This window comes from Segatella copri DSM 18205 (genome assembly GCF_025151535.1).
In the GTDB taxonomy this organism is placed as follows: domain Bacteria; phylum Bacteroidota; class Bacteroidia; order Bacteroidales; family Bacteroidaceae; genus Prevotella; species Prevotella copri.
On record NZ_CP102288.1, the window covers coordinates 642,422 to 700,092 of the forward strand.

Sequence of the window (57,671 nt, forward strand, 5' to 3'; positions counted from 1 at the left end):
AGTACACCAGCAACATGCCTGATGGTCGTCCAGCCGGTGCTCCTTTGGCTCCAGGTGCTAACCCATCTTACGGTGCAGAGAAGAACGGTCTTTTGGCTTCATTGAACTCAGTAGCTAAGTTGCCATACGAGTATGCCCTCGATGGTATCTCTAATACTCAGACCATCAGTCCGGGTGCTCTGGGACATAACGATGAGGAGCGTGCCCAGACATTGGTAGGTGTATTGGACGGTTACTTCAACCAGGGTTCTCACCACTTGAACGTGAACGTATTCGGTATCGACAAGCTCAAGGATGCTATGGAGCACCCAGAGAAGGAAGAGTACCAGAACTTCACCATCCGTGTAAGTGGTTACGCTGTTAAGTTCATCGACTTGACACGTGAGCAGCAGCTCGACGTAATCGCTCGTCAGGCTCACGAGAGACTCTAAGGAAGTGAAGAATGAAGAGTGAAGAATTCTCTTGTCTCTTTGTAACATATAGATTGCCCGCTAGATTTTCTTTCCGAGGATATTTAGCGGGCATTTTAGCTTATTTAACTGTAAAATAGAGTAAGATATTGATTATTTTACTAATTTTGCAGTATGAATTTATCAAAAGATGGGAAAAGGACTTTATTTGCTGAAGCGAGTAAGTTCTGTTTGGACATTGCTAAGTTAGTTATTGGTGGTGTTCTTCTGGCGAGCATCATGAAGGAAGATATTGATAAAGTAACTCTTTATATGTTAGGAGTTCTTATAGTCTTATTCTTTACCTTTTTGGGCTTCTTGTTTTTAATCATTTCTAAAACGATAAAATAATATGGGTGTATTTCTTTTTTTAGGTGTTATAGCCTTATTTATGAGTCTTTTTGCATTGTGGGGAATATATGATCTTCGAAAGAATGCATAAGGGTTTTGTTCACAGCATAGAGAGCTTTGGTTCTGTAGATGGACCAGGCATCCGATTTTTGATTTTCCTGCAGGGGTGTCCGATGCGCTGCCAGTTCTGCCATAACCCGGATTCCTGGAAGACGGGAGTGGGAGAGGAATGGAGTGCCGATGACCTGCTGGATAAGGCAGAGCGATTCAAGAGTTATTGGGGTGACAAAGGCGGTATTACTGTAAGTGGTGGAGAAGCCCTGATGCAGATAGACTTTCTCATCGAACTTTTCGAGAAAGCCCATCAGCGTGGCATCAATACTTGTCTTGATACATCAGCGCAACCCTTCCGAAAAGAGGGTGCTTTCTTCGATAAATTCGAGCGTCTGATGACCGTTACTGATACTGTTCTTCTTGATATCAAGCATATCAACGATGAAGAGCATCGTAAACTCACCCGCCATTCTAATGTAAACATACTGGATTGTGCACGTTATTTAAGCGAGATACACAAACCAGTATGGATTCGTCACGTCCTGATTCCAGGTATTACCGACAAGGATGTATACCTCTATCAGTTGCGCGATTTCCTCTCTACACTCTCTAATATTGAGCGTATAGATGTCTTACCTTATCATACGATGGGTATCTACAAGTATGAGAAACTAGGTATTGCCTACCCGCTGGAAGGCATAGATCCTCCTACTAGTGATCGCATAGCTCATGCAGAAGCCATCTTGCAAGAGGCACTTTAGCCTCTTGCAAGATTACTTAGATGAGCGTCTAGCGAACTGGTGAGACGGGCTTTGATGATAGGCTTTGTAATGTAGTCGTTTACTCCAAGCTCGTAGCATTCATCCACATTATCCTTGTTGCTTAACAGGGAAACCACGATGATGACCATTTCACTTTTCGAGTATTTAGAGCGTACATGGTCTATTACGTCCCACCCATTTACATGTGGCATCATCAAGTCGAGCAGTATCACGTCCGGCTTGAATGAGTCAATCAGTTCAATGGCTTCTTTTCCGCCATTGGCAGTTTTCACGTCGATGTCAAAGTCCTTTATCATTTCAGAGATAGTTTCAATATTTTCTGAAATATCATCGACGATTAGCACTTTGTTCTTTTCCATTTTTCACTGGTTTATTATATAGGTTCTTTCCGATCTTGAAGATCTAGTTTCTTGGCTTGTGAATGCCGTAGATGTCGCATATGAATCCTTTATCAGTGATTAGATTGTTCATATTAATACTGTCGAACATCTTGTGATGAGTACCGATTACCACAATCTGATACTTTTTTTCCAGAACTTTAGGATCATCTGTCACCTTGATGTTATATTCTTCTTTTACTTCCTTTACATCTACCAATGGATCGTAGAGTGTGGTTTTGTAACCTGCTCCTACCAGGTTGATATAGAGATCGGCTACTTTTGTGTTTCTGATATCATCGCTGTCTGGCTTGAACGAGAAGCCGAGAATCAGCACGTTAGTCTCCGGAACCTTGAATTTTCTGCTTTCAGATGCATTCTTTATCTTTCCTGCCATCCATACCGCCATCTGCTCGTTAACCTCGCGGGCTGTAGAGAGCAGCGATGGTACCACGTCAACCTCCTGTGCCTTGTTAATCAGGTAGTATGGGTCTACTGCGATGCAGTGGCCGCCAACGAGTCCTGGAGTAGCTGGCACGAAGTTCCATTTTGTGCTAGCTGCCGCCGTTACGTCTTCGATGTTGATGTTCATCTTGTCGAAAATCTTTTCCATCTCATTGAAGAAGGCTATCTGCACGTCTCTCTGGCAGTTCTCCATCAGTTTACATGCCTCTGCTATTTTGATACTCTTCGCCCTGTAGGTGCCATGGGTAAGTACTGAAGCATAGAGGCTGTCGATGATAGCTGCTGCTTCGGGTGTAGAACCGCTGGTAACCTTCACGATGTTCTCTATGGTATGAACAGTATCGCCCGGGTTGATGCGCTCTGGCGAGAAGCCTACAAAGAAACTCTGGTTCAACTTCAATCCTGATGTAGATGCCAGTAATGGGGCACAGACCTCTTCTGTCAGACCTGGGTAAACGGTACTCTCGTAGACTACGATATCACCTTCTTTCAGAATCTTGCCAACCTCAGCAGTCGCATTGCGCACGCAGCTGATGTCTGGTTTGTTCGATTTGTTCACCGGTGTCGGTACAGCGATGATATACACGTTACACTTCTTCAGGTCATCAATATTACTGGTCAGTTTCAGTCCCTGTTCCAAAGCTTTGGATACAGGTCTGTTGTCTTTCATCGTGCTTTTGGCTAACTTGGCTACCTTCTCAGCTTTGATGTCATAACCCCATGTATCGTATTTCTTTGAGAATAAGCATGCTAGTGGAGTACCTACATACCCCAATCCTATTACTCCAATCTTAAACTCAAAAGACTTGTTTATCATATACTATATTGTTTATGTTTTATAATGTTATTTCTTTTATTGGGAGCTCCCTGCTGTATGTACGTTACAGCAAGTAACTCGGATCTTTTAGATTCCTTCGAGCTGAGCATAGCGTGAAGTCTTCTCAGGGTTCCAGGCGTCCTTGTATGAACGGCGGAAGAAAAGCTCTTGCAGATGAGCCGACAGACGGGCGATACGCAGGAAATAACCTGTATAAGGTGACATCAGTGGCAGATATCTGTAAAGGAACCACACGTCTTTCTTTCTTTCTGAAACCATCAGCACCAGGATGAAGGCAAGCTGCGAGAAGCATACTCTGATAAAGTAGCCCAGAGCCAGCACCTCGATGATGTGCGTGTTAAACGTGATGGCGAGCTTGATGATATACCACAACCACAGGAAATTGAGGAAGCAGTCGAAAACTACACTCTCCATATTGGATAACCAGTTAAGGATACTCCAGTTCTTTGTAGGCAACAGAATGTCGGCATGCTTGCGTAGACGGAATCTCACGAGCGAGCGCGACCATCTGATGCGCTGATGATACAGCTTGTACCATTTGGTAGGAACATTGGTCATACAGATGGCATCTTCGGCAAATTTCACTTTATATCCGGCTTTGCGGATCTTCTGTGTCAGGTCACCGTCCAGTCCCGGTCCTATGTCCCAATATCCCACTTCCTTCAGTGTCTTTCTTTCGAAGGCTCCGAATGCTCCCGAGATGATGTGGTAGATACCCAGTTCGCTGGTTACGATACGTCCCACCTGTATTCGCTTCAGGTATTCGAAAGCCTGCAGCGATGAGCAGATGGTCTCCTTGTAGTTGCGCACTTTCACACATCCTCCTACGCCCTTTACCATTCCGTCGATGTAGAAGGGGAGTAGAATCTTCTCCAGTGCATCACGGTCGAGCGAAGAGTCGGCATCCAGACATACGATGTATTTGCCTCTTGCCATCTGGGCTCCATAGTTGCTGGCGGCAGCTTTACCGCCTCTTGTATCCAACCTCAGGTAGTGGGTGATATACCCGGCTCGGTAGAGGTCGTTGCAAATCAGTTTGGTGTCGTCGTCGCTACCATCGTCTACCACGATGATTTCGTAGTTGCGGTAGGTTTGCTCAGCCAGCGAGTTCACCATTTTGAATATATGTTTGCCTTCGTTCTTTCCCGGTACGAGGATGCTGATAAGCGGATTCTCGCGGTACAGGAAGTACTTGGCATATTCTTTCTCTTTATCTAACTGGTTTCTCTTCATCAGTCGGTTTCCGATTACGAGATATTCCAGGATATAATATCTTGGCATCTCGATGAAGAAGAGGAACCAGTAGGTATTCACGATACTGCTAAACGATAGCGTGCTGATCCAGTCGAAGAAATCGTTCAGTTGTTCTGCTATGCTAAACATACGCTTTTCCCTTTCTTCTTGATGGCTTATCTCAGCACGGTGAGCGCCAAGAGAGCCATGATTATGAGTATACCTGCGATGGTGACAAGGATGGCAACGAGTTTCTTGTAGAGTACGATGCGTTTCTGTATCTTGTCGTTTTCATCTTCCTTCGGTTCCATATCAAGCAGCTCTTCCTGCGGCTGCACCTCTTTCTCTTCTTCCTTCATCAGAGGTACCTCTGAGTAGCGGCAGTAGTCGTCGGGAGTCATATCCACATATTGCAGTTTGTTGAAGAACTCTTCATAGTTGTTGGCGATGGTCTTCGTCTTGGTTTCCAGCATGCTGCAGATAATCTCGTCCGGTTCTATCGAGTTGGCCAGCTTTCTGATGGCTATCGACATCTCCTTGCTCAGTTTCTGCTGAGCCTCTTCCACCGTTTCTCCCTGCTCATAGAGGGTAGAGGTTACGTAGAAGATATTGTTGTTGTAAGACACCTTGTGATTGGAGAAGATTATACAGAGTTTGCCCTGTATGCTTTCCTTTATCTTTACGGTATCCTTGTTTTCATCTATAATCCATATCTTGCCTACCATGACCGAGAGTTCATCCTTGCGGTAGGTTTCCATCAGCTGGCGTCGCAGTCGGTTTATCAGCAGGTAATATTCCATGAAATTATCATAGATGTTCGCCATGTTGTTGAACATGATGTTGCCGCTGGTCAGTGTTCTGATTCCTTCTTCCGTTATCTCGTAGTCCTCAACGTCTCGTGGCACCAGGGCATTTACCGGATAGGTGCTCTGGCAGTAGCAGCAGGTTGACTTGGTGATAGGCGCGGTAAACGAGTTCTCGCAGTCGTTGCAGGTATATACCACGGCTGGTCTGTCATAGTCAACACCGATGTGGCGCAGTTTCTTGTGACACTTCGGACAGATGAGCATACCGCCCACATTGTAGCTGCTCTCTGGCGATACGTTGGCGCAGCTGAAGTGGTGGATGATGTTCTGAATCTTCAGGTTCGAACTTCCGCACTTCGGACAGCACTCTGTATAGAGCAGGTGAGAGTGGTTGCACTTAGGGCATAGGTGCTCCTTGAGCAGGAAGCGGTGAATGCGCAGTGCTCCGAACTCCACCATAATGTCGATGAACATGAACATCTCGTTGAGATGGAAGAGACCCATACTGTGATAGTGCTCGAAGATTGGGTTGATATATCCCAAAGACGATTTCTCCAGCAGTCTGTGTCCTATGATTCGCTGGTCTCTTGAGAGCAGGTATCTCAGAATGTTGGCAAAGAGCTGGTTGGGTTGTGTAGGGCGTGCAGTTTCGTTTTTCACGCCATACTTCTGTCTTGCCTGCTTGATTTTGTCTATAATCTCGTATACCTTCTCATTGTTCATGTCGCTCACATAGGCATCGATGATATTGTCGATGATCTGTTCCTTTCCCGATACCGCCGTATTGACGAATATCGGTTTGTAGCTACATTTCCATGATAAGATTGGACTGGCTCCAAACAGTATAGCATGGAACGCACGCTCACTCTTCGTATTGATGTAAATACAATCGAAGTAGTCGGGCTGGATGTCCGGTGTCGAGTCGATATCTATATAGCTATCGATGGTGAGCACCATATCTCCACGTTTGTTTCTTCTAAGTCCAATCATTCTTTATTTCTTTTGTTCTTGATGATTATTGGTGTCGCTCGAAATCATGTTGCTTCGCTTCACGTTTTCGTTCTTGCCCACTGGGACGGTGTACATCGGTAGTGGCTTCGGGTCGAGCATGGCACCAATCTTGTTCACTCTTATTCTTACCGGCAGTCTGTTGCTCATTACCCATGCCGGAACTCTCTGGTTCGGGTTCAGGGTGAATACGGCAACCACTGCGTTGGCATCATGCGAGAAGTTACTCTGCAGATGCTTTGGTATTTCCTCTACTCTCAGACCTACCATCTGCAACTTAGCCTGCAGTTCCAGGTCTTTGTTGATGATGATGTCTGCATCGTCAGGGCTTTCCATATACTTCACCATGTCGTTGGGTACGTATGCGATTACGCCCAGATGGCAGTCTGCATAGTCAGTATGCTGGATAACCATCACCTCCTCGCTTTTGAACACCAGGGTTTTGTCGCTCACATTGATTTTTGAGATGAAGGCATCGGCTGGTGCACAGCAGTAGTGTATCAGTCCTGGGTTGTAGATGCTGGTGTTGGAGTAAGGCATGGCAGCATTTGTCGTGCCGGCTCCTCTGCGGCTCATGAAGTTATAGGTGGTGTTCTTAGCCTGTGCGTAGATTTCCACCTTCTTAGCCTGCTTTCTCAGTTCTTCTTCTACCTCGGCAATCTCGGCATCCAGTGCATTTCGCTTGGTGTTGTCGGTAAGACCATAGTAGATGTCTGAACTTTCAGATGCTTTCTGTTTTCTCAGTTCGGCAAGTCGGGTACGCAGCACCGGAATCTCCTGCTGTGCGAGTTTAGCCTGTACCTCCATGTCGTGAGTCTCCTTTACGGCAGAAGGCAGGATGTTCGGGTCGTATTGGTTCACAATATTACCTAGCAGTACATAAGAGTAGAGCGTATCTCCCTTATGCACCACTTCACCTATTTCTTTGTTCACCTTAAGGATATAGATGTCGTCAACGGCACTGATATGGTTTTCATCGAGGGTTATATAACCGTCGAAGGTTGCCCATATCATACGAGTGACAATATAGTAGGCGGCAAGCACGATAACCAGCAGGAAGATCAGGGCAAAGACGATCTGCTGTCTGGCAAGGCGGTGACTCTGCGACTTCAGCAAGTCTGCCATCGCCTGTTCTTGTGGCGTGCCATTATATTGGAATTCATTCATATTCTGGTTTCCTTACATTCAAAGTTCTATTTCTTTGAAGATGTTGTTGTTGTCATAGATGCTCACGGCTTTCTCGATATTGATGATAGCGAGGGCTCGGTTCTGCATCAGTTTGTACATACGCTCCATACTTTCCAGAAGTCCCGTATATTCGTCCATACGCATCAGATAGTTGTATCCCTGTTTCTGGTTCTGGTAGGCAAACCGCCGCATTTCGATATATTTACCGGTCTGGTCTATATGGAAAGCCTCGGTGGCTATAGCCTTGTTCAGGTTGTCTATCTTCTTGAGCAGGATGCCTACCGACTGTTTTATTTCCTTCACGTCGGTACCGCGGCTGCTGCGTATGATTTCCTTCTGGGTCTCCAGTGCCTGTCGTTTGCGTGGCGTTTCGTTCCAGATAGGAATGGTGAATCTTACGCCCACGTCGGCATTGTTCGATATTTTGTTGTTGCTCTGCCAGTAGCTCGACCATCTTGCAAATGGTGTGAGTCGGGTAGTGCTTAAATAGTTGGTCAGCTTGCTGTCGTTGTCAGCAATCTGTTCTTTCACCATCATGATGCGTGCATCCAGACTTTCCTGGTTCAGATGGTTCCAGAGGGCTGTGGTGTCTACCACAATCTTGGTTGGTTTGATGCGGTAGATAGGCTTGTTGCTGATATCTCGGTCTGTGCAGAGCACGGAGATGTCGTATTCAGCCTCCAGCTTTTCGTTCATCACTTTCAGCATCTTGTCGTTGCTGATTCGGTCTTTTTCCAGCATAAACTGGTACGCTTCGTTCATGATGTCGAGGTTGTCCAGTCTGTGTGCTATGACAGTACCGATATAGAAGTTATATTGTTCGGTCAGCTCATCGGCTGCCTTTTCATAGATGTCTGCAGTTTGGCGCTTTTTTATTTGCAAGCGGTCGAGTTCATTGGCAAGAGCAATTTTAGTTCTTTTCTCCTTGCCTTGGTAGAACTTCGAGTTGATAATGTTCCAACCCAGTTCGGCTTGAACCTTCATCTTATATTTTGATACCTCTTTTGCGTCGTCTTCATCAGAATCGAAGTACGAGTCAGGTCGGGCATAAACCTGTCCGGTCACTTCCAGACCGTTGTGTCTGTTGAGCGCTAGGTGCTCATGTGCAGTTTTCGACCAGAACAGAGAGTCGGTCTTGTTGATATCAGCGTGATGCTGTTTATTGAGTCCCAGTGCGATGACTGGTGCTTTCACCCAGATTGGGTTTTTGATGAGAGTGTCGAGTTGTGCGAAGCGTTGGTTGAAGTGTCTCAATACGTTTTCGTTCTTCAGATTCTCATATACGAGCATCTTAGGGCTAAAGCTCTTTCTTTTGCTTGATTGAGTTTGCGCCATCATGTCTTGTCCTGCCGCTAGGAGTAGGGCTGTGGATAGGATAGTTGCTGTTTTTGAGAGTGTTATACGCTTCATAAGGTTTTGTATGTTTAAACACGAAGAACGCAGCTGCAGGCTAATGCAGCTGCATTCTATAGTGTTCGTAGTTTTGTATTAGTATGTATTTTACTAATCTTTCACTTTTTATTTGTTGTAGCTCGTGTTGCCATTGTTTACAACCTTGTCTATCAACTTGAATACCTGCAAGCGGCTCTGTCCGTAAGCTACATAGATGTAACCATTGTCGAGAGTTACATAGTTAGCTGAGTTCTTGGTTGAGCAACGCTTCTTGGCTACAACCTCAGGCTTGCCTTCTGCTGTCTTCTTGTTCTTGTCGAGAACTACGAGACCATAGCCACCGCATGCCAAGTAGATATAGTTGCTATCGAAGGTAACACCATTGGCATAGCCCTGAGGTACCTTGGTGATGGCTGTCAGTGGTGCTGACCAGTTCCATACTTCCTTGCCAGAAGAGCGGTCGAAGCAAGAGAGACCCTTTTCGCTGCGACATACATAAATGTAGTTGCCGTCGATAGCGATGGTGTTCTTGCCATTGTTAGGAGCGATGTCGCCAACTTCGATAGTCTTGCTAGGAGTAGCAGTCAAGATGTCTGAACCTGTGTCAAACTCTTCTATGCGTCCCTTTACGGTAGCGAGAGAATCTCCTGGACGTGACTCATAGTACAATGTTGCAATCTTATTACCGTTCATTGCGATATGCTTAGCCTTGCCAGGCAATTCCTTGCTTCCAAGTAATGTCAAGTCATCAGCGTTGTAAACCTCATAACCTCTTGTACTCATTATGAGAAGCTTGTTGCCGTCACGTACGATACAGTTCTCGTCGTTCTTAGCCTCGGCAGAACCTTTCTGTACGTTCTTAATCAATGGAACTACATTCAATGGGTTGATAGTAGTGTTCTCATCGATTTCTCTCACTTCGGTATTGAGAAGACCATTGCTGTTGATGTCGATGCTAGCAAGCATTGCACCACTGTCGTTTGAACTACCCACTAAGTAGAGCTGAGGAGTAGAAGGCTTGGTATCAATCATCAAGTGGTTGAAGTCAAGCACTCCCTTCTTGTCCTGCAAGTACTGCAACATGGTTGTCGCATCGTTGGCTGTCTGGAATACTTCTACACAAGCTCCGTGTCCTTTACCGCGAGTATGATAACTCATATACATCTTGCCATTGTATGGCTGAATGCATGTTGCTGAGATGTTGTGCGTATGGTCGTAGACGATATCGCTGACAGGGGTCAGTTCCTTGCCTGGTTTCTCTGGGGTTGTTGGCTTGTCTGGTGTGGTCGGTGTTATGGTCTTACCACACTGAGTATCAGTAATCTTGTAGTCGCTAGATATTTCAGACCAGTAAGCGTTTCTGCCGCCCTTTGGAACAACGTTCATGTCTGTCAAGACAATACCATTGTTCTCAAATTCTGTAACGTCAAGATACAATGTGCTTCCTTCAGTCTCTGCGTTAAACAGGTAGCAGGTTGAGAAATGAGCATTGTTATAGGCTTCTCCTAAGGGAAAATCATTGTTTCCATTATACTTAACTTTATTCGCTTTGAACAAAGCTTTAGAACCACTTCCTACCAAATCAACAGAGCCTACAAGGTTATTATCATTCTGATAGGTTCCTGAACAGTCAATGTATCCGTTAGAATTTAAATAAATGTGGCTTGATGCACACTGATAGATGCTTGCTGCCTTCAAATAACCTGTATGCAAGTTGGCTGCGTTGCTATCGATTCTGAACTCGCCTTTGGTTTCTACACCGCAAGCATAGAAGTTTGTCGTGCCCTGCAACTTAAGAGTATTTGCTTTGAAAGAACCAGCAAAGTTGACAGTACCATTGATGGTAATGTCTTTCTTGCTCAAGTCAAGCCCATTCTCACCTTGTACGTTAGTTGTACTACCTTGGTTGTGCTTGAAGTCTCCACATTTCAAGTCTCCTCCGATGTAGACATTGGCTGATTCTGTGTCTGTGTTATATACGTTGTTGGAGATGTTTACATCTCCAACAATGTAAACCTGAGAACCAAAGTACAAGTTTTGTGCTTTCAAGTTGCCACCTACATACAAAGGAGCATCAGCATTGACGTCATTCTTTAATGTAAGGTCTTTTGCAAAATATGAAGTTCCAGCACCAGGATAGAATTTGGAACCATTGTAATCACCACCAATGTAGAAGTTGCCTCTATTGTCTACGTCTGCTGTTGTAGTCCAATCGCCTTCGATATAAATGCCCTTGCTAGAACTTATATAGAGGTTTCTTGTTGAATCGAAGGTTGCGCCTTTGTAAATGCAAATGTTATAATCTACGTTGCCTGACTGGTAGTGGAATTTACCACCATTGAGTACGTAGATGTTTACGTTGTCTCCAATACCCCAATGGTTAGTGATAGTCAGTTCACCACCATTTTCTATGAAAATATTTGTGTTTTTTACATTTGCCAGTTCCAATGTGACATTGCTCTTGACAATGTAATTTCCTGATTGTCCGTCTATTTTGTTTACATTCAATTCTGTACCCGTGGCAACTGGAGCCTTAGGCATAGAAAGTGTTGTAACCTGTGGAGCTGTGCCCGTATATGCAGATCTAGTTCTTGCTTTCGTTGTTGCAGAGAAAGGGGCTGTGTTGAAGTTGATTACACGTGAAGCCAATTTCTGTGCATCTGTGATGGAAGTAACTTCCTTGCCTACCACAGTCTTAGAAGCATCACCTCCAGAAAGTCCATCTGTAGAATCGCTACAAGATGCTAGAAGCACTGCAGCGAAAGTAAATGTAGCTAGTTTGACATTTATTGCTTTCATGTTAGTCTTCGTTTTAAACGTAATTCTTCATCTTTATACGAATATCTTTATTATTAAGCTAAGTTAGCTTTAATACGATTAGTTCTCCCTCACTCTAAAATAGTGAGAGTGGGGGAGAACAGAAATTGTATTGCGTTATTTTGCTGTATTTGTCAGTTTAAATACCTGTACACGACCTGTACCATAAGCTACATAGATATTTGTGCCATCTACTGCTACATAGTTTGCAGAGTGCTTCTCGCCTACAGCACGATGAGCTACCACATTACCATCCTTATCAAGTACAACAAGTCCATAAGCACCTGCTGCTACATAAACGTAGTTGGCATCAACAGCAACACCATTGATGTAACCAAGACGATTATCTACGCTCTTGTTGCCCTTAGTGTTGATAGGAGTAACATAGTTGTTAGTCCAAGCCTTTGTGCCATTAGCATTCCAGCAAGAAAGACCCTTTGCACTCTGGCAAGCATAAATCTTTCCGTCAGGACCTACTGCAACCATGTTCTTGCCATTGTTTGGTGCAATGTTTCCGAGGTCGAAGTTTCTACCTCTGCTCTGCAAGTCTGCGCTTGTGAAGCAAACCATCTGACCATTAACGGCAGCATCACCAGCCTTAACATCTGTACCATAGTTCAAACCGATAAGACCTTCGGTGCTTGTAGCCATGAACTTAGCCTTTCCTGGCATAGTTACGTTGGTGTGGAGATAATTTTGTGATGGATCGTAAATCTCATAGCCTCTTGTTGTAGCTACATAGATGTTGTTGCCCCATTTCACTACGCAGTTTGCATCTCCATGATCTGCGGCATCATCTTTGCTCTGTGCATTTCTCCATGTAGGAAGTGTTGTCAAGCCAGAATTAGTATCAATTGTGCCATTGCTCAAGTTTGCGTATGCTACAACTGCACCTGCATTGTTACTACCTGCCAAGAAGAGCTTACCATCAATAACATTAAGATGGTTGAAGTCTGTCTTGTTGTCCTCACCATTTGTTGATACATTCTGGAGCAAAGACAAAGTAGAACCACTCATCTTAGCAACCTCAATGTTTCCACCGAAGGTACTTCCGTATGTGTGATAAGAGATGTACAAGTTGCTGTTGGCAGGAATGATGCTAGTTGCAGACTGACCATCAGGTGTACCAAGTGATGCAATCAAGTCGAGCTTAGGATTCTTCTGAATCTTAGCTGCAACATCATCCTTCAACTTCCATGTATGATTATCTTGTGGCACCAGTGCAGCGCCGTCTGTAGCTACGTCGTAGTCAAGATAAGAAGCGTCGAAAGCTAAGTCATTGTAGTTAACCTCAGTACTTTCAGAACCTTTGTAGCACTTCTTGAGCTGAAGCAAGAATGTTGCTGAGTTGTCTTGTGGAGTAGTGAAGCACTTCACATTGTCATCGCTACCTGTGTAGATGAATTTGTCTGCCTTTACAACAGAGTAGCCAGAAGCATCATTGCTGTTGAGTACAATCTGACCAGCTGTGTTGTCAGTCTTCAAGGTATTCAAGTTGATGACACCAAGGTTGCTCAGGATAATCTGGCAGTTGCCATTCAAAGTTGCAACAGAGTTTCCATCTGCAACATGCTCCTGACCCTTGTTGTTGTAAGTGTCTGATGTTACATTGAGGTAAGAAGTTGTAATCTTAGAACCTGCGTTCATAGTGAGAGCCTGCTTAACTTTGATGGAAGCATCAGAACTCAGTTGGCCACCATTGTTGATAGTCAAGTTGCTAACTTCCATTGTACGTCCAACGTGCAAGGCACCATTCAATTCTACGTCGTTTGTTCTGTAGATCTTGTCGGCAACGTTAACTTTAGCGTTGGCACCGATAGTCAACTTTTTAGCGCGGATAGAAGCATAGTTCCATACCTCCTTGCCATTTTCCTTGACAGGCTCGCCGTCCTTTGTTGCAACGTAACCATACAAGAATACGTTTCCATTGACGGTTACATTCTGGGCAGGCTCTGTCTTTTCTGCATTAAGTTCACCAATATGTGTAGTGCAGTACAAAGTACCATCTATTGTGATGTCATTGTCAGACTTGAAGTCGCCAGCCTTAGCGATGATAATTTTATCACCAGCTGCAACGGCAGCACCAGTGCCTTTAAATACCAAGTGAGCACCTGGCTGAACGTAAATCTTGTTGTTACCTTCTGTCTTGTCGTAAATGACAGTGGCTTTACCTCTTACCCAAAGAGTAGCGCCCTTGATGCTCTGTCCTCTCAAATCGAGAGTGCCATCACCCTTATAGTAATATTTCTGACCTTCTTCGAGGTTTGTTGCGCCAGTAATTTCATTTACACCTCTTCCAGGAATTGTTGGAATCTCAGGCATAGAGGTCAAACCATTAAACAATGTTTCATCAGCAGCGCGAGAGAAACGACGAGCTCCTGCGTTGGCAGAAACCTTGTAGTTCGTTACACTTGCAGCAAGTGAAGCTGCGTCTGACTGTGTAAGACCAATTGTTGTAGCGTCGAGGATATCAGGGTTGGTGCTAGGACCATCACTGTTACTGTCGCTACATGATGCGAATACGAATGCTGCCAAACCGATAGCAGCAAGTTTAGAATTGAATACTTTCATATCTATTTAAGTTTAAATTGTACTTTCAGTTTCTTATTAATACCAATTTACTTGTATTTTTGTCCTCCAGCTCGTTGTTTTTTGGGGTAGTTTGACTATCATCATCTTACGTACATTTACAAGTGGAGCTGTTTGACGCTGCAAATTTAATGAAATTATTTCATAAATAGTTGTTTTATAGGGTTAAATAAACTTAATTCGTTACTTTTTGTTCTGATACTCATTAGGTTGGCTTCTTGTGGGCGATAACGAATTGGCTCTTCCGCTTGTCAAACGATAACATTTCTGAACTCATTAACCCGAAAATTACTCCGAAAGATAGCAGAATATCTCCGAAGAATACGAAAATTACTCCGATAGATAGCAGAATATCTCCGAAGAATAAACCAGGAAAACAAATGTTGGGAATACGATGATGGATATGTGTTGTGGTGACGAGGTGAAGGGTGAAGGGTATATTTTAAATCTTATATTATATTCTTTTTTTAGGATTTTTGGAAAATCCAGAAAGTCAGAAAAATGAAAAAACGGATTTTTTTCCTTGCCGCGCGTATATATAAAAAAGAGTTTTCAAACCTTCACCCTTCACCTTTTTATTTAACATTTTGTGTGTCAAATAGTTACGGGTGAAGGGTGGTGAAGGGTGTTTTCTGCTTTTTATAAACATATTTTAAGAGTTTGGCCCGTTTTTACATATTTTAAGTGTTTATTTTGGGTTCCGAAAGAGGTGCCATTTTTTTAGGGTCCCATTTTTTCTTTTTTCTTACCGCTGAAATCTTTGAAAAGCGAGTGGGGTAGGGTATCCTGTCTTATGTTGTGTTAAACAATTATCAGATAAAAGAAGTTAACGATACCGAAAAAAGACTGATTTTTAAACAAATATTAACGCGGAAAACTTGAAGTTTCGCATATTAGGTGATTCAAGTTTAAGGCAAGTTCAGAAGTTAAAAGAGTTAAAGAAGTTTAAGTGGTTAAAGAAGTTAAAGGGAAGTTAAAGAAGTTATCACTCCCTATGGTCGTTCAGTAAACCAGGAAAACAAATGTTGGGAATACGATGATGAATATGTGTTGTGGTGACGAGGTGAAGGGTGGTTCTTTTTCTGAAATCATAATTCTAATATTTTAAAATATGGCGCAAATATACGATTATTTTCTGAAACGTGCAAGAAAATCCTGTTTTTTTATAAAACTTGCATAATAAGCAAGGCAATTGAGGCTCTTTTGCAAACTTTTTGGGCTTTCCCTGCAACCTTTCTGTGTCTTCTTACGTCTAACCATCAGATTTCCGAAACAGAAAGGTATTCGGTATATCACGTATTTAGAAACATAAAATTAGATATGAGTATGAAGAAATTTGGTATTTGGGCGGTGGCTGCCGCTTTATTCTTTGCCCCAATGGGCTTGAGTTCTTGCAGTATGGGATCTTCTTCCAGTGAAATGAAGGGAAGTCTCAACTTTACGCAGGATGATTTGACCGAGAAGCCTTTCAAGGCGATCGACGTGAATGTGATTGCCAGCGTTTATTATACCCAGAACAATGGCGATGAATGCAGCGTTCGATTGGATTACTCTGCCATCAAGGATGCTGAGTTCGTACAGAAGCTTAAGGAGAAACTCAAGGTGGTTTATCGTGACGGCGAGGTGAAGATCGGACTCAACGGAAAACTCAAAGTGCCTGCCGTTTGTAACTCTGAAAAGTATAGGCTCAAGATTTATATCACCAGTCCTGACCTGGTGAAGATTGCACAGGAAGGCGTGGGTTCATTCTATGCCAAGAGCATCAATAGCGACCGCCTGAAAATCGATAACGAGGGTGTAGGCTCTGTCAAGATTGGGAAGATTCTTGCCAACAAACTGGAGGTAACCAACGAGGGTGTTGGCTCGGTAAATATCGATGATGTGGCTGGAGATGATATGAACATTGATAACGAAGGCGTAGGCTCAGTGGTAATCTCTAAGGTTGAGATGGGAAGTGTGAAACTGGATAATGAGGGCGTAGGCTCTGTTAGTCTGGGAATGTTTAAGGGCGGCAGTCTGATTGTCAAGAATGAAGGCGTGGGCAGTGTGAAAGCCAAGGTTGACTGCCAGAGTGTAAACGCTACTTCTGAAGGTGTTGGAGGGGTTAACTTGAGCGGTGTAACCCGTCAGTACAATAAGAAAAAAGGCGGAATCGGAGGAATTTCTGATGGCGGTTTGATAGTAAAAAAGTAACGTAAGTTATTGAAAAACAGAAAATAAAGTGGTTAAGAATTAGTGCGGAAAATTTTTAAAATGAATTTTTGAAAATTTTCCGCAGCTAAGAAATTCGTAATTAGAAGTCCCACTTTACACCGAGGCAAGGACGAACCATCCAGCCGGCATTGCTGCCGAAGTTGTGGCTGATTTCTACCTCGCTACCTACGCTCAGGTTCTCGCAGCCGAAGTGCTGACCTACGTTGTACCAGAGCTGTGGCTCAGTAGTGAAAACGGTGTGCTCAGCTTTGTAATCGATGTTGCCATCCTTGTCGAGCTTCAGGTTGCCATCCTTATCCTTGAAAGAACTGTGGTCCTCCCACCAGAAATCTGCGAAACCGCTAAAGTTCAATCCCTTTAATCCAAAGATGTCTTTGCATCCCCAAACAGCAGTAAACTGCATTGGCACGTTCTGGTCGGTCTTGCGGATAGTCTTGTAGAGTGCCTGGAGTGTCAAGGTGTTCTTGAAACTCTTGTCGTGCATGAAATACTCTACACCGAAGAGCCAGGCATTGTTGATAGGGTAGTTCTTGGTAATACCACCATTATACTCTACGTGGAGGCTCCAGTTCTTCATTGGGCTGTTCTGCCAGAAGTTCAATGCACGTGAAATCTCAGTATAAGTTCCACCCTGTGCCACGTTTGGACTGTTGGTGTCCATTTTGTCGTAATTGAAGTCGTGGTCTACAAAGAAATAGGTGTTACCCCATTTGTCCTGCTTGAACATTTCGAGTGTGAGGGTAACAAACTTGCGGTCACTGCCGAAGTCGTAGAAAACTTGGGCGTTGGTCTGTGCTAAAGTTTTGCTCGCAGGGAGCAACGCAAGTGCCATGAGCAGTAGGCTTTTCATCTTTTTCATAAATTTTTTCTTTTCTTTATTATTTATTAAATGAAACAAAAAACTGCGGACGGAAGGCCCGCAGTTTGTAATTATATTTATCCGTAACGATTAGTATGCAAAGAGAGGGTAATTCTTCATCGTAGCATTCACCTTTTCGCGAACGCGGGCAATGACCTTCTCGTCCTCAGGAGCATTCAGAACCTCCTCGATGAGTTCGGCAATGAGGTGCATCATATCTTCCTTGGCGCCACGTGTGGTCATGGCAGCTGTACCCAGACGGATACCTGATGTCTGGAAGGCAGAACGGCTGTCGAATGGAACCATGTTCTTGTTGACTGTGATGTCGGCTGCAACCAGCGCATTCTCAGCGACTTTACCTGTAAGATCTGGATATTTACTTCGGAGGTCTACGAGCATAGAATGGTTGTCTGTACCACCGCTCACGATACCGAATCCGCGACCGATGAGGTCATCTGCGAGTACGGCAGCATTCTTCTTTACCTGAGCTGCATACTCCTTCCATGAAGGCTGCAGATTCTCATTGAAGGCTACCGCCTTGGCAGCGATGACGTGCTCCAGCGGTCCACCCTGCTGACCTGGGAATACAGCAGAATTCAAGAGCATGCTCATCTTCTTAACCTCGCCCTTCTTGGTTGTCAAACCCCATGGGTTGTCAAAATCTTTGCCCATCAGAATGATACCGCCACGAGGACCACGGAGGGTCTTGTGAGTAGTAGAAGTAACGATGTGCGCATACTTCAATGGGTTGTCGAGCAGACCGGCTGCAATCAGACCTGCAGGGTGAGCCATATCGATCATGAGGAGAGCGCCTACCTCATCGGCAATCTTGCGCATGCGGGCATAATCCCACTCGCGGCTATAAGCGCTACCACCACCGATAATCAGTTTTGGTTTGTGCTCAAGAGCCAGCTTCTCCATCTCGTCGTAGTCTACACGACCTGTCTCCTTGTTCAGGTTGTAACCGATAGGGTTGTAGAGAATACCGGATGTATTGACGTGGCTACCATGAGAGAGGTGGCCGCCGTGGTCGAGGTTCAAGCCCATGAAGGTATCACCTGGCTTCAATACGGCAAGCAGAACAGCAGCGTTAGCCTGCGCACCAGAGTGAGGCTGTACGTTGGCATACTCAGCACCGAACACCTTCTTTACACGCTCGATGGCGAGGTTCTCTACGATGTCAACTACCTGGCATCCGCCATAATAACGCTTGCCTGGCAGACCCTCGGCATACTTGTTAGTAAGGTAAGAACCCATAGCGTTCATCACCTCGTCACTCACGAAATTCTCAGAAGCGATAAGCTCCATACCCTTCAGCTGGCGCTGATGTTCTCTTTCGATTAAGTCGAAAATCTCTTGATCTTTTACCATTTCCCTTTACTTTTTATGGTTGATGTTTAATGAAATCGGGTGCAAAAATAAGCAATATCTCTCAAACTACCAAATAAATCGTAACATTTTGAGTGATATTGCTTACTTTTTGTTATAAACTACCTGTTTTTATTACTTGCAGAGCTCTACTTTGTCCAATTGCTGCTCTTTGTCGCAGTAGTGGCAACGTACGATACCGAGCACTTTATCTACGGTATGGAAGAGGGTCTGCATAGGCTCGTTGTTGGTGATGCACTTAGGGTTGTTGCACTTTACGATGCCCTTCAGCGTATCAGGAGTCTTGACGGTCTTCTTCTCTACGATTTCGTAGTCTTTGATGATACTCAGTCCGATGTTAGGCGCAACGACAGAGAGTCGGTTGATTTCCTCATCGGTAAAATACTTGTTGGCAACCTTGATGATGCCCTTCTTGCCAATCTTCTTGCTTGGCAGGTTGTAGCCGATAGTAACAGGAGTCTCCATCTTCTCCAACTGGAGCAGATTTACTACCTGATAGGTCTTTTCGGCTGGTATATGGTCGATTACGGTACCGTTCTCGATAGCCGCAACCACTAATTGACTTTTATTGTTTCCCATCTGTCTATTAACTATAAACTATTAACTATAAACTACTCAATAATGGTCTTATCGTTCTTCACATCATCGAGCGAGATGCCGAGGCAGTGGCAGAAGATAGCCTCACGTGCATAGAGGCCGTTCTGAGCCTGCTGGATATAGTATGCATGTGGATCATCATCTACATCGTAAGCAATCTCGTTCACGCGTGGAAGCGGGTGCATGATCTTCATGTTTTCCTTCGCCTTGCAGAGCATGTCGCGCTTCAGGATATACACGTTCTTTACGCGTTCATACTCCATCAGGTCGCTGAAACGCTCCTTCTGTACACGGGTCATGTAGAGAATGTCGGCACCTGCAATCACATCTTCGTTAAAGTCCTCGTGCTCAACATATTTGATGTTGTGCTCCTTGCAGTAGAGTTTATACTCTTCTGGCATGGCGAGTTCCTTAGGTGCGATGAAATGGAAGGTAGGATTGAAGTGGCGCATAGCTGTGATAAGTGAGTGAACGGTGCGGCCATATTTGAGGTCACCCACAAGATAGATGTTCAAGTTCTCCAGGGTACCCTGGGTCTTGTAGATAGAGTAGAGGTCGAGCAGGCACTGTGAAGGATGCATGTGAGCGCCGTCGCCTGCATTTACAATAGGCACTGGTGCTACCTCGCTGGCATACTGGGCTGCTCCCTCGATGAAATGGCGCATGGCGATTACATCGGCATAGTTGCTTACCATCAGGATGGTATCCTTGAGGGTCTCGCCCTTGGTGGTACTGGATGTCTTGGCATCAGAGAAACCAATGACACGGGCACCAAGACGGTTGGCAGCGGTTTGGAAACTGAGTTGGGTACGAGTAGATGGCTCGAAGAAAAGGGTCGCTACGACCTTTCCCTTCAACAACTCCCTGTTCGGGTGCTTTTCGAACTCTTGCGCCATTTCCAGGAGGTACATGATTTTCTCCTTGGAAAGGTCTGCAATGGTCACAAAATTATGTTTTTCCATTTGAAATATGATTGAATGTTCTAAAATCGCCCCCAAAGTTACATAAAAAATCTGATTTATGTGCGATAAGTCAAAACTTTTATGTAATTTTGCACAAATATTTAAAGAAATAGTGATGAGAAAGCGATTTATACATATTTTATGGGCTGTTTTCGGCACCGGAATACTTACGGTAATTCTTGCCTTTGTTGCCATCTGGTTTGGAATGATTGGCTACATGCCCGACATCGAGGATCTGCAGAATCCTATCAACAGATTTGCCACCCAGGTTTACTCTGCCGATGGCAAGGTGCTTGGTACGTGGAACCTGAATAAGGAGAACCGTATCGTGATTCCTTACAAGAAAATGTCACCTTATTTAATAAAGGCACTGGTGGCTACCGAGGATGAGCGATTCTATGAGCATTCGGGTATCGACTTCCGTGCACTGGGACGTGCCATCGTCAAGCGTGGTATCCTGGGACAGACTAATGCGGGTGGTGGAAGTACCATCACGCAGCAGCTCGCCAAGCAGCTTTATTCTGAGAAGGCAGGCAGTACGATGGAACGATTGTTGCAGAAGCCGATAGAGTGGGTGATTGCGGTGAAGCTGGAACGCTATTATACCAAAGAGGAGATTCTGGCTCTCTATCTCAATTACTTCGATTTCCTGCACAATGCTGTAGGAATCAAGACGGCGGCTAATACCTATTTTAATAAGGAACCGAAGAATCTGACCCTCTGTGAGTCGGCAACGCTCATCGGACTGTGCAAGAATCCGTCGCTCTTCAATCCGGTTCGCTATCCGGAGAGAGCGAGGGAGCGCAGAAATGTGGTTCTTTCGCAGATGGTGAAGGCGGGATATCTGAGCCGGAGCGAGTATAGCCAGTATGCTGCTGAGCCGCTGACACTCAATTTCCACCGTACCGACCATAAGGATGGTTCGGCTACTTATCTGCGTGAGTTCCTTCGCCAGTATATGATGGCTAAGCGTCCGGAGCGTAGTGATTATCCATCCTGGAACCATGCCCAGTTTGTGGTGGATTCTACCCAGTGGGAGAATGATCCGCTCTATGGATGGTGCAACAAGAACTATAAGAAGGATGGTTCGCCATATAATGTATACAGTGATGGACTGAAGGTGTTTACAACTATCGATAGCCGTATACAGCAGTATGCGGAAGAGGCTATGTATCAGCATGTAGCCCGCTATCTGCAGCCTCGTTTCAGTGCAGAGATAGCCCGCAAACCAAGCTCGCCATACAGCGATAAGCTGACACCAAAACAGATTAAGAGTATACTGAACCGCAGTATCACCCAGAGTGAGCGTTACCGTACGATGAAGGCTGCGGGATATTCTGAGGATGAAATCAAGGCGGCATTCCGCAAGAAGCAGGAGATGACCGTATTTACCTATCATGGTGATATTGATACGCTGATGAGTCCGCTTGATTCTATCCGTTATTACAAGAGTTTTCTGCGTAGCGGTTTTATGAGCATGGATCCTAAGACGGGTGCTGTGAAAGCGTATGTGGGTGGATTGGATTATACTCATTTCATGTATGATATGGTGAGTCTGGGACGCCGGCAGGTGGGTTCTACCATCAAGCCATTCCTTTACAGTCTGGCGATGTCTAACGGCTTCCAGCCTTGCGATCTGGCGCCTAACCGTCAGCGGACCTATATGGTGGCAGGTCGTCCGTGGACACCTCGCAATGCCAACCATTCACGTGCCGGACAGATGGTTCCGCTGAGTTGGGGATTGGCGCAGAGTAGCAACTGGGTGAGTGCTTATCTGATGAGTAAGCTCAATCCGCAGCAGTTCGTACAGATGTTGCGCGACTTCGGCATCAACAGTCCTGATATCCATGCATCCATGAGCCTCTGTCTGGGACCATGTGAGGTAAGTGTCAGCGAGATGGTGAGCGCTTATACCGTATTTGCCAACCACGGCATCCGTACAGCTCCCATGTTTGTGAGCCGTATCGAGGATAATGAAGGTAATACGATTGCTACCTTCCAGCCACGTATGAACGAGGTGATCAGTGCAGATAATGCCATGAAGATGCTCACCATGCTGATGGGCGTTGTGGATAATGGTACGGCAGGAAGACTGCGCTACCGTTATAACCTGGAAGGACAGATTGGCGCCAAGACCGGTACTACCAATAACAACAGCGATGGTTGGTTTATCGGCTTTACTCCACAACTCGTAAGTGGCTGCTGGGTAGGTGGTGAGGAGCGTGATATCCACTTCGATTCCATGAGTATGGGTCAGGGTGCTACCATGGCTTTGCCTATCTGGGCGATATTCATGAAGAAGGTTTATGCCGACCCGTCGCTGGGTATCAGTCCTGCTATCAAGTTCGATTTGCCGGAAGACTACAATCCTTGTTCCCGCAAGGCAGCCGAACAGGATGACTTTGAGGAAGTAGGAGGTGGCAGTATCGACGAAGTTTTCGAATAAGAACCAAGGCATTCGCCATTTTTGCATGTATTTATTTTAAATAGTGCAAAAATGGCGAATGTTATTTGTTTATATGCATTTTTTTTTGTATTTTTGCAGAGTTTTAGAACATGCACAGCCTGAATGATGTTTCTTCGGGTTTTTCAAAATAGAAATAAAATAAAAAATCATTATAATGAACGTTTCATACAAATGGCTTAAAGAATACGTTGATTTCGATTTGACACCACAGGAGACTGCGGACGCGTTGACCTCTTGCGGACTCGAAGTTGACGCTTTGGAAGAAGTTCAGTCTGTCAAGGGCGGACTGAAAGGTCTCTATGTGGGTAAAGTATTGACATGCGAGGAGCATCCTAACAGTGATCACCTCCATGTTACAACCGTTGACTTGGGCAAGGGCGAACCTCAGCAGATTGTCTGTGGTGCTCCTAACGTTGCTGCAGGTCAGAAGGTTATCGTGGCTGATTTGGGCTGCGTGCTTTACGATGGCGACCAGAGTTTTACCATCAAGAAGAGCAAACTCCGCGGTGTAGAGAGTTTGGGTATGATCTGTGCTGAGGATGAGATTGGTGTAGGTACCTCTCACGACGGCATCATCGTACTCCCAGAAGATGCTCCGGTAGGTCAGCCTGCTGCTGAGTATTATCATCTGGAGAGCGACTGGCTCATCGAGATTGATATCACAGCCAACCGTGCTGATGCGCTCGGTCACTGGGGTGTAGCCCGCGACCTGTATGCCTGGTTGAAGCAGAATGGCTACAAGACAAGCTTGCATCGCCCATCTTGCGATGAGTTTGTGGTAGACAACGAGGATCTTCCTATCGATGTTGAAATCCAGAATACTGAGGCTTGCAAGCGTTATGCCTGTGTAAGCATCACCGGTTGTGAGGTGAAGGAAAGTCCTAAGTGGTTGCAGGATAAGCTGAACATCATCGGCTTGCGCCCTATCAACAATATCGTGGATATTACCAACTACATCATGATGGCATACGGCCAGCCATTGCACTGCTTCGATGCAGACATGGTTACCGGTCATAAGATTGTAGTTCGTACCCAGCCAGAGGGCACCAAGTTTGTTACTCTCGATGGCGAGGAGCATACCTTGGGTGAGCACGACCTGAGCATCTGCAATGCTGAGGAGCCTATGTGTATCGCCGGTATCTTCGGCGGTAAGGGGTCTGGTACTTATGAGACAACCAAGGATGTAGTCTTGGAGAGTGCTTACTTCCATCCTACATGGATCCGCAAGAGCGCTCGCCGTCATGGTTTGAGCACAGATGCCAGCTACCGTTTTGAGCGTGGTGTAGATCCAAACGGACAGATTTATGCATTGAAGCAGGCAGCCATCCTCTGCAAGCAGTTGGCTGGCGGCAAGATTTCCATGCAGATCAAGGATGTATATCCAGAGCCAATGCAGGATTTCCCTGTTCGCCTGAACTATGAGTATGCGCATCGCCTTATCGGTAAGGAGATTGGTGCTGAAACCATCAAGAACATTGCTACATCTCTCGAGATGAAGATTGTGAAGGAGGATGCTGAGGGTATCGACCTCCTGGTTCCTGCTTATCGTGTAGACGTTCAGCGTCCTTGCGACGTGGTAGAGGATATTCTCCGTATCTACGGATATAATAATGTGGAGATTCCAACCCAGTTGAAGAGCTCCCTGACTGTTCAGGGCGATGAGGACAAGGCTTATCACAGCCAGAACCTCGTGGCTGAGCAGCTGGTAGGCGAGGGCTTCATGGAGATACTCAACAACTCTCTGAGCAAGGCTAGCTACTATACCGACTTCGACCTCAATAAGTATCCTAACGAGACAACCGTGAAGGTGATGAACCCATTGAGTGCTGATCTCGGTGTGATGCGCCAGACGATGCTGTTCGGTGGTTTGGAGAGTGTGGTTCGCAACATCAACCATAAGAGCCAGAACCTGAAGTTCTTCGAGGTGGGTAACACCTATATATATAATAAGGAGAAGTGGAGCGAGGAGAGTCCTATCAAGGCTTACTCTCAGGAGGCTCACATGTCACTCTTCATCACCGGTAAGCGCGTAGAGGGCAGTTGGGCTCATGCTGATGAGCAGAGCAGCATCTACGAGTTGAAGGCTGTGGTAGAGAATGTTCTCCGCCGTGTGGGTATGCCACAGAACAACGTGGTTATCAAGCACAGCGACAATAACATCTTCTCTAAGGGCGTAAGTTACGAGACCCGTGCCGGAAAGGTATTGGTAGAACTGGGTATCCTGAGCCTGAAGTTGAAGAAAGCATTCGATATCGAGCAGGATGTATTCTATGCTGATATCCACTGGGATAACCTGATGAAGGCAGTGAAGAAGGTGAACCTTACTTATACCGACATCAGCAAGTATCCTTCAGTTAGCCGCGACCTTGCATTGCTCGTAGACAAGAATGTAGAGTTCGCTCAGATTGAGCAGATTGCCCACCAGACAGAGAAGAAACTCCTGAAGAGCGTTGTTCTCTTTGATGTTTACGAGGGTGAGCATTTGCCAGAGGGCAAGAAGAGTTATGCCGTTAACTTCATCCTGCAAGATGAGGAGAAGACTCTGAATGACAAGCAGATAGATGCTATCATGAAAAAACTCATAGCCAACCTTACAGGCAAGCTCAATGCAGAATTGAGATAACAGAACTTTCGTATAGAGGAAGTTAAGGGAAGTGAGAGGGAAGTGAGAGGGACAAATGTCCTACGTTTTACGCTAGATGACTATTGTCTTTTAACTTCCCGAACGACCGTAGGGAGTGATAACTTCTTTAACTTCTATTAATTCCCTCACTTACGAAACAAGAATAAGATAATATTATAAACAAACGATAAACATTTAAAATTTTATTCCAATGGGAAGAGCATTTGAATATCGTAAAGCTACAAAGCTGAAAAGATGGGGCCACATGGCCAAGACATTTACTAAGTTGGGTAAGCAGATTGCTATTGCTGTGAAGGCAGGCGGTCCAGAACCAGAGAACAACCCATCATTGCGTGCTATCATCGCTAACTGTAAGCGTGAGAACATGCCTAAGGATAACATCGCTCGTGCCATCAAGAACGCTTGTGGCAAGGATACCAGCGATTACAAGGAAGTAACATACGAGGGATATGGCCCTCACGGAGTGGCTGTCTTCGTTGATACTCTGACAGACAACACTACACGTACTGTTGCTGACGTTCGTTCTATCTTCAACAAATTCAGCGGAAACTTGGGTACAACAGGTTCTCTGTCTTTCCTCTTCGACCACAAGGCTGTGTTCACATTCAAGAAGAAGGAAGGTCTGGATATGGATGAGATGATTCTCGACCTGATCGACTACGGCGTAGAAGATGAGTTTGATGAGGATGAGGAGAACAACGAAATCACTATCTATGGTGCTCCTACAAGCTTCGGTGAGATTCAGAAGCACCTGGAGGCTGAGGGTTTCGAAGTAACTGGTGCTGAGTTCACTTACATCCCTAATAATTTGAAGGATGTAACTCCTGAGGAGCGCGAAACTATCGACAAGATGGTTGAGAAGTTGGAAGAGTTTGACGATGTTCAGACTGTATATACCAACATGAAGCCAGAAATTCCTGTAGACGCAGAATAAGCATTATGTTGCAGCAAGACAAACAGGATAAGTTGCAGAAGGTAACTTATCAGACTCATGGCACCTGCTCAAAATACATCTGCATCAGTATAGATGAAGATGGAAATGTGCAGGATGCCCAGTTCATCGGAGGCTGCGATGGCAATACCAAGGGCGTTTGTGCTTTGATTAAAGGCATGAAGGCAAAGGAGGTCATCGCCCGACTGAAGGGTATCACTTGTGGCAATAAGCCTACAAGCTGTCCAGACCAGTTGGCGACAGCTTTGCAGGAAATGGGATATTAATAGTGTTTTAGGCACTGAGTATATTTTAGGCACGGATTACACAGATTACACGGATTTTCTATACGCTTTTTCTATAGCGTCATAAATCCGTGTAATCCGTGTAATCCGTGCCTTTTTCTACTTCTAGTACTCCGTGTCTTTTCTAATACTTGAAGGTATCATCCAGCAACACCTCTTTCGGGTTCTTAGCCGAATGATATACGAAACGGAAGGTGAAATGCTCTTCCTTATATTTCTTCAGACCAGGGTTGTTGTCCAGGGCTTCCTTCTGAATCTTATGGAGTTTATCCTTGTTGGCATCAATCGCCTTCTTGTTATCTGCCTTGTTTCTCAAAGAGATATAGTACGTATATATCTTCTTGGTTTTATCAAATGCAGCACTGTCAGTCCTGGCGTCGTTGACGTATGGAGTAGGACAGTATTTTTCAGTATACTCCTTGGCTTCACGAGCCGCTTTGTCCTCCAGACTTTCTGTACAAGAAACGAGCAAAGAAGCAAAAATACCGATGTAAATCAACTTTTTCTTCATGATTTTTCTATATTTTACCTAAAAATCTCTATTATTTTCAATATTTTGTGCAAAGATACGAAAAAAAATACTATCTTTGCACTCTAAAGAGAGAAAATTATATGGAGAATATAAATAAAATAAGAAATTTCTGCATTATTGCACATATAGACCATGGTAAAAGTACCTTGGCAGACCGACTTCTGGAGAAGACTCAGACCATCAAGATTACTGAAGGACAGATGCTTGATGATATGGATTTGGAAAGAGAGCGTGGTATCACGATCAAGAGCCACGCTATCCAAATGGAATATAAGGCAAAGGATGGACAGACCTATATCCTGAATCTTATCGATACTCCGGGACACGTTGACTTCTCATACGAAGTTTCCCGTTCCATCGCTGCTTGCGAGGGAGCACTGCTGGTTGTTGACGCCACTCAAGGCGTTCAGGCACAGACCATTTCAAACCTCTATATGGCTATCGAGCACGACCTGGAGATTATTCCGGTAATCAATAAGATAGATATGCCTTCAGCTATGCCTGAAGAGGTAGAAGATGAAATAGTAGACCTGATCGGTTGCAAGCATGAAGATATTCTCCGTGCTTCAGGTAAGACAGGTGAAGGTGTAGAAGATATACTGGAAGCTGTTATTAATCGTGTTCCTGCTCCGGTAGGAGACGAGAAGGCACCGCTTCAGGCTTTGATTTTCGACTCTGTATTCAACTCTTTCCGCGGCATCATCGCCTATTTCAAGATAGAGAATGGCGTGATCCGTAAGGGAGATAAGGTGAAGTTCTTCAATACCGGCATGGAATATGATGCAGATGAAATCGGTGTATTGAAGATGGATATGATTCCACGTCAGGAATTGGGTACCGGTGAGGTAGGTTATATCATCTCGGGTATCAAGAATGCTACCGAGGTAAAGGTGGGTGATACCATTACCCATATCGCCCGTCCTTGTGACAAGGCGATTGCGGGTTTCCAGGAAGTAAAACCTATGGTCTTTGCCGGTGTTTATCCTATCGATCCTAGCGATTACGAGAATCTGCGAGCATCGCTCGAAAAACTGCAGCTCAATGATGCTTCATTGACTTTCTCGCCAGAGAGTTCTGTGGCTTTGGGCTTCGGTTTCCGTTGCGGATTCCTCGGCTTGCTCCACATGGAAATCGTACAGGAGAGACTGGACCGTGAGTTTAATATGGATGTCATCACTACCGTACCTAACGTATCTTATATGGTATACGACAAGCAGGGCGGTGTGAAAGAGGTTCACAATCCTTCCGGATTGCCAGACCCAACGCTGATAGACCATATTGAGGAACCATATATCCGGGCAACCATCATTACGGCAACCAATTATATTGGACCTATCATGAAACTCTGTCTGGACAAACGAGGCGAACTCATCAACCAGGAATATGTGAGTGGAAACCGTGTAGAGCTCCACTTCATGTTGCCGTTGGGAGAAATCGTCATCGACTTCTATGACAAGCTGAAGAGTATCTCCAAGGGATATGCTTCGTTCGACTATCATATCGATTCCTTCCGTCATTCCGACCTGGTGAAGCTCGATATCCTGTTGAATGGAGAGCCTGTAGATGCTTTGAGTACTTTGACTCACCGCGATAACTCTGTGAGCTTCGGCCGCAGAATGTGCGAGAAGTTGAAGGACCTCATACCTCGTCAGCAGTTCGATATTGCTATCCAGGCAGCTATCGGTGCCAAGATTGTGGCACGTGAGACTGTTAAGCAGGTGCGCAAGGATGTTACCGCCAAATGTTATGGTGGTGACGTGAGCCGTAAGCGCAAGTTGCTGGAGAAGCAGAAGAAGGGTAAGAAGCGCATGAAGCAGATTGGTAATGTGGAAGTTCCACAGAAAGCCTTCCTGGCTGTGCTCAAACTCGATTAATGAATTAATAATAAGTATCAAGTAAAAGGAGGTTAAGTATTATGGCAGACTTTAAAGTAATTATCCCTAAGCGTGATATTGCGCGCGAGCTGGCGCGTAAATATAGTACGATGACTCATGATGAGCTCGATGTGATGGAAGATATCCTGGAGCCTATCAAGTATGGCAAGGGCGAGATGATCTTGCCTGAAGGTGAACAGTGCATGGGTATCTCGTACATCGAGAAGGGATTGGTGCGCCAATTTTACTTAAAGAATGGCAAGGAGGTGACCGAACATCTGGGTGTGGATCATTCCATCTTTATGTGCATTGAGAGCCTCTTTAAGGAAGAGCCTACCCGCCTGCAGGTAGAAGCTCTGGAGCCTACTCTGGTGTATATGCTACCGAAGAAGAAGCTGGAGGCGGCTGCTATGCGTAATGTCAATATCCAGATGCTTTATCGTAAAATACTGGAAGAGAGTTTGATTCAGTCTCAGATTCATGCCGATCTGATGCGATTTGAGTCAGCACCTAATAAATATAAGCGCCTGTGCGAAATGAACCCACAGGTGGTTCTGCGTGCTCCGCTCACCTATATCGCAAGCTATCTGCAGATGACTCCGGAAACGCTGTCCAGAATCCGCTCGAATACTTTATTATAATTTATAACTTATAAAAAATGGTGTGACTTCAAAACCGAAGTCACACCATTTTTTTTGTATCTTTTGATTCTATCGAATGAAGTTTTCTTTATTCCATAGATAGATGTTTTCTTTATTCTGCCGTATAGAGGAATCGCTTGATACTCTTCTTAGGAGTCTTTTCAAACTCATCTTCATGTATACGTATTTCTGATACTTTGCTGTAAGCAGGAATCATGGTGTTGAGCTCCTGGCGGTTCTGCTCCATGACATCTGCCAGTTCTTTGGTACCGAGGTTCAGGGTCTGAGCTTCATCATAGTCTGGGTGAACCAGAGCAATGAGCTTGTCGCCCTTCTGTATAACCACGCTTTCCGCTACCAGAGCCAAAGAGTTGAGTTTATCCTCAATCTCCTCAGGGTAGATATTCTGACCGTTTGCGCCGAGCAGCATGTTCTTGCTACGACCCTTGATGAAGACGTTGCCGTCACCATCCATGGTTCCGAGGTCGCCTGTATGATACCATCCGTTCTCGTCGATGGTCTGCTTGGTAGCTTCCTCATTCTTATAGTAACCCAACATTACGTTAGGACCCTTGGCAAGGATTTCGCCCGGTACATTCTCAGGATCAGGACTGTCGATGCGGACCATCATGTGGAGGGCAGCCTTACCGCAAGAGCCCGGTACGAAGTTTTTGTAATCCTCGTAGCAGATGATAGGGGCACATTCTGTTGCGCCATATCCCACGGTATATTTGAAACCTACGCTATGGAGGAAACTTTCCACTTCCTGGTTAAAGGCTGCACCACCGATAATCACCTCGTAGAAGTTGCCACCGAAGGCATTGGTTACCTGGTCGCATATCTTCTCCTTCACCTTCTTGCTGATTACAGGCATGTGGAGCAGCATACGCATACGGTTGTTCTGGATCTTAGGGAATACCTTCTTGCGGATAATCTTCTCGATAACCAGAGGTACAGCTATGATGACGGCTGGCTTGATGCGGCCGAATGCCTCGGCGATGATGGCTGGGCTAGGGATGCGGGTGAGATAGAAGATGTGGCAGCCCTTGATGAATTCGAAGATAAATTCAAACGCCATGCCGTACATGTGGGCCATCGGCAGGATACTGATGATAGAATCTCCCGGCTTGATCTTCTTACCCAGTACGTCCTCAGCAAAATCTGCATTGCCCCAGAGTGCACGGTATGGAACCATTACTCCCTTGGAGAAACCGGTAGTTCCGCTGGTATAGTTGATCATAGCCAACTCATCCGGATTCTGTTCCATATAGTAGTTGACATGGTTTTTGCGGAAGTACTTAGGATACTTGATACCGAACATCTCGTTGAGGTGTTCGCGCGCATAAGTCAACTTGTCGGTACGTGAAACGACAAGTGAATAATCCGGTATATAGATGATGCCTTCAAGACCTGGCATCTTCGTTGCATCAATCTGTGTAGCTACAACATCACCCACAAAGAGCAGTTTGGCATCGCTGTGGTTTACTATGTTGTGAATCTGGTCTGGCATGAATTCATGCAGGATAGGTACGGCAATGGCACCATAGGTAAGGGTAGCAAGGAATGCTACAGCCCAGTTTGCGCTATTTCGACCGCAAAGTGCTATCTTGTCGCCCTTTACTACACCAGAGTTCTCAAACATGATGTGTAGCTTCTCAATTTTGCGTGCTACATCATGGTACTGCAAGGTTGCTCCCTTGTAGTCTGTCAGAGCATCCATATCCCAATGGTCTACGATGCTCTTTTGGATGAGTGCGTTAAAGCTTGGAATCTCCATATTTTTGTTATTTAACGATTTGCTTTTTTATATTTTTCTCGTACAGAAGTCAGTTTGCTGATGATAGACCTTATCTGCTGATGGTCTGTCAGCAGATAGGGCCTGTCTCTAGATTGCGTTCTGATAGAGGTAACGCTTGATAGACTTCTTGGCTGTCTTTTCAAATTCCTGATTATGAAGTTTGATGCGTGACACCTTTGCGAAGCTAGGTATCTGCATGTTCAGTTCCTTGCGGTTCTGCTCCATGATGTTCTCCAGGTCTTCGTCTGTAAAGCCGAGGTTGTTAACTTCTTCCATATCCGGATGAACCAGAGCTACCAGCTTGTCATTGCTCTGTATTACGATGCTCTCGTTGACCATAGCCATGGAGTTGAGCTTGTCCTCAATCTCTTCCGGATAGATATTCTGTCCGTTAGGTCCCAGCAGCATGTTCTTGCTTCTGCCTTTAACGAAGATATGTCCGTCGGCGGCCATCGTTGCCAGGTCGCCTGTATGGAACCATCCGTCTTTATCTATTACGGCATCTGTTGCCTCCTGGTTCTTGTAATAGCCCTTCATCACATTGATGCCGCGGCAAACCAGTTCACCGGCTACGTTCTCCGGGTCATCGCTCAAAACCTTTACCTCCATGTGCTTCACGGCAACACCACAACTTCCTGCCACATAGTTGTCCTGATGGGCAAAGGTGATAAGTGGAGCAGTCTCAGTGGTACCATATCCCATTGCGATAGGGAAACCTACGCTGATGAAGAAGTTCTCTATCTCCTTGTTGAGCGGAGCACCACCCACAACAACCTCGTAAGGACGTTCGCCAAACTTTCTCAATACAAACTCGCGAACCTTCTCCTTGATGCGCTTATTGATGACAGGCATGTTCATCAGCAGTCTTGCGCGGTTGGTTTGGATATGTGGGAATACTTCCTTTCTTACAATCTTGTCTACTACAAGCGGCACCGCATAGAGGATGTCTGGCTTGATTTCTGACAACGCCTCTGAGATGAGCGTTGGGCTCGGCAGACGGGTAAGGAAGAAGATATGGTTACCCAATACTATATTGAAGAGAAATTCTGTCATGAGTCCATACATGTGAGCCATCGGAAGGGTAGAAAGGATGTTGCAGTTCTTACCTATATGAGGTTTCACTGAATCGATGAGGTAGTCGAGATTACCCCAAAGTGCTCTGTATGGGAGCATCACACCTTTTGAGAAACCGGTAGTTCCACTGGTATAGTTGATCATTGCCAGTTCTTCAGGATCGTCTACGTGATACTTCACGTGTTCTGGTCTGAAATACTTAGGATATCTGTGTCCGAACATGGCATTGAGGTTCTCGCGCGCATAAGTCAGTTTCTCAGAGCGCGAGATGACAAGCGAATTGTCCGGAAGATAGATGATTCCTTCCAGTGAAGGCATCTCCTCTGGTGTTATCTCTGTAGCTACCACGTCACCAACGAACAGAAGTTTGCTTTCGCTGTGGTTCACGATGTTGTGAATCTGCTCAGGCTTGAATTCGTTCTGTATAGGTACGACAATGGCTCCGTAAGTAATAATGGCCAGGAAGGCTACTGCCCACTGGCTACTATTTCTTCCGCAGACGGCAATCTTGTCGCCCTTCTTTACATCGCTGTTTTCGAACAGGATGTGTAGCTTCTCAATCTTTCTGGCAATATCGTGATATTGGAGGGTTGTGCCCTTGTAATCGGTGAGCGCATCCAGATTCCAATTCTTGATAATGCTGTTCTCAATATACGAGTTAAAACTTGGTATTGAATTCATTGCACAATTTACAAAATTTTGTGCAAAGATAATGAAAATAGTGCACACTGCAAAATAAAATGTGCACTATTTTCAAAAACTATATAAAATAATTAGTTTTTTTTCTTTTTAGTTTACATATTGTGGTGTTATAGACTGTATTTTACTCATATCTCATTGATTTGGCTGGATGGATATGAGAAATCAGGTAGCTTGGTGCTACGAGCATGAAGATGCTTATCAGCAGCGTAGCAATGTTCAGGGCTATGATGGCAAGCCAGTTGAATTCTACCGGAACGGTACTTACATAATAGGTCTGTGCATCGAGTTTGATGATGCCTGTAAAGTACTGGAGGGTAAGAATGCCGAGGGCGATGATGTTGCCCAGAAGCATACCCTTGCCGATGATGAAGACGGCAAACCACAGGAAGGTGTGGCGGATGGTCTTGTTGCGGGCACCCAATGCCTTCATTACGCCTATCATGGAGGTGCGTTCCAGAATAATGATGAGCAGACCGCTGATCATGGTGACGCCGGCTACTATCAGCATCAGACCGAGAATAATCCAGACATTCAGATCCATCAGGCTCAGCCATTGGAAGATGTTTGGATTCAGGTCCTTGATGGTAGAACTGCTGTAGGTTTCTCCATAGTGATCTACCGTGCGGTTCACCTTATTAATAATATAATCTTCAGTTTCGTTGAGCTTGTTGAAGTCGTTTACGGTCAGTTCTGCACCGCTCGCCTGGTCTTCTTCCCATCCGTTCAGCTTCACGGCAGTATAGAGGTCGGTGTATACCATTACCTCATCATACTTCTTCAGGTTGGTCTGATAGATACCCTTGATGGTGAAGCGGCGCATACGCACTGCGTTGTCATCAAAGAAGTAGGCAAAGATGCGTTCTCCCGTCTTCAGCTTCAGCTTATCAGCCATCAGCTGTGAGATGAGAATCTGGTTATGACTCGCTTTGTCATCAAACTTAGGGATGCTGCCTTCAATCATGTTCTGATGGATAAAGGTAGAATCGAAATCAGGTCCTACACCTTTGAACATGACGCCCAGGAAATCGCTGTCCGTCTTCAGGATTCCCTCTTTCATGGCAAATTTCTGCACATGTTTTACGCCAGGTATCTTTTTCAGTACGTTGACCATCGAGTCGTTCATGACCACCGGATACTGGTTTTGCTGCTGCAGCGTCATGAAGTCGGCCACCTGTATATGGCTTCCGAATCCTATTACCTTGTCGCGTATGGTATGCTTGAATCCGAGCACTACGCATACCGACATAATCATAATGGCGAGTCCGATAGCAACACCTGCAGTGGCTATATGAATAGCAGGGCGAGAAACTTTATGTTTATCGCCCTGATCGCTATATAATCTCTTTGCTATAAATAGAGGAAAATTCATTTCATTTGTAATGTTAAATGTTAAGTGTTAAATGTTAAATTCATCTTCGTGTCCGTTAGGCAACTTAACATTTAACATTTAACACTTAACATTGTTAATAATCAAAGTCCTTCGTCTTCCACTCTTCCCGGATAAGCCTCAAGTGCCTTACCCAGAACCACCAGAGCACGCTCCAGATCGTGTTTCTTCAAGACGTAAGCTACACGAACCTGATTGTGACCGGCTCCCGGAGTCGTATAGAAACCAGAGGCTGGAGCCATCATGATGGTTTCGCCCTCGTAGTTGAATTCCTCCAGACACCAGCGGCAGAACTTTTCTGAATCATCGATAGGCAGTTTGGCTACGGTATAGAAGGCTCCCATAGGAATAGGAGAGTATACGCCCGGAATGCGGTTCAAGCCGTCTATCAGGCACTTACGGCGCTCTACATACTCATCGTATACATCGCGGTAGTACTCTTCAGGAGCATCCAGAGAAGCTTCGGCTACAATCTGACCGATCAGTGGAGGAGAGAGACGGGCCTGGCAGAACTTCATCACCGCCTTGCGGATTTCAGCATTCTTGGTGATGAGGGCACCCACACGGATACCGCACTCACTGTAACGCTTCGAAACAGAATCGATGAGAACCGTGTTCTGCTCGATGCCTTCCAGGTGCATCGCACTGATATAAGGACTGCCGGTATAGATATACTCACGGTAAACCTCATCAGAGAAGAGATAGAGGTCGTACTTCTTCACCAGGTCACGAATCTGATTCATCTCTCTGCGGGTATAGAGATAGCCCGTAGGGTTGTTAGGGTTGCAGATCAGGATGGCACGGGTGCGCTCATTGATCAGCTCCTCAAACTTCTCTACCTTAGGCAGGGAGAAACCTTCTTCTATCGTTGTGGCGATGGTACGGATCTTGGCACCCGCCGAGATGGCAAACGCCATATAGTTAGCGTAAGCAGGTTCTGGTACGATAATCTCGTCGCCAGGGTTGAGGCAGCTCATGAAAGAGAAGAGTACAGCCTCAGAACCTCCCGATGTAATGATGATATCATCGGCAGTTACGTTGATGTTGAATTTCTTATAGTAATCTACAAGCTTCTCGCGATAGCTGAGATAGCCCTGACTTGGAGAATACTCCAAGACCGTGCGGTCTATATGCTTCAAGGCATCTAGGCCACATTGAGGAGTTGGAAGGTCAGGCTGACCGATGTTGAGGTGATATACCTTTACTCCACGTTTTTTTGCTGCGGCAGCCAGAGGAGCCAACTTTCTGATAGGTGACTCTGGCATTTCAAGACCGCGTACAGATATTTCTGGCATCTTAAAATATTGTTTCTTTCTATTAATTTTCCGTGTCGAAAATTGAATTCTATGACCTTCTGGTCTTTTCAATTTACGCTATTCGGCTGCAAAGATAAGAAAATTAGATGAGAATTGAGAATAACTTTCGGTTAAATTTTATTTTTTGATTAAAAACTCTTTAAATATGTCGCTCTTTGCTTTCTTTTTTATAACTTTGCACTTAATTTCAAGAATTGTTATAAGATTATACGAATTAATTAAAATAAGTAAGAAGAAAAATATGAGAAGTAGAACAAGTACATGGTTTGAGACCAAAGTGAAATATCAGAAGACAATGGAGGATGGTTCAGAAAAGGTTGTTTCTGAAGCATACGTAGTAGATGCTTTGAGCTTTACCGAGGCTGAGAGCGCCATCATCGATGAGATGTCGGTTTATGTAAGCGGCGAGTTGAAGGTGAGCGGTATCGGTAAGGCTGGCTACGGCGAAATCTTCTTCAGCGATGTGGATGATGATGATAAGTGGTATAAGGCTAAACTCCAGTTCATCACGATTGATGAGAAGAGTGAGAAGGAGAAGCGCAGCAATGTTACCTATCTTGTTCAGGCTAAGTCTCTCGCCCGTGCCCTCCGTTATATTGATGAGGTGATGGGCAAGACCATGATAGATTATGATGTGGTTGGTTTGAACGAAACCAAACTGATGGATGTATTCGAGCACCATGCTCCTAACGAGAAGAAAGAGGAGAAGAATGATGTGCCTGAATACGAGGAGAAATAATTCAACATTCAAGATATGGACTATGATGTAAAAGGAAATCTCCATGAGGTGCTGGGCAGCTTGCCTGCCGGTGTCCGTCTCGTTGCCATCAGCAAGTTCCATCCCAACGAGTATATCGAGGAGGCTTATGCTGAAGGACAGCGTATCTTCGGCGAGAGTCATGAGCAGGAACTCGCCAAGAAGGTGGCTTCGCTGCCTGAGGACATCGAGTGGCATTTCATCGGTCATCTGCAGACCAATAAGGTGAAGTATATCGCACCTTATATCTCGATGATTGAATCGGTAGACAGTCTGAAACTTCTCAAGGAGATTGAGAAGCAGGCTGCCAAGCACGATCGTGTAGTGAAGGTTCTTCTGGAACTTCATCTGGCAGAGGAAGATACCAAATCGGGTCTTTCTCTTGATGCTTGCCGCGAACTCCTGGAGGCAGGCGAATGGAGGGAGATGAAGCATGTGCAGATTTGTGGCATCATGATGATGGCATCTAATACAGACGATGAGCAGCAGATTGCTCAGGAGTTTGATGAGGCTGCCCGGTTCTTTGATGAGATAAAGGCCAGATACTTTGCTGATGATGAAGCTTTCTGCGAGCGCAGCTGGGGTATGAGTCACGATTATCATATTGCCGTCAAGCACGGCAGCACGATGGTTCGTGTAGGTACCACCATCTTCGGTCCTAGAATATATTAAAAAGCAAGGGAATTTATAAATTAGGCACGGATTACGCGGATTACACGGATTTATGGCGCTAATGCCAATAAACCATATTTATGGTTTTGTAAAAATCTGTGTAATCCGTGTAATCCGTGCCTTATCTTTCGTTTAGTATATTATCTTCTGTCCCTTGCTGGTGATATAAATCTTGCCCTTTTGTGGAACGGAAACCTTTCTGCCTTCCAGATCAAAATAGACTGTCGGTCTGTCTTTACCGATGATGACCGAAGAGATTCCGGTAGGAGAGAAGTTCTTGAGATAATCGAAGGTAACCAGACCGGTTGCTTCATCCTTTGTGATGTTGTAGAGCGGATGACTCGTATCAACACTGTTGTTCAGGGTGATACTGGTCAGACTGTTCACCTCATACTCTGTAGCTGAGCCCGCCTTGTAGGTCGGGAACGGGTCGTTCAGAAGACTTGTTATCATATCAACATCGTCGACGCCCGTGTTATAGCTGTTGTATACCATTCCGTCTGCAGGAACAATCATGACCCTTGGCTTACCAGTCGTGTTGTTGGGATAATCCTCCAGGTTAACCGATGGCAAATCATCGTAGTCGATGCGCCATACCAGCAATCCGTAACCAAAAGCCTCCTTGTACCATCCCTTGTTTCTGATATTCTGCAGCAGCAGGTATTCGCCCTGGCTGTTGGCTATAATCTTGTATGCATCCGATGCCTTGTCGTATGGTTCCAGTGTTATCTGCTGCGCCTCGGTATCAGAAAGGAGGGTAGGCTGTTTCCATCCTACGATGCTCTTCTCCCATGGTGAATAAGGGATAGGCTGGTAGCCGTTAGCCAGATAACTGCCCATATCCATAACGTCCCAATATTCAGGACTCTGGTTATGGTCTGTGATGCCGTTGGTAGGATAGATGTCTGGCAAACCGAGGGTATGCGAAAACTCATGACAGAAGAGACCGATACCATTGATGTAGTATTTGCCGTCTTGGGTATCTGCAGGCTTATTGTTCAGCTCGTTGTTGATGCCGAACCGGCATACTATTTTTCCGTCATAGGTTCCCAGTCCTCCTACGGTACCCGATCTCGGCCAGAGACAATCGCCTGAATTACCTGAGATGCTTTCAGAATAGCCGGCATAGATTACATATACGAGGTCTACATATCCGTCGCGATCGCTGTCGTAATCGGCAAAGTTTACCTTGTCGTCTACCTTCTGGCAGGCTTCCTTAATCATCTGAGGATAGAAGGTGTCGCCGTTGGCACTACCTTCATTATTGCCATAATAAGCAGAATTCTTGCTTACCGTAACAGGACCCACTACGTCAAACTGTGGTATAAACTGGTTATCGCTCATGTCAGCGAAATACTGCTGTATGCTGCCGTAGTTCTGGCAGTATTTCTCGTTGGTGATAAACACTTCTTTATCAGCCTCAGACATAGATTCTCCCTTTTTTCCGTTGAGGTAATGGTTGAATGTAGCAACCGGATCCTTACTCTTGAACTTCACATCCTGAAACTGCACCAGGAGTACCAATGCCTTCGGACTTCCCTTATGAGGGAAATAGCTTGGTCTCACGGTTCCTATTTCTGATGCTCTTGTGAGATTCTCTGAAGAGAAAACACGGGTTTTTCGGGTGTTCAGCTCTTCAGCAGTTATCTTTTCGTATTTTCCGTCTTGGGTTTCCCGCAGGGGCGTACCGTCCAGCAGCATGTAGTAGTGGAAGGTTTCGTCGCCATGCAGGGTGGCACATGCTACGGTTCCATCAGCCAGCATAATCTTGGCGATGCCCGGTTTAGCCTTTACGGCATAGAGATTGGCGATGCCCAGGAAGGCGAGCGCCAGAGAGATGATTGTCTTCTTCATAAACAGTTAGGGTAGATGGGGATTATTTATAAAAGTATTGTCCTTTCTTCTGAGTCTGGCATCCAAACTCGATGGCGTGATGCGGACAATGGTGATAGCAGGTAAAGCAGGTGAGGCAATCCTTGTGATGCAGCCATTCCGGATATTCTCCATGACCGCCCTTGATATCGCCTACAGGACAGACGTTGGCACAGATGCCACACTTCACGCACTTGTCTTTCTCCACATGAAACCGCTTGTCGGTGATGAGCACCTTCTCAAAGAATCCGCCCACAACCTTGGTGAAGAACCAGGGGATAGGACCTTTTACCAGACGGTTCACGCCCTCTTTCCTGTCGAATATCTCTTCGCAGATAACCGCCAGTTCCTGTGCCGATTTCGATTTCTTACGAACTTCGCGCTCCTTCGAATCAACATCCATGAAAGGAAGTCCCACATAAGATTCCGGCATGATGAGTGAGTAGGAAGCAGAAACCTCCGTGATGCCCAATGCCTGAAGCGATGCATTCAGCGCAATCGTATCGTTGAGGTTTTCGATGGTGAGTCCGATGCTGTCGCCTGCAGTACAGACGCAATAGGCGAAAGGATGCTTTCTGAACGTCTCCTTATCTTCTGCATTAGCATCAGGAGTTTCTCTCTGTATCTTCATCTTCCTGATAAACTCCCTTACAAGGCGTGGAACTCTCCAGCCATGTACGGGGAAAACGAATCCGAGCCGTTCATCCTCTTTCAGAATAAACGGCTCGGCTATATTGTGGCTTGAATCATCCGCCCGCATATAAGGGGCGATAGGAATCAAGTCTTCGTGTGTAGCCGCTGCCAGTCTGGCTGCTGCCCACTTGGTATTTCCTGTTCCGGAGAAATAGAAAACCATGCTTACTTTTAAATATGTATTGAGCTAGATTATTTCTTTTCTGTCATAACACCTTCTATATAGAGACGTGACATTTCTACATTGCCGTTAGAACGGACGGTGATGCTCTTCTTGAAATGACCAGGGAACATGCCCTTGCCGTTATAGGTAACACTAATCTGTCCCTTCTCGCCTGGAGCGATAGGCTTCTTGGTGTAAGAAGGTATGGTACAGCCGCAGCTGGCAATAGCCTGGTTGATAATCAAAGGCTTGTTGCCCACATTGGTGAAGGTAAAGGTAGCCTTCTGTACCGGATTTGATTCTTCGAATGAACCGAAGTTGTGTATCAGTTTGTCGAACTTAATCTCTGCCTGAGCAGATGCAGTAGCTACAAGAGCCACCAGCATAGTGAGTGTCAATATGATTCTTTTCATCTTCATATCCTTTCTTCTTTTTTATATTTCCTCTTTAATTTGCTTCTTATTTTTATATAATTTGATGCAAAAGTACATATAAAGTTTAGTATTACGTTACTTTTTTACATTATTTAACCGAACTTTCGCAAGTTTTGTCCCACACGCCCTGAAGGGGCAGAAGCTCCTAGCCCAGGGCATCTCCCTGGGTAATTACGGACGCAACCCTGTCGCCCTGAAAGGGCAAAAGCTTTAAAATATCGGGCAATAAACAAAGCTTTTGCCCTTTCTAACGCTTTCTGAAATAAAGGAGACAAAAAGTCCCCCAACCTTAATCACTTAAGATTGGGGGAGAGAGTAGAAAAAATAATAAACTATGAACAATATCAACTGAATAGAGGGCTAAATATGGAAATTAATTTCATTCAGCCAAGCCTGAACACTGAAGCAGGGACAGGACTTGTGGACGTTCGGGAGATCACGATGACCTAGGATCTCGGCTTCGGGATAGTCTACGCACAGACTCGTCAGGAGATTCTGGAGCGACTGCTTCTGAGCCTTCGTACGGGTATCTGCCGGATTGCCGTCGGCGTCGAGACCGCCTTCGTAACAGATGCCGATACTGTGTGCATTGAAATGGCGGGCGTGGGCGCCGATTTCTGACTCGGGACGTCCGGGGTAGATGACGCCGTCTTTCGTGATGTAATAGTGATAACCGATGCCGCGGAAACCACGGGCTAAATGACAGGCTTCGAGCTTTTCGAAGGTGAAGTCCTGGGTGACGCGGGTGGCTGAACAGTGAATGACAATAAGTGATATTTTTCTTGTGTTTTTCATAGTGCTGAATCTTTAAAGGGTTGATACTACTGGCAGCTCTGCACACAAAAGGCAGAGGCTACGGCAGTGAGAACGGTAATGACGAAATTCAGAATTTTCTTGAGTGTTTCTCTTTTCATTTTCATTTGATTTAAGGTTAACTGAACTTTCGCATATCAGGAAGTTAAAGGAGTTAAGGAAGTTAAGGAGTTAAGACGTATGTCTTGCTGCTTAAAAACAACGCCAAAAAGACTGTTGTCTTAACTCCTCAGCGACCGTAGGGAGCGATAACTCCTTTAACTCCTTTAACTTCTGAGCTTGCGAAACTTGAAAGGTTAATAAATGGATTGGGGGGCTCGGATTTCCTATATCCGTGCGATACTGGAGAAGGAAGGCTGACAGGATGAGCAGATGGGCTTGATAGCGCGTGTTTCAATGATGCTTGCTATATTGATGAATAGCCGGGGGTGCTATAGCCGAATCCCGGACTGCATCCTGTCTAAAACCTTCTTTCTTCATCTACTGGCGATGGGGTTACTCCAGGCCGTCGCCACCATCGGAGCCGCTGCTCTCGGTATTGCCTGATCCGCCAGTCTGGGTTGAGTCGCCACCCTGGTTTGTGCCGCCACCCTGGGTGGTATCGCCTGTGTTATCCTTACCGCCGTCTGGTGGAGTAACATCTCCTGTTACGGCTGTAGCCTTCTTCAGGGTTGCATCGAGGTTCAGACTGTTTGCCTTGAACTCACCGGTGCCACGGGCACGGAGCTTCAGTCCGGCAATGTTCTTGGTGATGCTGAACTCCTTCTCGGAGGCAGCACCTTCCTTGTTCTTGATGCCGATGCTGAAGATGGCGAGGTCGGGAATCTTCACGGCGATACCCTGCAGAACCAGTTCTCTTACGCAGCTCACCATGTCGGTGAGCATACCCTTGATGGCTCCCTTTGAGAACGGGGTGTTGTGACTTTCCATGTGCTCTGCGAGTTCATCAAGACCATAGGTCTGGGTGACTACAGGGTAGGCGAAAAACTTGCCGTAAGCGGCGCTCAACTTCTCGTTGACATACTTCTTCAATGTGTACAGAATCATAGTGTCTTCATTTTAAGGTTAATAAATTGTGTTTGTGTTGTAGGGGGCGCTGCGCATTGCCTCTTGGTGGTATGAGATGTTATCTCTGAACCACAATGCAAAGATACGAAATCGGTGAGGGGTCAACTCACAGTTGCTCATACTTGCTCATGCTTTATCATACTTTTTCATAGATTCTTTTTTTCTGGAGTTTATAAGCCCATTATAATGAATCATCATTTGCTTGAATCTTACAAAAACAAGTAGGTCGGCAAAAGCTATGGATGGCGGTCTCCTTACCGCACTTTTTAGGGGTGATGTGCAATAGAATAAAAGTTTTTTGTAACTACTCAGCACCCCTATGGGCATGAGTAATCGTCTTACTGTTGTACTACAGCAAGAATTGCATTGAATTTAGAATTTCCGTTCTTCATAGCAGTTTCAGCAATGGAGTGCAACTTGGCAAAATCATCGGCACCGCTGTCTGTTCGGAAGCAACCGCTGACTTTCTGCTTTATCTTGATTTTCATCAAGCTGCTAAATAAACTTAAAAATCACTGTGTTTATGCGGAATAGTGATGTATTATAATTACCTTTGTAATTAAATATGCATCTGCATATGGCAAATAATACACTGATAAAATGACAACAGACAATAAAGACAACAAACTCTCAATAGGAAGTAGCGATTATGCTGAGATACTGCGACACGCTGTCGCAGTAATTGAGCATGCACGGACAGAAATAGCCCGACATGTCAATGGCTACGTATCTACCGCCTATTGGGAGATTGGTCAAATGCTTCATGAGCGCAAGATTGAAAGTGGGTATGGTGACAGCGTTGTAAGAAGATTGTCAGCAGACCTGAAAGAACGATACCCGAAGATGGGTGTTTCACCACGTCAACTTTGGAACATGAAGAAATTTTATGAACGTTACGCGGGACATGATGAAAAAGTGCTACGCTCCGTAGCACTTTTGCCGTGGTCGCACAATCTGCTACTGCTGAGCAAGGGATTTAATGATGAAGCCACGCTATATTATGCTCAGGAAACTATAACCAAAGGTTGGAATCGTGACTTGTTGCTCAATGCCATCAAACTTAATATGTATGAGACACAGGCATTGGCACGAGTAGATAACAATTTCGACCGCACTCTTCCTGCCGAACAAGCGCAGTATGCCAATGAGGTGTTTAGCAGCAGCTACAATCTTGGTTTCTTGGGAGTAACAAGTCCCATTCTGGAGCTTGAACTTGAAGACCGCCTTGTAAAAGCTATCACCCGTTTCCTTATGGAACTTGGTAATGGTTTCACTTTCATTGGCAACCAACATGTATTGGAATACAATGGTAAAGAAAGTAAGGTAGATATGTTGTTTTTCCATCGTGGACTGCGCTGCCTTGTTGCTGTTGACCTAAAGATAGGTCCTTTCAAACCAGAGTATGCAGGTAAGATGAACTATTATCTGTCTCTGCTTGACCGCCTTGAACGTGGTGCTGACGAAAACCGTTCTATAGGAATCATACTTTGTGCGGAAAAAGACCGTGTAGAGGTAGAACTCGCACTTGAAGATATGGGAAAGCCTATCGGAGTAGCGGATTATCAGTTGATAGTACCGAAAGAAAAATTACAGAAAGTCCTTGCTGATGAGATTAAGGCATTTAGTGAGGAGAAAGAAAACAAAGAAACATTATAATATGGACATTCAAAGAATACCTCAGTTCGGGATATCAAGCTCTATCTAAAGGCTTTATAATGTTTTTATATAAGGGACACAGAGGCTTGGCAACCATTTATATATCTTGGATGGTTGCTGAGACAAAATCCTCCTGTAAAATATGCAATGTTAGAAAAGACTAAGCTGTTTCGTATCTTCGATAACGTATCCAGTAAGTGCCTTGGGCTTGTTGTCAAAGAAACAGTATGCCCCTAATGCAGAAATAATATTTATGATGAAATTCGAAACAGACCTGTGACGTGAATGTACTATCTGAGCCGTATTTTTCAACAGGTCATTAATCGTTTCAATGATGTATCTTTTGCGTAGCATCATCTTGTCATAGAACGGCATTAGTTTGTTCTTCATGTTCACTCTCAGTCCTGTAACCAACTGGATGCCTTCCTCAAAAAGCGAATCGAAGAGTTTTTGCGAGATATAGCCTTTATCTGCAAACAGCTTGCCATACAGACGTTTAGCCAATACATCGAATACCGCTGGATCTTTGTCGCTAACGTTTGCACCAGTGAGAACAAAAGCAATTATCTCACCTCTATCATTACAAGCCAGATGTAGCTTGAACCCATGACACCATCCCATTGTTCCCTTTCCGTCTGTGGCAATGCCTTTGAACACTTTGTTGGCATAACGCCTGAGATTGTGGCATATTGGTATCATGGTTGAATCAACAAAGGTTATACCTGTACATCTGCCAAAAGCACGGAGATTCAGGAAGAACATGAGAGGGAAGAATACGCGACTTTCAAGTTCTACAAAACGGTTATAAGACACCGCATTTGGAAAATATGACTTCAAAGTTCCTCTTATAAAGAATAGGTAATAATGCTTGAAGTTTCGGAACGAGCCGAAATGGAAATACAGCAAAATCGTCATGATTTCACTATCAGATAAAGAGGCTTTACGTCGTCTGCGCTTTACTCCATCTTCACTCAAAAGCAATTTTCCTGCATTTTCAGCATCAAAAACTTTGTAAAATTCATCAATAATACAAAATAATTTTGTAATTTTGGATAAAATCGCAATTCATCTTTATAAAAGGCAGTCTGAGGGATTGAGGAAAATTGGGGTTACGGATAAGAGACCGTATTCAATTCTACATTCTGCTATGATTTGCGTATCAAAGAACTCCCGACGCTGAGCCACCAGCCTGTTTCAATGGCTCGTTGTCGGGGCAAAGGTAATACTTTTATTTGAAACCACCAAATCTTATACACACAATTTAACGGTGCTTACCGCCATATTGGCTCCTTGCGCCAGTCACCAGTAAAACCGTACTTGTAATAAGGTATATTGGTACTGTGGTCAATCAAGGCAAGCAACTTGTCCTTTATCTGATTGTCTGGATACACGGCATTGCAGAGATAGAGCATAGCAGAAATCACTCCGTATGGTTTCTTCTTTTGGTTGTCCGTCAATAGATTCAGCAACCACCTGTCACGATGTCCTTTGGGATTGGTCACTTGCTTGGCAAGGCTACGGTTCCAGAGACGTGAGTGGTGGGCTATGATGTTACGAAGCACAGAGATAGCCTCCAACCAACTGGATAACTCCTTTGCAGAATACAGTCCGAAGTCGTTGGCAATAGCGGCGCGTTCTGGCAACTGGCTCTTCAAATTCTTATACATCTTGGAGAGTGTACCAAAGGTGGCACTTTCGAGTATCATCCACGCATCAGGATTATCGCCCTCCATCGACTCCCAATCCCAATTAGAATGCTCTGCTATGTATTCTTTGGCAAATGGCTCTGTACTACGGTCAAACTCATATTTGAGGTCGAGCACGAAGTCCTCGTAATAGTCTTTACGCTCAAAGAGAGAAGCATCCAAATACCAAAGTCCGCTACCCTTTGCTTGTGAAAGATGGTTGATAATCTTAGCACGTAATGCCACTTCTATAATCTCAATGGCATCAAAGAGTATCAGTCGAAGTCTACGGTCAAAGTCGTATCGGGCAATTACATCGTCGAATGACGCACCCTCCTTGAAGTCGTGCTCTGTTTCCTCATCCCTCATGTCCGTCCAATAGTATTTCAAACGGAAATAACTGATATGCGCCAAACACTGCTTGGCACTCTCCTCATCACCAAACGCCATACCTCTTGAACGGAGCAGGCGGATTTGTTCATCTATTGTGCGTGGCTTCTGATTGCTCATTGCTGTTTATAAAAAAGTGACCCGCCAGCAGATCTACGGGATGCCGACGGGTTCTGTTATCGTTTGATTCGGACTGTCTTATCCGAGAATCTTCCTATTTTCGTGGGCAAAGATAGCATATTTTCTTGAATTACGCAATATTTTCATAAGTTTTTTCACTAAACGGCTTTAATTCTATCAATTTTTCAGTATCTTTGCACCGAGTTTCGCAAGAGACACGACATATTAGATGCTCAATTTCATCTCGAATCTGCACCTCGAAAGAATGAGAGCTACCTATACACGTTGAAGTGTACGCATAAGCGTGGACTTCACCATAGTGTATAGAGGCAGTGCAGAGCCTGAGATGAATATGGCAGGGGTCTGCGCTTTCTTTCTGCTTGACTGTTAGTGCTGATTTCCCATTGAGAAGATAGTAGTAACTAAAGATAAAGATTATGAGCAAGAAAATCATTTTAGCCTGTATGTGCGTCTTGACACTTGGCGCGTGTAAGAAAGACTATCAGAAGTTGGCGACGGAGTTTGAGCGTGCGTTGCCAGACACGGTGGAAGTGTTAGCAGAACAGATTAATGAAATCGACCACTTTGTCTATTACAAGAACAAGAATAATACGGAGTTAATTCGTTATAACCTTGAAACTGAAAGCAAAGAGGACATCAAGCCTACATTGGAAGATGGAGAAAGTATCTATGGCATCTATATGGGAAAAGAGAATATATCTTTCTTAAAACATGACATTTCAGAGTATGGTTCGTCTACATCTACACTTCTTCTATACAATTTGAAGACTCAAAAATTCAAAGAGATAGAATCTTTTTTTGGTGCAGACCCAGTTGATGCGTATGCAGACGAAAAGGACAAAACGATTACGGGGTTTATTGGGATGAAATATGCACCAACGGTGAAATATGTATATGATTTTGACGGAAACAAAATATCAGAGGAAGCAGAACAAGTTGAGGCATTCAATCCAGATGATATACTTGAAGATGTGTCTGTGGCAAGCACCCAAAGACAACAAGAAACACCGCTGCAGGAATTTCGTTGCAGAAAATGTGGCCAACGTGTTGCCGCAAGAAATACAATAGAAGCGGATATAAAAGCCCGCTATGGTTGTGAGCCTGCTGGTAGTAGTCATTCGTGGGATTACATACAATTTTGAAATGAAATACAACGAGCGACTAGATGATCTTTTCAGCCGATGGATGGAAAGCCTTGATGAAACACAGAAACCATTGTTTTGCAAAGACGGGCTAATGTTGAAAGCCGACAAGCCCGTAGAGTATGTAGATGAGCGATGGGACAATGCGACGAGGCGTGTGATGTTTCTGCTGAAAGACAAAAACACGCCTGACGGAAATGACACTAGACTATGGCTGATTGATGAGCAGAATGGAGCGAACAACAGACGGCTCTCTGGCGGGAAGGTTGGCAAAACTGGATTTCTACCGAACATTGCGCGAATGCTCTATGGTTTGCTGGAGTTGGGACCAGACTATAGGATTACATTTGACGAAGTGAAACGCACAAAGAGAGACAAGGTGAGGATGATCTGGAACACTGAGCCTTTCGCCTTTATCGAATCAAAGAAACTGGCAGGTTATTCGTGGGTGTCAAGTAAGGCGGTAGCAAAAGCGATGCTGAAAGATGAAGCTTTTCTAAATGAGGAAATAGACATCCTGCGCCCCAATATTATCGTCTGCTGTGATGCGGACGATTCGCAGTTCAATTATATCACCCATAACTATCTTGCAGGCAGAGAGACTGAGAAGATAGAGTATGATTATCCCGATGCGAAGATGAAACCCTGTTGCCTGTGGTACTATCCTAAAGAGCACATTGCCGTTATCAAGTCCTATCATCCTTCACGCATCGGCAAGGCAGATTGGATGATATTCGAGCGGGTTATCAGTCCTTTCCATGAGTTAGTAAAGAGAGGTATTTTCTAAAAAACAACGTAATATGGCACAGAAAGTTAAAACGAGCGAGCGGTACATCAGAATTAGTGATAGCGGCCACAGTTTGGATATATCAAGCGATGGACGAAACTGGACGAATTGTTTAGGAACAACCGAAGTGTCTGCTACATACCAGGATTTAATATCCTACAAAGGCTATGTACTGGCAATAGTCAAAGACCATTTTTATTGCATGAAGATTCTGGATAGGCTGGGGACTGTGAAATTCAGTAGCAGTCTGAGAGAGAAAATCATACGCTTCGAATATGGTGAAGACAATCTTTTGCATGGGTATGACGAGAACGAAACAGACTTCGTCCTCAATGAATTTGACATTAGATTCAGTCGTTTTTCGTGGATAAGGCACGACAAGTGGAAGGAAGAGCAGAAACGGAAAAGCGAAAAAGATGAGAAAGAACGGAAACGCAAGGAATGGGAGAAGGAGAAGGCTGTGAAGAAGGCGAGTAAGTCGCAGAGTCCAAAGAACTATTCCAAGCGGTCTTATAGTAGCGTAAGTTCTACAGGCGGAAAAGAGTTAGGTTGTTTAGGCAATTTATTTGTCGGTATCGGAAGCTGTTTGGGAACAATCTTGATTATAGCGTTTCTCATCTGGGTGTTTATGAAAGTATTATCGTAGTTCTTTGAAAGATGGAATAAGACAAACGCCTTGAAAAATATGAATCCCCTGAAAAAATAATTATCAACCCATACTTCGCGGTTGTTCCAAGGGTCTATACACCTCGACAAAAGGGTGTATAGACCCTTTTTCCTATTGTTTTATGGTGTTGCTATTTTCATCTCCGTATCAACGCTTAGTTTGCACAAATTACTCATTGCATAGAGTGGAATTACATCTACGTGGCGAATGGCATCCTGGGATTCTTTATCAACATACTCAAACTCTCCGAAATTCTCTAGGGATGTACGAACAGCATGATGAAGAGCCTTCTTTCTCATGAATAGCCATAAGCTTTGCATGCTACCCCTGGTAGTGGCTTTCACTTCTATCGGTAAAACCATACCATCCTTGGCTTCCAGAAAATCAATCTCAGCATTGGCCCCTCTTGACAAATTCTGCCAATAATACATTTCTGCCTTCTGGAAACAGTCGTGGTTCTTGACGAGTTCCAAACCAGCAAACATTTCTGATGCAGCACCTTTATTGACGAAATCAACATTCGAAGCTAAAAGTACATTGGCAGCAGGAGTACCCAACATGGTTTGCATCAGTCCCAAATCCAAGAAAAGATATTTCCTATAGCTGTCATTCTCTTCAGCTCCAAGTGGAACGCCATTTCCATCACTATGGGTCACCGGCTTTATGAGTCCTGCCAAGGTCAATAAATGAAGTGCGTCTTTGATAACCGAAGAATGAACATCATCGGCCACCTGCCTATAGACAAACTTACTGCCAGCCTGCAAAGCTACGGAACGCAAAACCTTTCTCAATAAAGCCGGAGATACACGCGACTTGTACTTGGCAAAATCATCCTGATAGGTATCCAGAATATCATTATGGACATGAGCGCATTCTATGTAACTGTTAGTCTCTATCCATTCTGTAACTGCGGCAGGCATACCACCCACCAGATAGAAAGTCTTCAACTGGTCCACCAGTTTATTATGAACGGCCTCTGGAAGCGGAGATGAGGGTGAAGCCTGCTGCTTGTAACTCACCGTGGTATCTAGTCCCTGTGCCATGAGAAATTCATCAAAGGAAAAAGGGTACATATAGAGTGAGCGTATTCTACCCACTCCAAAGGAAGGCAGTTCTTCTAAGGTGAATTCCAACAAAGAGCCAGCAGCGATGACATGCAGTTCCGGATAATCTTCTTTGAAATAACGGAGCGACATGATTGCTTCCTGGCTCACTTGTATCTCGTCTATGAAGAGCAGTGTTTCACCAGGTATCACTGGGATGCCGGTAGTGGCACTTATGCTTTCACACGTTCTATGCACGTCAATATCCTTTGAAAAGAGTCCTCTTATGGATGGCTGGCTCTCCAGATTGATCTCTACAAAGTACTTGAATTCTTTACCAAAGTGGCGCACAGCAGAAGATTTTCCTACTTGTCTGGCTCCACGTATCAGCAGCGGTTTTCTTCTTTGAGAAGCCTTCCACTCCAGGAGTTTTTTATCTATAATTCGCTTGTAATATGTCATTTTGTATAATTTATTGATTTACAGTGCAAAGATACAACTTTTATCCAAAAGTCAAGGCAAACAATAGTTAATTTTATCCAAAAGTCAAGGCTAAAATAATGGCTTTTTATCCAAAAGTCAAGGCTAAGAGCCTAAAACTGCCGTCATCAAGAATCTGTGTCGCCAAAATCGTGATGCAGCATTCTCGCTTGAGGCGGATTGCAAATCCGCAAGGAAATAGGTCGAGCCTTTTTTGACGTCGGATTGCAAATCCGCCGGAACGCCTAGCGGGGTTGCGTTTCTTCTTTACGTCTGGTGTAGGAAACAGGGTTAGGGCTCACCGAGGAAGTAGAGGATGTAGGAGACTTGCATCGGGGTGAACTCCTTGCAGTTCTTGCCGTAACCGGTGGCGGCGAGCTTCTGGAGAAGGTCGGGGATGCGCTGGATCCATCGCATCAGGTGAGCACTGGCTACTGCTGGAGTAGCATCGGGAAAATACAGGAGAGCAAGCTCTTGCTTGGTATAACTTCTTAAATCCATAGTTTTGTTTGATTTTTATGAGGGTTAATGATTGAGTTGCGGTTCATAAGCTACTGACTTTTTCATCGTAAGTCTCTGACTTTTGCACCGTAAGTCCTTGGTTTCCGTTTCGGAAGTAACTGGCTTCTGGGTGACAGGGTGACAGGGGTGACAGGGAATTCTGAAGATTTACTCTCGCGCGGGCAGGCAGGAAAAATCAGGCCGAAAGTTCCTGCCTGCCCGCGTGCGAGGCGAAAAGTTGAAAAACTCGTGTCACCGTGTCACCCTGTCACCCTGAACCGGATGAACCGATGGCTTGGGAACGGCTAGAAGGGGGCATCATCATCGCATTGCGGCGGGTTGATGCAGACGGATACCTGATATGCCTTGATTTCCTCGGCTGTACGGACGATTGCCCTGTAACCACGGCTGTGCTTGGTGCGCATCTTTTCGAATCCGAGATCATTGAAAGCCTTGCCCAGTTTCGAACTGTTCAGCTTCTGGGAGATGTTGCAACTGATGATCTGCATCGCTCTGGCTATGGACACGAACTCCCCTGTCTCCGCCTCCGTTGGCTTTCGGAAGTAGAGATCCACAAGTTCCTGTTCTAGTCTGGGCGCCTCAAAAGCGCGGTTGTGCCGGTTCTGCTGTTCTATCTCCTCATCGGTGAACCAGTAGCGGAAATCACTCTTGTAGAGGGCGTAAGCCTGGGCGTAGATGCCTTCGTAATTGAACGGATGCTCACGGGGCGAGAGGATGCTCTCTATCTCGTAGGGCAGCCAGCGACGGTTACCGGTAGGGTCGCTCAAAAACTCGGGATTGTTGCCCGTGCCGCAGAAGGTGTTGATATGCTTGCGCTGCTCGGCATAATGTCCGTATGCCGCCCTTTCGTTGGTATACTGCATCGTTACCACAGCCTTCAGCTGGTTCAGTTCCGACGGACTCATCGTATCGAGCTCTTCATAACAGATGAGTGCATACTGCGAAAGGGCGATGATATCATCCTTCGTCATGCGCCTGGCATTCGCCTTCGTATAGAAGTATTGCTTCAGTTCCGGCGGCAGGAGATAGTTGAACCAGGTGGTCTTGTAGGCGCCCTGTCTGCCGATGAATACCAGGATGACATTGTTTACGGCACCTTCGTCTATCCATCCTGCTATCATCGCCACGAGCCATTTCCTGAGGGCTTCACAGAAGGGCATCACGGGGTCTCCCTTCATCTTTACCGTGGCAGCGAGTTCGGCAATATAGTCCTTGTCGCCTTCCTGCCAGGGTGGGAGATTCTCCAGATAATCGGTGAAGGGATTGTAGGGCGGGGTATAGTCGCTCTCGATGACATTGATCATGTCGCTCTTGCTCACCCTTGCGGTTAGCGACATGTTGCTCCATAGCGTATTCAGATTGCGGTCCTGGAGGATTCGCCATTTCTCCTTCTTATACTCGTAGCGCAAGGTGATGAGGTTGAAGCGGAGCTTGATATGCCCGTCGAGGAAGTCTTTGATTTCATCTACGGTGGCATAGGGAATCTTTCCGGTTTCTGCCTTCGCCTTCTGTGGGTGAGTGGTGTTGTCGTAACACGACTTGAACACCTGTTCAACGTCGTCGTATTCGGGAAACTGCCTGATAGCCCACTGGGTGGCTTCTTTCCTGTCGTACCGTTTCTTTGCCATCATGTAGCCCACCCGCATTACATACTGGTTGTGGTTGCCGGGTTCGTACCTGATTTTTTCGCTTTCCAGCTTGGGTTTGACGATCTGCTCGTAGTAGTCGGCGATGCGTTCCTGTTTCTTTTTCTTCTGGGCGGTCTTGAGCGTAGCGGAATGGAAATGGCTGATTTCCTCGGCGCTGAAGGCTTTGGCTTCAGGATTGAAATAGACTTCGGGGTCGTAGGCGAGTCCGCTGAGCCTTGTGATGTTCTTGCAGAGCGGATCGCTTTCCTTGCCGATGAGATGCGCGTAGTAGTCGTTTCCCATGGCGAAGGCGGAGGGATAATCATCGCCTTCGTAGCGGTAGATGACGCGCAGTCCGTTGCCGCTCATGGTAACGTAGCAGAGCAGGGTGTGGGCATCGTGGCAGATTCTCTCTTTGAGCGAGCGCAGGGTGCCGTCATCCGGTTTTTCTGTGATGTGGTCGAAGTCGACCAGTGACAGATGTGTGAGGCTCCGGATGTTGTCCTTGCCTTTTCCGCCTTCGAAGATGCAGGCTACGGCGAAGAGGGGTGCATCGTGCTTGTACGACTTATTACCCGTTTTCCGGTAAGACTCGGTGAAAAACCTGAGTTTCTCATCTTCCTTCATGAAGGTTACCAGGCCTTCCAACTGGCCAGGTGAAGGAATCTTGCTGGCCATGTTAATGAATGTGCTGATGTTCATCATCTCCTAAAAATTTTATATTGTTATACAATATATGTATCAGTTATTCGTTTTATTATTGGTAAGCAGATTGTTGAATCTGTAATACATGGTGCAAAGATACTAAAAAGAAAATAAAAAAGAGTTCCCGACGTCGGGAACTCGTTTACATATTTTTATAACATTTAAAATTAATTATTATGTTCTACGACAAATTTAAAGTAGACAACAGCCGTTTCGGTGCTGTTTTGAGTGAAGAAATGAAGAACCATCACATTACTGGTTCTCATTTAGTGGCTTGTGCAGACATGCGCAAGGAAAATGTTTTTGCAATCTAAAAGGGTAAGGGCGATTATCGGCTCAGTGTTTATGTGAGGATTGTTTCTGCTCTTCGGTACTTTATCGAAGACTCGGCAGAATACGCCCGAGTGAAGCAACGCCTTATCGAAGCAGCCTTCGATGATAGTTACTTTTTTAACAGATAATTCTTTTGAATTGGATTTTTAAATTAAAAAGTGGAATCCGGCGGTTGTCGGATTCCACCGATATCGTATTTTCACCCTGTGCGGGTGGAATTTCGCAGATACAGGAATGAGGCTAGGCAAACTGATTTTCGGGGGGATTTGCAGATTTATTGCAAATTTTGCCCTTATACATTACTAATTAGCAATGCAAATATAGTAAGAGGCAGACGAAGGGCAAAGGACTGCACCCTATCTCTTGAGGATACAGATCCGATATAGAGGATACCCTATCAAGGGTGTAAGAATAGTGCAGAAGAGAAGGTAAAGTACCCAGTAGGCGGGAATCCTGCTCTTAACCAGGAAAGGCATCAGTACTACCGCTATAATGGCGGAGTAGCCTTGTATATACGTTATCAGTCCCATAATATTTTAATATGTTATATAGTAACAGACAGACTCTCGGATGCAAAGATACACCACTTTTTCTGAAAAACCAAATTTTCGGGAAAGAAAAAAGAAGACCACCCTCACGGGCAGCCATCCGTGATTAGAGAACAGACTAAATTTAAAGCTTTATTACATAATAGATTAGAAAACTACTCTTTTGTACTGTTACTGAGTACTTTGCGGAAAGTTTCATACTCAATGTAGTCTTTCCTGCTTATCTCGAAGACTGTTGTGATTTTCTGCGTATTTTCCGTGCGCTTTCCGCATGAGAAAGCCCCGATGCGCTGCTGCAACGGGGCTGATGCGCCACAAGGCTATGGCGACTTCTGTCTTATGGGGAACGATGACCCCAGCCTCATTATATCCTGTCCGCAGCCGCACGCAAGCGATTGGAAACATCGCAAAGTGCTCCACGGAGCATAACCTTCTCTTCTTCGGTGAAACCACCTACACCACCATTTCCATCAATACCATCGAGCTTATGATAAAGCCATGATGCCGATTTCCCGAAATAGGTATGTGCTATCTCGCGCCATGATACCGTCATCTGGATATCTTGTATGCGCTGCTTTACTGTGCTGTCCTTAGCCTGCTTCATTGTTACTTCCATAATCTTATGCTTTTTAATGCCCTCCCCGAAGGGAAGACTGTTGTTAATACTAGGTGTAATACTCGGGTGGCTCAATCATCTCATCAAACAGCTGCTGAGCGTACCATAATAACTGTGGGTTACCTCTAGGGTATGACTTCCGGAAATTTCTGATAGCTTCTATCAGTTCTTCCTCTTTTTCTGTTACTAAAATCTTCTTCATATCGTTTTATTTTAAGACAATGCAAAGATACTACTATTTTTCGTAGTAACCAAATGTTTTATACGAAAAATAGTAGTCTTAACTATGTTTAAGCTATCTGTATGTGAAAAGGTAGAAAATGAGCGGGAAAAAATAGGCTATACTCAGGGGCACCTGTCATTCTGACCGAAGAAGGCATCACCAAAGAGACTATCATTTCTTTTTGCTGATCTGTCAAGGTGTAAAATTTTTCAGATATACCAATCGTACCTTCCCTAAACTTGAGGAATGTTTGTGAGGAGATATCGTTTGCAACATCATAAGCAGAATGGCCAATGTAATTCTTTACTTGTTTCTAACACATAGAAATACTAAAAGGTTGTGCTCAGTTACAAAAACAAGTAAGTCGGCAAAAGCTATGGATGGCAGTCTCCTTACCGCACTTTTTAGGGGTGATGTGCAATATAATAAAAGTTTTTTATCAAGCTGCTAAATAAACTTAAAAATCACTTTGTTTATGCGGAATAGTGATGTATTATAATTACCTTTGTAATTAAATATGCATCTAGCAAATAATAGACTGATAAAATGACAACAGACAATAAATACAACAAACTCTCAATAGAAAGTAGCGATTATGCTGAGATACTGCGACACGCTGTCGCAGTAATTGAGCATGCACGGACAGAAATAGCCCGACATGTCAATGGCTACGTATCTACCGCCTATTGGGAGATTGGTCAAATGCTTCATGAGCGCAAGATTGAAAGTGGGTATGGTGACAGCGTTGTAAGAAGATTGTCAGCAGACCTGAAAGAACGCTATCCAAAGATGGGTGTTTCACCACGAAATCTGTGGTATATGAAAAAGTTCTATGAACGTTATGCAGGGCATAATGAGAAAGTGCAACGGAGCGTTGCACTTTTGCCGTGGTCACATAACATGCTGTTGTTGAGCAAGGGACTGAATGATGAAGCCACGCTATATTATGCTCAGGAAACTATAACCAAAGGTTGGAATCGTGACTTGTTGCTCAATGCCATCAAACTCAATATGTATGAGACACAGACATTGGCACGAGTAGACAACAATTTCGACCGCACTCTTCCTGCCGAACAAGCACAGTATGCCAATGAAGTGTTTAACAGCAGCTACAATCTTGGTTTCTTGGGAGTAACAAGTCCCATTCTGGAGCTTGAACTTGAAGACCGCCTTGTAAAAGCTATCACTCGTTTCCTTATGGAACTTGGTAATGGCTTCACTTTCATTGGCAACCAGCATGTATTGGAATACAATGGTAAAGAAAGTAAGGTAGATATGTTGTTTTTCCATCGTGGACTGCGCTGCCTTGTTGCTGTTGACCTAAAGATAGGTCCTTTCAAACCAGAGTATGCAGGTAAGATGAACTATTATCTGTCTCTGCTTGACCGTCTTGAACGTGGTGCTGACGAGAACCGTTCTATAGGAATCATACTTTGTGCGGAGAAAGACCGTGTAGAGGTGGAACTCGCACTTGAAGATATGGGAAAACCTATTGGAGTGGCGGATTATCAGTTGATAGTACCGAAAGAAAAATTACAGAAAGTCCTTGCTGATGAGATAAAGGCATTTAGTGAGGAGAAAGAAAACAAAGAAACATTATAACATGGACATTCAAAGAATAAATCTGCATACATCCGCTTTCAACGAGATAACGCATCTCAATTTTATAAAAAACATTAAATTATAGTGTTGTGAAATTTGTAAAACAATAAACGCTTATGGATAGGAACGATTTCATAGAAACGCGCGAAGATATAGTCCAAAACATCAAAACGCTTTATTCATACCTCGATGGTGAGGTGGACAGCGAGCATAAAGACTGGGCTATCCAAAGGATGTCCCGTGGGAGTAACTATGTCATAGAAGTTGTAGATTCTCAAATATACTTTGCTCCAAGTCGTTTTGTCGGATATGTTGACAACACGATGGAAAAGCATGTAGCCAACCATGGCAATGGCACCGAAACTGACAACAAGATAAAGAATTTCTACCAGAAAGTACAGGATGTCAAACTTGATGCCTTGTTACAAAAAAACATGTCTGAATACGGTATTGTTGTGGGGGCAAAGAAATATTGGATAAGCAAAGATACAACGGTAGACGATATCCTGTCTTGTTCCGCTGTTAAAGTTCGTAGATATTGGATTGCCCGTCTCTCAGACGACAACCACTGGGATTATGCATTGGAGAACAACCTGTGGCTTATGCAACAGCGATACGACATTCAAAGAAATCACATAGTCACCCAGTTACTGAATTTAGTAAAGGAAATAAGAGTCGGTGATGTGCTATTGCTTACTTTTGACAATATAATATATGCATATGGGACTGTGGTAAGATGTCCATTTCAAACCCGTCAAATCTCAAATCTGCAGAACATAGTGTCCCTAAGACAATATGATTATAATGATGGCATAGTATGTTTTGAAGATGCTCCAGCTTTCTATGAAGACTTAAGAGATGGAGAAGAAAATTGGGGGCAGCGAGTATCTGTAGACCAATGGCATTGTTATGACAACGACTCAACCGTATATAATTCCGGATGTCAATCTGCTCTTTTAGCAGGCAATACTCAACAGTCAATATTCGAAG

50 protein-coding genes (2 of these 50 running past the window's edge) are annotated in these 57,671 nt (G+C 44.8%); 19 read left to right on the top strand and 31 right to left on the bottom strand.

Going from position 1 to position 57,671, the window contains the following annotated elements:
- The 3 genes from pflB to pflA all read left to right on the top strand — a co-directional run.
- Nucleotides 1–431, top strand: the end of a protein-coding gene (pflB, locus tag NQ544_RS02535; protein WP_040552808.1) for a formate C-acetyltransferase. Its footprint begins 1,816 nt before the window's first position; 431 of the gene's 2,247 nt are visible here — the last part of the coding sequence; the start codon falls outside the window, past its left edge; the stop codon is at nt 429–431.
- 153 nt (nt 432–584) lie between these two features.
- Nucleotides 585–800, top strand: coding sequence for a DUF6722 family protein (locus NQ544_RS02540; RefSeq protein WP_006846990.1), 216 nt, complete (start codon nt 585–587; stop codon nt 798–800).
- Between the two features lie 68 nt (nt 801–868).
- Nucleotides 869–1,615, top strand: coding sequence for a pyruvate formate-lyase-activating protein (pflA, locus tag NQ544_RS02545; protein ID WP_006846989.1), 747 nt, complete (start codon nt 869–871; stop codon nt 1,613–1,615).
- Here pflA and NQ544_RS02550 read toward each other — a convergent pair.
- The 8 genes from NQ544_RS02550 to NQ544_RS02585 all read right to left on the bottom strand — a co-directional run bounded on the left by NQ544_RS02550 (nt 1,612) and on the right by NQ544_RS02585 (nt 14,331).
- The gene (locus tag NQ544_RS02550) at nt 1,612–1,995 is read right to left on the bottom strand and encodes a response regulator (protein ID WP_006846988.1); all 384 of its coding nucleotides are present in this window, start codon (nt 1,993–1,995) and stop codon (nt 1,612–1,614) included. The genes pflA and NQ544_RS02550 overlap by 4 nt on opposite strands.
- A gap of 43 nt (nt 1,996–2,038) precedes the next feature.
- Complete coding sequence (locus tag NQ544_RS02555) at nt 2,039–3,295, bottom strand: nucleotide sugar dehydrogenase (protein WP_006846987.1); 1,257 nt, start codon at nt 3,293–3,295, stop codon at nt 2,039–2,041.
- Nucleotides 3,296–3,382: 87 nt separating this feature from the next.
- Nucleotides 3,383–4,699: a glycosyltransferase family 2 protein gene (locus tag NQ544_RS02560; RefSeq protein WP_006846986.1), complete on the bottom strand. Its 1,317-nt coding sequence runs from the start codon at nt 4,697–4,699 to the stop codon at nt 3,383–3,385.
- A 26-nt stretch (nt 4,700–4,725) separates the two neighbouring features.
- A complete protein-coding gene (locus NQ544_RS02565; RefSeq protein ID WP_006846985.1) occupies nt 4,726–6,345 on the bottom strand; it encodes a TackOD1 domain-containing metal-binding protein in 1,620 nt (539 codons plus the stop codon).
- 3 nt (nt 6,346–6,348) lie between these two features.
- Entirely contained in the window at nt 6,349–7,530 is a 1,182-nt protein-coding gene (locus NQ544_RS02570) for an HlyD family secretion protein (protein ID WP_006846984.1), read from the bottom strand.
- A gap of 18 nt (nt 7,531–7,548) precedes the next feature.
- Nucleotides 7,549–8,961, bottom strand: coding sequence for a hypothetical protein (locus NQ544_RS02575; RefSeq protein WP_006846983.1), 1,413 nt, complete (start codon nt 8,959–8,961; stop codon nt 7,549–7,551).
- Between the two features lie 108 nt (nt 8,962–9,069).
- Nucleotides 9,070–11,742 (bottom strand): LVIVD repeat-containing protein, encoded by a 2,673-nt coding sequence (locus NQ544_RS02580; protein WP_006846982.1) that lies wholly within the window; start codon nt 11,740–11,742, stop codon nt 9,070–9,072.
- A gap of 135 nt (nt 11,743–11,877) precedes the next feature.
- On the bottom strand, nt 11,878–14,331 hold the full coding sequence (locus tag NQ544_RS02585; RefSeq protein ID WP_153134010.1) for an NHL repeat-containing protein: 2,454 nt from the start codon (nt 14,329–14,331) through the stop codon (nt 11,878–11,880).
- A gap of 1,344 nt (nt 14,332–15,675) precedes the next feature.
- On the opposite strand from NQ544_RS02585, the gene NQ544_RS02590 reads away from it, so the two are divergent.
- The gene (locus tag NQ544_RS02590) at nt 15,676–16,542 is read left to right on the top strand and encodes a GIN domain-containing protein (protein WP_153134011.1); all 867 of its coding nucleotides are present in this window, start codon (nt 15,676–15,678) and stop codon (nt 16,540–16,542) included.
- A gap of 100 nt (nt 16,543–16,642) precedes the next feature.
- On the opposite strand, the gene NQ544_RS02595 is transcribed toward NQ544_RS02590, so the two are convergent.
- From NQ544_RS02595 to pyrB, 4 genes are all read right to left on the bottom strand, one after another.
- A complete protein-coding gene (locus NQ544_RS02595; protein ID WP_040552645.1) occupies nt 16,643–17,422 on the bottom strand; it encodes a DUF5020 family protein in 780 nt (259 codons plus the stop codon).
- A gap of 90 nt (nt 17,423–17,512) precedes the next feature.
- A complete protein-coding gene (glyA, locus tag NQ544_RS02600) occupies nt 17,513–18,793 on the bottom strand; it encodes a serine hydroxymethyltransferase (RefSeq protein ID WP_006846977.1) in 1,281 nt (426 codons plus the stop codon).
- A gap of 132 nt (nt 18,794–18,925) precedes the next feature.
- Nucleotides 18,926–19,390, bottom strand: coding sequence for an aspartate carbamoyltransferase regulatory subunit (gene pyrI / locus NQ544_RS02605; RefSeq protein WP_006846976.1), 465 nt, complete (start codon nt 19,388–19,390; stop codon nt 18,926–18,928).
- A gap of 32 nt (nt 19,391–19,422) precedes the next feature.
- Complete coding sequence (pyrB, locus tag NQ544_RS02610) at nt 19,423–20,370, bottom strand: aspartate carbamoyltransferase (protein WP_006846975.1); 948 nt, start codon at nt 20,368–20,370, stop codon at nt 19,423–19,425.
- Nucleotides 20,371–20,485: 115 nt separating this feature from the next.
- Here pyrB and NQ544_RS02615 point away from each other — a divergent pair, with 115 nt between their 5' ends.
- The 4 genes from NQ544_RS02615 (at nt 20,486) to NQ544_RS02630 (ending at nt 26,699) form a co-directional block, all read left to right on the top strand.
- Complete coding sequence (locus NQ544_RS02615; protein WP_040552643.1) at nt 20,486–22,816, top strand: penicillin-binding protein 1A; 2,331 nt, start codon at nt 20,486–20,488, stop codon at nt 22,814–22,816.
- A gap of 175 nt (nt 22,817–22,991) precedes the next feature.
- On the top strand, nt 22,992–25,460 hold the full coding sequence (pheT, locus tag NQ544_RS02620) for a phenylalanine--tRNA ligase subunit beta (RefSeq protein ID WP_006846973.1): 2,469 nt from the start codon (nt 22,992–22,994) through the stop codon (nt 25,458–25,460).
- Between the two features lie 211 nt (nt 25,461–25,671).
- Entirely contained in the window at nt 25,672–26,415 is a 744-nt protein-coding gene (locus tag NQ544_RS02625; protein ID WP_006846972.1) for a YebC/PmpR family DNA-binding transcriptional regulator, read from the top strand.
- Between the two features lie 5 nt (nt 26,416–26,420).
- A complete protein-coding gene (locus tag NQ544_RS02630) occupies nt 26,421–26,699 on the top strand; it encodes a TIGR03905 family TSCPD domain-containing protein (RefSeq protein ID WP_006846971.1) in 279 nt (92 codons plus the stop codon).
- 142 nt (nt 26,700–26,841) lie between these two features.
- On the opposite strand, the gene NQ544_RS02635 is transcribed toward NQ544_RS02630, so the two are convergent.
- Nucleotides 26,842–27,228, bottom strand: coding sequence for a DUF8479 domain-containing protein (locus tag NQ544_RS02635; protein WP_006846970.1), 387 nt, complete (start codon nt 27,226–27,228; stop codon nt 26,842–26,844).
- Nucleotides 27,229–27,329: 101 nt separating this feature from the next.
- On the opposite strand from NQ544_RS02635, the gene lepA reads away from it, so the two are divergent.
- Both lepA and NQ544_RS02645 read left to right on the top strand, forming a co-directional pair.
- Nucleotides 27,330–29,123, top strand: a complete 1,794-nt coding sequence (lepA, locus tag NQ544_RS02640) for a translation elongation factor 4 (RefSeq protein ID WP_006846969.1) — start codon at nt 27,330–27,332, stop codon at nt 29,121–29,123.
- Between the two features lie 41 nt (nt 29,124–29,164).
- Nucleotides 29,165–29,764 carry a Crp/Fnr family transcriptional regulator gene (locus NQ544_RS02645; protein ID WP_006846968.1) on the top strand — a complete coding sequence of 200 codons (600 nt, stop codon included), beginning with the start codon at nt 29,165–29,167 and terminating at the stop codon, nt 29,762–29,764.
- A gap of 112 nt (nt 29,765–29,876) precedes the next feature.
- Here NQ544_RS02645 and NQ544_RS02650 read toward each other — a convergent pair whose 3' ends face one another.
- The 4 genes from NQ544_RS02650 to NQ544_RS02665 form a co-directional block, all read right to left on the bottom strand.
- Nucleotides 29,877–31,541, bottom strand: coding sequence for an AMP-binding protein (locus tag NQ544_RS02650; RefSeq protein ID WP_006846967.1), 1,665 nt, complete (start codon nt 31,539–31,541; stop codon nt 29,877–29,879).
- Between the two features lie 108 nt (nt 31,542–31,649).
- Nucleotides 31,650–33,317: an AMP-binding protein gene (locus NQ544_RS02655; RefSeq protein WP_006846966.1), complete on the bottom strand. Its 1,668-nt coding sequence runs from the start codon at nt 33,315–33,317 to the stop codon at nt 31,650–31,652.
- A 142-nt stretch (nt 33,318–33,459) separates the two neighbouring features.
- Nucleotides 33,460–34,707, bottom strand: a complete 1,248-nt coding sequence (locus tag NQ544_RS02660; RefSeq protein ID WP_006846965.1) for an ABC transporter permease — start codon at nt 34,705–34,707, stop codon at nt 33,460–33,462.
- A 101-nt stretch (nt 34,708–34,808) separates the two neighbouring features.
- On the bottom strand, nt 34,809–36,020 hold the full coding sequence (locus NQ544_RS02665; protein ID WP_006846964.1) for a pyridoxal phosphate-dependent aminotransferase: 1,212 nt from the start codon (nt 36,018–36,020) through the stop codon (nt 34,809–34,811).
- Between the two features lie 262 nt (nt 36,021–36,282).
- Here NQ544_RS02665 and NQ544_RS02670 point away from each other — a divergent pair, with 262 nt between their 5' ends.
- Together NQ544_RS02670 and NQ544_RS02675 are read left to right on the top strand one after the other, a co-directional pair.
- Nucleotides 36,283–36,780, top strand: a complete 498-nt coding sequence (locus NQ544_RS02670; RefSeq protein WP_022122025.1) for a DUF4494 domain-containing protein — start codon at nt 36,283–36,285, stop codon at nt 36,778–36,780.
- Between the two features lie 15 nt (nt 36,781–36,795).
- A complete protein-coding gene (locus tag NQ544_RS02675; RefSeq protein WP_006846962.1) occupies nt 36,796–37,470 on the top strand; it encodes a YggS family pyridoxal phosphate-dependent enzyme in 675 nt (224 codons plus the stop codon).
- Between the two features lie 132 nt (nt 37,471–37,602).
- Here NQ544_RS02675 and NQ544_RS02680 read toward each other — a convergent pair whose 3' ends face one another.
- The 7 genes from NQ544_RS02680 to NQ544_RS02710 form a co-directional block, all read right to left on the bottom strand.
- The gene (locus NQ544_RS02680) at nt 37,603–39,324 is read right to left on the bottom strand and encodes a M6 family metalloprotease domain-containing protein (protein WP_006846961.1); all 1,722 of its coding nucleotides are present in this window, start codon (nt 39,322–39,324) and stop codon (nt 37,603–37,605) included.
- A 22-nt stretch (nt 39,325–39,346) separates the two neighbouring features.
- Entirely contained in the window at nt 39,347–40,198 is an 852-nt protein-coding gene (locus tag NQ544_RS02685) for an EFR1 family ferrodoxin (RefSeq protein ID WP_006846960.1), read from the bottom strand.
- Between the two features lie 29 nt (nt 40,199–40,227).
- Complete coding sequence (locus NQ544_RS02690) at nt 40,228–40,611, bottom strand: DUF1573 domain-containing protein (protein ID WP_022122030.1); 384 nt, start codon at nt 40,609–40,611, stop codon at nt 40,228–40,230.
- A gap of 381 nt (nt 40,612–40,992) precedes the next feature.
- The gene (locus NQ544_RS02695; protein WP_006846958.1) at nt 40,993–41,427 is read right to left on the bottom strand and encodes an N-acetylmuramoyl-L-alanine amidase; all 435 of its coding nucleotides are present in this window, start codon (nt 41,425–41,427) and stop codon (nt 40,993–40,995) included.
- A 26-nt stretch (nt 41,428–41,453) separates the two neighbouring features.
- On the bottom strand, nt 41,454–41,546 hold the full coding sequence (locus tag NQ544_RS02700; protein WP_167529916.1) for a smalltalk protein: 93 nt from the start codon (nt 41,544–41,546) through the stop codon (nt 41,454–41,456).
- A 394-nt stretch (nt 41,547–41,940) separates the two neighbouring features.
- On the bottom strand, nt 41,941–42,492 hold the full coding sequence (locus NQ544_RS02705; protein ID WP_006846957.1) for an HU family DNA-binding protein: 552 nt from the start codon (nt 42,490–42,492) through the stop codon (nt 41,941–41,943).
- Between the two features lie 359 nt (nt 42,493–42,851).
- On the bottom strand, nt 42,852–43,001 hold the full coding sequence (locus tag NQ544_RS02710; protein ID WP_006846951.1) for a hypothetical protein: 150 nt from the start codon (nt 42,999–43,001) through the stop codon (nt 42,852–42,854).
- A gap of 112 nt (nt 43,002–43,113) precedes the next feature.
- On the opposite strand from NQ544_RS02710, the gene NQ544_RS02715 reads away from it, so the two are divergent.
- Nucleotides 43,114–44,169 (top strand): PDDEXK nuclease domain-containing protein, encoded by a 1,056-nt coding sequence (locus NQ544_RS02715; RefSeq protein ID WP_006846950.1) that lies wholly within the window; start codon nt 43,114–43,116, stop codon nt 44,167–44,169.
- Between the two features lie 150 nt (nt 44,170–44,319).
- Here NQ544_RS02715 and NQ544_RS02720 read toward each other — a convergent pair whose 3' ends face one another.
- Nucleotides 44,320–45,234, bottom strand: coding sequence for an IS982 family transposase (locus NQ544_RS02720; protein ID WP_436286503.1), 915 nt, complete (start codon nt 45,232–45,234; stop codon nt 44,320–44,322).
- 206 nt (nt 45,235–45,440) lie between these two features.
- Nucleotides 45,441–46,364: an Abi family protein gene (locus NQ544_RS02725; protein WP_006846948.1), complete on the bottom strand. Its 924-nt coding sequence runs from the start codon at nt 46,362–46,364 to the stop codon at nt 45,441–45,443.
- 437 nt (nt 46,365–46,801) lie between these two features.
- Here NQ544_RS02725 and NQ544_RS02730 point away from each other — a divergent pair, with 437 nt between their 5' ends.
- Genes NQ544_RS02730 through NQ544_RS02740 form a run of 3 tightly spaced genes read left to right on the top strand, consistent with a single transcriptional unit; the run spans nt 46,802 to nt 48,960 of the window.
- Nucleotides 46,802–47,527 carry a hypothetical protein gene (locus tag NQ544_RS02730; RefSeq protein ID WP_006846947.1) on the top strand — a complete coding sequence of 242 codons (726 nt, stop codon included), beginning with the start codon at nt 46,802–46,804 and terminating at the stop codon, nt 47,525–47,527.
- 1 nt (nt 47,528) lies between these two features.
- The gene (locus NQ544_RS02735; RefSeq protein ID WP_006846946.1) at nt 47,529–48,314 is read left to right on the top strand and encodes a hypothetical protein; all 786 of its coding nucleotides are present in this window, start codon (nt 47,529–47,531) and stop codon (nt 48,312–48,314) included.
- Between the two features lie 13 nt (nt 48,315–48,327).
- On the top strand, nt 48,328–48,960 hold the full coding sequence (locus NQ544_RS02740) for a hypothetical protein (protein WP_006846945.1): 633 nt from the start codon (nt 48,328–48,330) through the stop codon (nt 48,958–48,960).
- Nucleotides 48,961–49,100: 140 nt separating this feature from the next.
- Here NQ544_RS02740 and NQ544_RS02745 read toward each other — a convergent pair whose 3' ends face one another.
- The 3 genes from NQ544_RS02745 to NQ544_RS02755 all read right to left on the bottom strand — a co-directional run bounded on the left by NQ544_RS02745 (nt 49,101) and on the right by NQ544_RS02755 (nt 53,359).
- Nucleotides 49,101–50,486 (bottom strand): ATP-binding protein, encoded by a 1,386-nt coding sequence (locus NQ544_RS02745; protein ID WP_006846944.1) that lies wholly within the window; start codon nt 50,484–50,486, stop codon nt 49,101–49,103.
- Nucleotides 50,487–50,795: 309 nt separating this feature from the next.
- Nucleotides 50,796–51,005, bottom strand: a complete 210-nt coding sequence (locus tag NQ544_RS02750; RefSeq protein WP_006846942.1) for a DUF4248 domain-containing protein — start codon at nt 51,003–51,005, stop codon at nt 50,796–50,798.
- Nucleotides 51,006–51,310: 305 nt separating this feature from the next.
- On the bottom strand, nt 51,311–53,359 hold the full coding sequence (locus tag NQ544_RS02755; protein ID WP_006846941.1) for a VapE domain-containing protein: 2,049 nt from the start codon (nt 53,357–53,359) through the stop codon (nt 51,311–51,313).
- Between the two features lie 176 nt (nt 53,360–53,535).
- On the opposite strand from NQ544_RS02755, the gene NQ544_RS02760 reads away from it, so the two are divergent.
- Complete coding sequence (locus NQ544_RS02760; RefSeq protein WP_006846940.1) at nt 53,536–53,673, top strand: hypothetical protein; 138 nt, start codon at nt 53,536–53,538, stop codon at nt 53,671–53,673.
- Between the two features lie 931 nt (nt 53,674–54,604).
- Here NQ544_RS02760 and NQ544_RS02765 read toward each other — a convergent pair.
- Entirely contained in the window at nt 54,605–54,856 is a 252-nt protein-coding gene (locus tag NQ544_RS02765; RefSeq protein ID WP_006846938.1) for a DUF5053 domain-containing protein, read from the bottom strand.
- Between the two features lie 49 nt (nt 54,857–54,905).
- A complete protein-coding gene (locus NQ544_RS02770; protein WP_006846937.1) occupies nt 54,906–55,058 on the bottom strand; it encodes a hypothetical protein in 153 nt (50 codons plus the stop codon).
- A gap of 567 nt (nt 55,059–55,625) precedes the next feature.
- Here NQ544_RS02770 and NQ544_RS02775 point away from each other — a divergent pair.
- Nucleotides 55,626–56,681: a PDDEXK nuclease domain-containing protein gene (locus NQ544_RS02775; protein WP_006846936.1), complete on the top strand. Its 1,056-nt coding sequence runs from the start codon at nt 55,626–55,628 to the stop codon at nt 56,679–56,681.
- A 323-nt stretch (nt 56,682–57,004) separates the two neighbouring features.
- Nucleotides 57,005–57,671 carry the 5' portion of an McrB family protein gene (locus tag NQ544_RS02780; RefSeq protein ID WP_260113668.1) on the top strand. It continues 1,334 nt past the right edge of the window, so the window shows 667 of its 2,001 coding nt (coding positions 1–667); the start codon lies at nt 57,005–57,007; its stop codon lies off the right edge, out of view.

Coding starts and splice junctions, on each gene's coding strand:
- glyA (WP_006846977.1), bottom strand. CDS start 18,793: ATGGTAAAAGATCAAGAGATTTTCGACTTAATCGAAAGAGAACATCAG.
- NQ544_RS02775 (WP_006846936.1), top strand. CDS start 55,626: ATGACAACAGACAATAAATACAACAAACTCTCAATAGAAAGTAGCGAT.
- NQ544_RS02570 (WP_006846984.1), bottom strand. CDS start 7,530: ATGAATGAATTCCAATATAATGGCACGCCACAAGAACAGGCGATGGCA.
- NQ544_RS02680 (WP_006846961.1), bottom strand. CDS start 39,324: ATGAAGAAGACAATCATCTCTCTGGCGCTCGCCTTCCTGGGCATCGCC.
- NQ544_RS02615 (WP_040552643.1), top strand. CDS start 20,486: ATGAGAAAGCGATTTATACATATTTTATGGGCTGTTTTCGGCACCGGA.
- NQ544_RS02695 (WP_006846958.1), bottom strand. CDS start 41,427: ATGAAAAACACAAGAAAAATATCACTTATTGTCATTCACTGTTCAGCC.
- NQ544_RS02730 (WP_006846947.1), top strand. CDS start 46,802: ATGAGCAAGAAAATCATTTTAGCCTGTATGTGCGTCTTGACACTTGGC.
- NQ544_RS02710 (WP_006846951.1), bottom strand. CDS start 43,001: ATGAAAATCAAGATAAAGCAGAAAGTCAGCGGTTGCTTCCGAACAGAC.
- NQ544_RS02765 (WP_006846938.1), bottom strand. CDS start 54,856: ATGGAAGTAACAATGAAGCAGGCTAAGGACAGCACAGTAAAGCAGCGC.
- NQ544_RS02565 (WP_006846985.1), bottom strand. CDS start 6,345: ATGATTGGACTTAGAAGAAACAAACGTGGAGATATGGTGCTCACCATC.
- NQ544_RS02635 (WP_006846970.1), bottom strand. CDS start 27,228: ATGAAGAAAAAGTTGATTTACATCGGTATTTTTGCTTCTTTGCTCGTT.
- NQ544_RS02715 (WP_006846950.1), top strand. CDS start 43,114: ATGACAACAGACAATAAAGACAACAAACTCTCAATAGGAAGTAGCGAT.
- NQ544_RS02685 (WP_006846960.1), bottom strand. CDS start 40,198: ATGGTTTTCTATTTCTCCGGAACAGGAAATACCAAGTGGGCAGCAGCC.
- NQ544_RS02700 (WP_167529916.1), bottom strand. CDS start 41,546: ATGAAAAGAGAAACACTCAAGAAAATTCTGAATTTCGTCATTACCGTT.
- NQ544_RS02560 (WP_006846986.1), bottom strand. CDS start 4,699: ATGTTTAGCATAGCAGAACAACTGAACGATTTCTTCGACTGGATCAGC.
- pflA (WP_006846989.1), top strand. CDS start 869: ATGATCTTCGAAAGAATGCATAAGGGTTTTGTTCACAGCATAGAGAGC.
- pyrI (WP_006846976.1), bottom strand. CDS start 19,390: ATGGGAAACAATAAAAGTCAATTAGTGGTTGCGGCTATCGAGAACGGT.
- NQ544_RS02740 (WP_006846945.1), top strand. CDS start 48,328: ATGGCACAGAAAGTTAAAACGAGCGAGCGGTACATCAGAATTAGTGAT.
- NQ544_RS02595 (WP_040552645.1), bottom strand. CDS start 17,422: ATGAAAAAGATGAAAAGCCTACTGCTCATGGCACTTGCGTTGCTCCCT.
- lepA (WP_006846969.1), top strand. CDS start 27,330: ATGGAGAATATAAATAAAATAAGAAATTTCTGCATTATTGCACATATA.
- NQ544_RS02555 (WP_006846987.1), bottom strand. CDS start 3,295: ATGATAAACAAGTCTTTTGAGTTTAAGATTGGAGTAATAGGATTGGGG.
- NQ544_RS02630 (WP_006846971.1), top strand. CDS start 26,421: ATGTTGCAGCAAGACAAACAGGATAAGTTGCAGAAGGTAACTTATCAG.
- NQ544_RS02625 (WP_006846972.1), top strand. CDS start 25,672: ATGGGAAGAGCATTTGAATATCGTAAAGCTACAAAGCTGAAAAGATGG.
- NQ544_RS02650 (WP_006846967.1), bottom strand. CDS start 31,541: ATGGAGATTCCAAGCTTTAACGCACTCATCCAAAAGAGCATCGTAGAC.
- NQ544_RS02770 (WP_006846937.1), bottom strand. CDS start 55,058: ATGAAGAAGATTTTAGTAACAGAAAAAGAGGAAGAACTGATAGAAGCT.
- pheT (WP_006846973.1), top strand. CDS start 22,992: ATGAACGTTTCATACAAATGGCTTAAAGAATACGTTGATTTCGATTTG.
- NQ544_RS02660 (WP_006846965.1), bottom strand. CDS start 34,707: ATGAATTTTCCTCTATTTATAGCAAAGAGATTATATAGCGATCAGGGC.
- pyrB (WP_006846975.1), bottom strand. CDS start 20,370: ATGGAAAAACATAATTTTGTGACCATTGCAGACCTTTCCAAGGAGAAA.
- NQ544_RS02725 (WP_006846948.1), bottom strand. CDS start 46,364: ATGAGCAATCAGAAGCCACGCACAATAGATGAACAAATCCGCCTGCTC.
- NQ544_RS02540 (WP_006846990.1), top strand. CDS start 585: ATGAATTTATCAAAAGATGGGAAAAGGACTTTATTTGCTGAAGCGAGT.
- NQ544_RS02645 (WP_006846968.1), top strand. CDS start 29,165: ATGGCAGACTTTAAAGTAATTATCCCTAAGCGTGATATTGCGCGCGAG.
- NQ544_RS02585 (WP_153134010.1), bottom strand. CDS start 14,331: ATGAAAGTATTCAATTCTAAACTTGCTGCTATCGGTTTGGCAGCATTC.
- NQ544_RS02755 (WP_006846941.1), bottom strand. CDS start 53,359: ATGATGAACATCAGCACATTCATTAACATGGCCAGCAAGATTCCTTCA.
- NQ544_RS02705 (WP_006846957.1), bottom strand. CDS start 42,492: ATGATTCTGTACACATTGAAGAAGTATGTCAACGAGAAGTTGAGCGCC.
- NQ544_RS02745 (WP_006846944.1), bottom strand. CDS start 50,486: ATGACATATTACAAGCGAATTATAGATAAAAAACTCCTGGAGTGGAAG.
- NQ544_RS02665 (WP_006846964.1), bottom strand. CDS start 36,020: ATGCCAGAAATATCTGTACGCGGTCTTGAAATGCCAGAGTCACCTATC.
- NQ544_RS02750 (WP_006846942.1), bottom strand. CDS start 51,005: ATGGATTTAAGAAGTTATACCAAGCAAGAGCTTGCTCTCCTGTATTTT.
- NQ544_RS02670 (WP_022122025.1), top strand. CDS start 36,283: ATGAGAAGTAGAACAAGTACATGGTTTGAGACCAAAGTGAAATATCAG.
- NQ544_RS02735 (WP_006846946.1), top strand. CDS start 47,529: ATGAAATACAACGAGCGACTAGATGATCTTTTCAGCCGATGGATGGAA.
- NQ544_RS02590 (WP_153134011.1), top strand. CDS start 15,676: ATGAAGAAATTTGGTATTTGGGCGGTGGCTGCCGCTTTATTCTTTGCC.
- NQ544_RS02550 (WP_006846988.1), bottom strand. CDS start 1,995: ATGGAAAAGAACAAAGTGCTAATCGTCGATGATATTTCAGAAAATATT.
- NQ544_RS02580 (WP_006846982.1), bottom strand. CDS start 11,742: ATGAAAGCAATAAATGTCAAACTAGCTACATTTACTTTCGCTGCAGTG.
- NQ544_RS02655 (WP_006846966.1), bottom strand. CDS start 33,317: ATGAATTCAATACCAAGTTTTAACTCGTATATTGAGAACAGCATTATC.
- NQ544_RS02675 (WP_006846962.1), top strand. CDS start 36,796: ATGGACTATGATGTAAAAGGAAATCTCCATGAGGTGCTGGGCAGCTTG.
- NQ544_RS02760 (WP_006846940.1), top strand. CDS start 53,536: ATGTTCTACGACAAATTTAAAGTAGACAACAGCCGTTTCGGTGCTGTT.
- NQ544_RS02690 (WP_022122030.1), bottom strand. CDS start 40,611: ATGAAAAGAATCATATTGACACTCACTATGCTGGTGGCTCTTGTAGCT.
- NQ544_RS02575 (WP_006846983.1), bottom strand. CDS start 8,961: ATGAAGCGTATAACACTCTCAAAAACAGCAACTATCCTATCCACAGCC.